54 protein-coding genes and 1 pseudogene (1 of these 55 running past the window's edge) are annotated in these 57671 nt (G+C 58.5%); 43 read left to right on the top strand and 12 right to left on the bottom strand.

The window, feature by feature from the left end:
• The first annotated feature begins 32 nt into the window (after positions 1-32).
• A complete protein-coding gene (gene tadA / locus BST95_RS17010) occupies positions 33-494 on the top strand; it encodes a tRNA adenosine(34) deaminase TadA (RefSeq protein ID WP_066050234.1) in 462 nt (153 codons plus the stop codon).
• Here tadA and BST95_RS17005 read toward each other — a convergent pair.
• The 3 genes from BST95_RS17005 to mltF all read right to left on the bottom strand — a co-directional run bounded on the left by BST95_RS17005 (position 491) and on the right by mltF (position 4443).
• The gene (locus tag BST95_RS17005) at positions 491-1639 is read right to left on the bottom strand and encodes a cache domain-containing protein (RefSeq protein ID WP_084200665.1); all 1149 of its coding nucleotides are present in this window, start codon (positions 1637-1639) and stop codon (positions 491-493) included. The genes tadA and BST95_RS17005 overlap by 4 nt on opposite strands.
• Positions 1636-2940: a TAXI family TRAP transporter solute-binding subunit gene (locus BST95_RS17000; RefSeq protein WP_146004139.1), complete on the bottom strand. Its 1305-nt coding sequence runs from the start codon at positions 2938-2940 to the stop codon at positions 1636-1638. The genes BST95_RS17005 and BST95_RS17000 overlap by 4 nt, the downstream gene beginning before the upstream one ends.
• Before the next feature lie 75 nt (positions 2941-3015).
• Complete coding sequence (gene mltF, locus BST95_RS16995; RefSeq protein ID WP_084200663.1) at positions 3016-4443, bottom strand: membrane-bound lytic murein transglycosylase MltF; 1428 nt, start codon at positions 4441-4443, stop codon at positions 3016-3018.
• A gap of 134 nt (positions 4444-4577) precedes the next feature.
• On the opposite strand from mltF, the gene purL reads away from it, so the two are divergent.
• From purL to secF, 3 genes are all read left to right on the top strand, one after another.
• Positions 4578-8474 carry a phosphoribosylformylglycinamidine synthase gene (gene purL / locus BST95_RS16990; RefSeq protein WP_102106076.1) on the top strand — a complete coding sequence of 1299 codons (3897 nt, stop codon included), beginning with the start codon at positions 4578-4580 and terminating at the stop codon, positions 8472-8474.
• 133 nt (positions 8475-8607) lie between these two features.
• Positions 8608-10485 carry a protein translocase subunit SecD gene (gene secD, locus BST95_RS16985; RefSeq protein WP_084200662.1) on the top strand — a complete coding sequence of 626 codons (1878 nt, stop codon included), beginning with the start codon at positions 8608-8610 and terminating at the stop codon, positions 10483-10485.
• Between the two features lies 1 nt (position 10486).
• The gene (gene secF / locus BST95_RS16980; RefSeq protein ID WP_084200661.1) at positions 10487-11401 is read left to right on the top strand and encodes a protein translocase subunit SecF; all 915 of its coding nucleotides are present in this window, start codon (positions 10487-10489) and stop codon (positions 11399-11401) included.
• A gap of 632 nt (positions 11402-12033) precedes the next feature.
• On the opposite strand, the gene BST95_RS16975 is transcribed toward secF, so the two are convergent.
• Positions 12034-12828 (bottom strand): inositol monophosphatase family protein, encoded by a 795-nt coding sequence (locus BST95_RS16975; RefSeq protein ID WP_084200660.1) that lies wholly within the window; start codon positions 12826-12828, stop codon positions 12034-12036.
• Between the two features lie 94 nt (positions 12829-12922).
• On the opposite strand from BST95_RS16975, the gene BST95_RS16970 reads away from it, so the two are divergent.
• The 26 genes and pseudogenes from BST95_RS16970 to BST95_RS16845 all read left to right on the top strand — a co-directional run bounded on the left by BST95_RS16970 (position 12923) and on the right by BST95_RS16845 (position 33505).
• On the top strand, positions 12923-13657 hold the full coding sequence (locus BST95_RS16970; protein WP_084200659.1) for an RNA methyltransferase: 735 nt from the start codon (positions 12923-12925) through the stop codon (positions 13655-13657).
• Between the two features lie 97 nt (positions 13658-13754).
• Positions 13755-14228 (top strand): Fe-S cluster assembly transcriptional regulator IscR, encoded by a 474-nt coding sequence (gene iscR / locus BST95_RS16965; protein WP_066050208.1) that lies wholly within the window; start codon positions 13755-13757, stop codon positions 14226-14228.
• A 24-nt stretch (positions 14229-14252) separates the two neighbouring features.
• Positions 14253-15467, top strand: coding sequence for an IscS subfamily cysteine desulfurase (locus BST95_RS16960; RefSeq protein ID WP_084200658.1), 1215 nt, complete (start codon positions 14253-14255; stop codon positions 15465-15467).
• Between the two features lie 18 nt (positions 15468-15485).
• Entirely contained in the window at positions 15486-15872 is a 387-nt protein-coding gene (gene iscU / locus BST95_RS16955) for a Fe-S cluster assembly scaffold IscU (protein ID WP_066050202.1), read from the top strand.
• Positions 15872-16195 carry an iron-sulfur cluster assembly protein IscA gene (gene iscA / locus BST95_RS16950; RefSeq protein ID WP_066050199.1) on the top strand — a complete coding sequence of 108 codons (324 nt, stop codon included), beginning with the start codon at positions 15872-15874 and terminating at the stop codon, positions 16193-16195. The genes iscU and iscA overlap by 1 nt, the downstream gene beginning before the upstream one ends.
• 33 nt (positions 16196-16228) lie before the next feature.
• The gene (gene hscB / locus BST95_RS16945) at positions 16229-16768 is read left to right on the top strand and encodes a Fe-S protein assembly co-chaperone HscB (RefSeq protein ID WP_084200657.1); all 540 of its coding nucleotides are present in this window, start codon (positions 16229-16231) and stop codon (positions 16766-16768) included.
• Positions 16769-18646, top strand: coding sequence for a Fe-S protein assembly chaperone HscA (hscA, locus tag BST95_RS16940; RefSeq protein WP_084200656.1), 1878 nt, complete (start codon positions 16769-16771; stop codon positions 18644-18646).
• Positions 18643-18981, top strand: a complete 339-nt coding sequence (gene fdx / locus BST95_RS16935) for an ISC system 2Fe-2S type ferredoxin (RefSeq protein WP_084200655.1) — start codon at positions 18643-18645, stop codon at positions 18979-18981. Before hscA ends, fdx begins: the two co-directional genes overlap by 4 nt.
• A 10-nt stretch (positions 18982-18991) precedes the next feature.
• Positions 18992-19186, top strand: a complete 195-nt coding sequence (gene iscX, locus BST95_RS16930; protein ID WP_084200654.1) for a Fe-S cluster assembly protein IscX — start codon at positions 18992-18994, stop codon at positions 19184-19186.
• Between the two features lie 264 nt (positions 19187-19450).
• Positions 19451-19876: a nucleoside-diphosphate kinase gene (ndk, locus tag BST95_RS16925; RefSeq protein ID WP_066050181.1), complete on the top strand. Its 426-nt coding sequence runs from the start codon at positions 19451-19453 to the stop codon at positions 19874-19876.
• A gap of 93 nt (positions 19877-19969) precedes the next feature.
• Positions 19970-21054 (top strand): annotated as a pseudogene (gene rlmN / locus BST95_RS16920) (dual-specificity RNA methyltransferase RlmN).
• Positions 21055-21066: 12 nt separating this feature from the next.
• Complete coding sequence (gene pilW, locus BST95_RS16915) at positions 21067-21837, top strand: type IV pilus biogenesis/stability protein PilW (protein WP_308428292.1); 771 nt, start codon at positions 21067-21069, stop codon at positions 21835-21837.
• A gap of 2 nt (positions 21838-21839) precedes the next feature.
• The gene (locus BST95_RS16910; protein WP_066050172.1) at positions 21840-22232 is read left to right on the top strand and encodes a helix-turn-helix domain-containing protein; all 393 of its coding nucleotides are present in this window, start codon (positions 21840-21842) and stop codon (positions 22230-22232) included.
• A 2-nt stretch (positions 22233-22234) separates the two neighbouring features.
• On the top strand, positions 22235-23365 hold the full coding sequence (gene ispG / locus BST95_RS16905) for a flavodoxin-dependent (E)-4-hydroxy-3-methylbut-2-enyl-diphosphate synthase (RefSeq protein ID WP_084200652.1): 1131 nt from the start codon (positions 22235-22237) through the stop codon (positions 23363-23365).
• Between the two features lie 19 nt (positions 23366-23384).
• Positions 23385-24671, top strand: a complete 1287-nt coding sequence (gene hisS, locus BST95_RS16900; RefSeq protein WP_084200651.1) for a histidine--tRNA ligase — start codon at positions 23385-23387, stop codon at positions 24669-24671.
• 25 nt (positions 24672-24696) lie between these two features.
• Complete coding sequence (locus BST95_RS16895) at positions 24697-25476, top strand: YfgM family protein (RefSeq protein ID WP_084200650.1); 780 nt, start codon at positions 24697-24699, stop codon at positions 25474-25476.
• A 4-nt stretch (positions 25477-25480) separates the two neighbouring features.
• On the top strand, positions 25481-26656 hold the full coding sequence (bamB, locus tag BST95_RS16890; RefSeq protein ID WP_066050162.1) for an outer membrane protein assembly factor BamB: 1176 nt from the start codon (positions 25481-25483) through the stop codon (positions 26654-26656).
• Positions 26656-28074 (top strand): ribosome biogenesis GTPase Der, encoded by a 1419-nt coding sequence (gene der, locus BST95_RS16885; RefSeq protein WP_066050159.1) that lies wholly within the window; start codon positions 26656-26658, stop codon positions 28072-28074. Before bamB ends, der begins: the two co-directional genes overlap by 1 nt.
• A gap of 9 nt (positions 28075-28083) precedes the next feature.
• Complete coding sequence (locus tag BST95_RS16880) at positions 28084-28452, top strand: group III truncated hemoglobin (RefSeq protein ID WP_229801610.1); 369 nt, start codon at positions 28084-28086, stop codon at positions 28450-28452.
• Positions 28453-28576: 124 nt separating this feature from the next.
• Positions 28577-28774: a hypothetical protein gene (locus BST95_RS16875; RefSeq protein ID WP_066050153.1), complete on the top strand. Its 198-nt coding sequence runs from the start codon at positions 28577-28579 to the stop codon at positions 28772-28774.
• 10 nt (positions 28775-28784) lie between these two features.
• Positions 28785-29066: a hypothetical protein gene (locus BST95_RS16870; protein WP_066050150.1), complete on the top strand. Its 282-nt coding sequence runs from the start codon at positions 28785-28787 to the stop codon at positions 29064-29066.
• A gap of 15 nt (positions 29067-29081) precedes the next feature.
• Positions 29082-29891 (top strand): GIN domain-containing protein, encoded by an 810-nt coding sequence (locus BST95_RS16865; RefSeq protein ID WP_084200649.1) that lies wholly within the window; start codon positions 29082-29084, stop codon positions 29889-29891.
• A gap of 15 nt (positions 29892-29906) precedes the next feature.
• Complete coding sequence (locus BST95_RS16860; protein ID WP_066050144.1) at positions 29907-30281, top strand: GntR family transcriptional regulator; 375 nt, start codon at positions 29907-29909, stop codon at positions 30279-30281.
• The gene (locus BST95_RS16855; RefSeq protein WP_084200648.1) at positions 30278-31132 is read left to right on the top strand and encodes an ABC transporter ATP-binding protein; all 855 of its coding nucleotides are present in this window, start codon (positions 30278-30280) and stop codon (positions 31130-31132) included. The genes BST95_RS16860 and BST95_RS16855 overlap by 4 nt, the downstream gene beginning before the upstream one ends.
• Positions 31132-32277 carry a hypothetical protein gene (locus BST95_RS20180; RefSeq protein ID WP_157114508.1) on the top strand — a complete coding sequence of 382 codons (1146 nt, stop codon included), beginning with the start codon at positions 31132-31134 and terminating at the stop codon, positions 32275-32277. The genes BST95_RS16855 and BST95_RS20180 overlap by 1 nt, the downstream gene beginning before the upstream one ends.
• Positions 32267-33505, top strand: coding sequence for an Nramp family divalent metal transporter (locus BST95_RS16845; protein WP_169843984.1), 1239 nt, complete (start codon positions 32267-32269; stop codon positions 33503-33505). Before BST95_RS20180 ends, BST95_RS16845 begins: the two co-directional genes overlap by 11 nt.
• 286 nt (positions 33506-33791) lie before the next feature.
• Here BST95_RS16845 and BST95_RS16840 read toward each other — a convergent pair whose 3' ends face one another.
• Positions 33792-34886: an agmatine deiminase family protein gene (locus BST95_RS16840; protein ID WP_084200646.1), complete on the bottom strand. Its 1095-nt coding sequence runs from the start codon at positions 34884-34886 to the stop codon at positions 33792-33794.
• A 1074-nt stretch (positions 34887-35960) separates the two neighbouring features.
• Here BST95_RS16840 and BST95_RS20175 point away from each other — a divergent pair.
• Positions 35961-36386: a hypothetical protein gene (locus BST95_RS20175; protein ID WP_205737299.1), complete on the top strand. Its 426-nt coding sequence runs from the start codon at positions 35961-35963 to the stop codon at positions 36384-36386.
• Positions 36387-37483: 1097 nt separating this feature from the next.
• Positions 37484-38305, top strand: a complete 822-nt coding sequence (locus BST95_RS16825; protein WP_146004140.1) for an alpha/beta fold hydrolase — start codon at positions 37484-37486, stop codon at positions 38303-38305.
• Positions 38306-38328: 23 nt separating this feature from the next.
• Here BST95_RS16825 and BST95_RS16820 read toward each other — a convergent pair whose 3' ends face one another.
• Complete coding sequence (locus BST95_RS16820; RefSeq protein WP_084200642.1) at positions 38329-38820, bottom strand: VOC family protein; 492 nt, start codon at positions 38818-38820, stop codon at positions 38329-38331.
• Positions 38821-39104: 284 nt separating this feature from the next.
• Here BST95_RS16820 and BST95_RS19835 point away from each other — a divergent pair, with 284 nt between their 5' ends.
• Positions 39105-39269 carry a hypothetical protein gene (locus tag BST95_RS19835; protein ID WP_156507556.1) on the top strand — a complete coding sequence of 55 codons (165 nt, stop codon included), beginning with the start codon at positions 39105-39107 and terminating at the stop codon, positions 39267-39269.
• A gap of 61 nt (positions 39270-39330) precedes the next feature.
• Entirely contained in the window at positions 39331-39480 is a 150-nt protein-coding gene (locus BST95_RS16815; protein ID WP_082849862.1) for a DUF2256 domain-containing protein, read from the top strand.
• A gap of 239 nt (positions 39481-39719) precedes the next feature.
• On the opposite strand, the gene BST95_RS21045 is transcribed toward BST95_RS16815, so the two are convergent.
• The 4 genes from BST95_RS21045 to BST95_RS16805 form a co-directional block, all read right to left on the bottom strand.
• The gene (locus BST95_RS21045; RefSeq protein ID WP_268244984.1) at positions 39720-39845 is read right to left on the bottom strand and encodes a hypothetical protein; all 126 of its coding nucleotides are present in this window, start codon (positions 39843-39845) and stop codon (positions 39720-39722) included.
• 57 nt (positions 39846-39902) lie between these two features.
• Positions 39903-40040 (bottom strand): hypothetical protein, encoded by a 138-nt coding sequence (locus BST95_RS19830; protein ID WP_157114507.1) that lies wholly within the window; start codon positions 40038-40040, stop codon positions 39903-39905.
• A gap of 844 nt (positions 40041-40884) precedes the next feature.
• Entirely contained in the window at positions 40885-42870 is a 1986-nt protein-coding gene (locus BST95_RS16810; protein WP_084200641.1) for an SDR family oxidoreductase, read from the bottom strand.
• 98 nt (positions 42871-42968) lie between these two features.
• Positions 42969-43982 carry a helix-turn-helix transcriptional regulator gene (locus BST95_RS16805; protein WP_084200640.1) on the bottom strand — a complete coding sequence of 338 codons (1014 nt, stop codon included), beginning with the start codon at positions 43980-43982 and terminating at the stop codon, positions 42969-42971.
• Between the two features lie 214 nt (positions 43983-44196).
• On the opposite strand from BST95_RS16805, the gene BST95_RS16800 reads away from it, so the two are divergent.
• The 8 genes from BST95_RS16800 (at position 44197) to BST95_RS16765 (ending at position 55199) form a co-directional block, all read left to right on the top strand.
• A complete protein-coding gene (locus BST95_RS16800) occupies positions 44197-45876 on the top strand; it encodes a class I adenylate-forming enzyme family protein (protein ID WP_084200639.1) in 1680 nt (559 codons plus the stop codon).
• Between the two features lie 43 nt (positions 45877-45919).
• Entirely contained in the window at positions 45920-46237 is a 318-nt protein-coding gene (locus tag BST95_RS16795) for a hypothetical protein (protein ID WP_084200638.1), read from the top strand.
• Between the two features lie 52 nt (positions 46238-46289).
• Positions 46290-48284, top strand: coding sequence for a multicopper oxidase family protein (locus BST95_RS16790; protein WP_084200637.1), 1995 nt, complete (start codon positions 46290-46292; stop codon positions 48282-48284).
• Positions 48285-48439: 155 nt separating this feature from the next.
• The gene (locus BST95_RS16785; protein WP_066050095.1) at positions 48440-50035 is read left to right on the top strand and encodes an isocitrate lyase; all 1596 of its coding nucleotides are present in this window, start codon (positions 48440-48442) and stop codon (positions 50033-50035) included.
• A 186-nt stretch (positions 50036-50221) separates the two neighbouring features.
• Positions 50222-50899: a response regulator transcription factor gene (locus BST95_RS16780; protein WP_084200636.1), complete on the top strand. Its 678-nt coding sequence runs from the start codon at positions 50222-50224 to the stop codon at positions 50897-50899.
• Positions 50889-52082, top strand: coding sequence for a sensor histidine kinase (locus BST95_RS16775; RefSeq protein ID WP_084200635.1), 1194 nt, complete (start codon positions 50889-50891; stop codon positions 52080-52082). Before BST95_RS16780 ends, BST95_RS16775 begins: the two co-directional genes overlap by 11 nt.
• Positions 52083-52163: 81 nt before the next feature.
• Positions 52164-53240, top strand: coding sequence for a type 1 glutamine amidotransferase domain-containing protein (locus BST95_RS16770; protein ID WP_084200634.1), 1077 nt, complete (start codon positions 52164-52166; stop codon positions 53238-53240).
• Positions 53241-53324: 84 nt separating this feature from the next.
• Entirely contained in the window at positions 53325-55199 is a 1875-nt protein-coding gene (locus BST95_RS16765) for a B12-binding domain-containing radical SAM protein (protein WP_146004141.1), read from the top strand.
• Here the strand turns inward: BST95_RS16765 and BST95_RS16760 are convergent, their stop codons facing one another.
• Entirely contained in the window at positions 55200-56663 is a 1464-nt protein-coding gene (locus BST95_RS16760; protein ID WP_084200632.1) for an NAD-dependent succinate-semialdehyde dehydrogenase, read from the bottom strand. It abuts the gene before it with no gap.
• Between the two features lie 86 nt (positions 56664-56749).
• Here BST95_RS16760 and BST95_RS16755 point away from each other — a divergent pair, with 86 nt between their 5' ends.
• Positions 56750-57568, top strand: a complete 819-nt coding sequence (locus BST95_RS16755; RefSeq protein ID WP_229801609.1) for an SDR family oxidoreductase — start codon at positions 56750-56752, stop codon at positions 57566-57568.
• 6 nt (positions 57569-57574) lie between these two features.
• Here the strand turns inward: BST95_RS16755 and BST95_RS16750 are convergent, their stop codons facing one another.
• Positions 57575-57671 carry the 3' end of a nuclear transport factor 2 family protein gene (locus tag BST95_RS16750; RefSeq protein ID WP_084200631.1) on the bottom strand. It continues 401 nt past the right edge of the window, so the window shows 97 of its 498 coding nt (coding positions 402-498); its start codon lies off the right edge, out of view; the stop codon is at positions 57575-57577.

The following is a 57671-nucleotide window of genomic DNA, read 5'->3' as shown; positions in this document are numbered from 1 at the left end:
GCGACCTGCGGCCGCAATCTGACTGAGTAGCCATGACATTAATAGCAGAACATGAGCAGTGGATGCGCCGGGCCCTGGCCCTGGCGGACCGCGCTGAGAATGAAGGTGAAGTGCCTATCGGCGCCGTGTTGGTGCGCGACGGCCAGCTGTTGGGTGAGGGCTGGAATTCGGTTATTGCTTACTCCGACCCCACTGCCCACGCAGAGGTGGTGGCCATGCGCGATGCCGCCAAATTGGTGGGTAACTACCGGCTGCCGGGCACAACCCTGTACGTCACGCTTGAGCCCTGCACCATGTGCGTAGGTGCCATGATTCACGCCCGGGTCGAGCAACTGGTGTTTGCCGCCCGAGAACCCCGGGCCGGTGCCGTGTGCAGTACCAGTAACCTGTTGGATGATCCTCGATACAATCACGCCGTGAAGTGGCAGGAAGGTGTGCTGGCCGAGGAGAGCTCCTCGCGCCTAAAGGCCTTTTTCAAGGCGCGTCGGGCTTAGGCTCCGCCGCCGCCCTCGGGGTAGTCCCCCAGCTCTATCTCGGGCGCGTCGTCGAGCTCTTCGGGCAGTTTACGCCCGCGCCAATACCACACCGACCACAGCGACAACGCGTAAATCAGCAGTAGCGGGCCGGCCAGCGCCGGGCGTTCGCTGGCCGCAAATTCGGCGATCTCGGCCATATCGAATTCAGCGATGACGGCCCAGCTGTGGCGACCAATGCTCAGCGGTGCAAAGCCCGACATCACCGGTATGCCGCGGTAGTCATCAACCACCATGCGACCCTGCTCGCCCGCCAGTGCGCGCGCGACCGAAGGTGAGTCCACCGTTTGCAACAGCACAGTGCTTTCCTCACTGAAGCGTGAGTTGCTGCGCATCAGCAGGTCCTCGCCCACCACGTAGGTCTCGCCGCTGTCGCCCATGCCATCGGTGTAATTCATGATGCTGAGAATGTGGTCGGTGGGCAGCTGCAGTGCCATGACACCCAGAAATTCCTCGTCGGGAGAGACGATGGCCGTCGCAATGAAAATAGCCGGCGCGTCGGCGCTGGGTCCGTAGCGGCGCATATCACTGACTGCGATGACCTGGCTGGCGGCACCATTGCGCGCAATGGTGAAAACTTCGCCCAGCCCGGTATCGGCCCAGGGGCCATCCACCAGATTGGTGGCGAAATCGTCTTCTTTCTCGACGGTGTAGTAAATGTCGCCCTCGGGGCCGATCAGGAAGAAATCATAATAGCCGCGGTGAGTGACGAACTGACGCGCGACCGGGTGCGTGCGAGCGTGCAAATCGCTGTAGGCGCTGCCGTCGCCAGGGTCGTCGAGGTTGAGTAGAAACCCGGCGGGGTGGGGGTTGTCATAGATGTAGAGTGCGCGCAGACGCTGGTCAAAACCTTCGCCCTCGTCGTCCCACAGCGTGTTCAGCTGTATCTGGCTGTTGACGATGCCCTCGTTGCGGCTCCAGAAGCGCAGCTCGGCCTGGGCCGTGGCGAAATATTCCTGCAGTGCGCCACGGCGCAACTCGGCGAGTAGCTGTGCACGGTCGCCGATATAGCCTTGGTAATAACGCAGGTTCCACTGACTGTATCCAAATATCAGGACCGCAATCATGACCGCCAGTGCCGCTGCCCAACCCAGCCAGAACTTCATGCTTTGGCCTCCTTGTCGACTTCGCCAACGCCGAACAGGAGCAGCCGGTCGCGAACGAGCGCGTCGACAGCCTGCCAGGTAAATGAAAACTGCTCGAACTCGTCCTGGCTGACGCGTTCCCGTTCCAGGTCGCCCACCACTTGTTCGAGAATATCCATCAAGCGGTGCTTATGCCCCAGCATGGACTGAATGTTCTGGTCGTGGCGAACGGTGGCCGCAAGACTCATCAGCTCCTTATTGAAGTCATGCATGCGCATGCGTCGCGACCGAACCCAGTGGGTACGCAGAGCCAGTAATGCGGAGCAGATAATTGCCACCATATACAGAATGGCCGATACCAGGCGCGCGTTCTGCTGCATGATGCCGGGCTTCTCCCGGTCGTACCATGCCTGTGCACCGGGGTGGGTGCTGATCACACTATTGGCGTCATCGGCAATGGGTGCGATAAACCCTGCCAGCAGGCTGTGGTCGAGAATTTCCGAGCGGTTCTGGAAAATTGCCTGGGTAAGCCGGTACACCAGGTGCTCATCCATATCGGCGCGAGTCACCAGCAGCCGGTTGACCACGGCCGTATCCAGGTGTTGCTCGGGCAGGGCGGGGCTGCCGCGGTATGAGCCTCGCGGAATAATGCCCGGCGATATGGCCGGTTGCTTGAGCCCCAGTGCCTCTGACTGGCCGATCCCAATCAGCCGTAATTGTTTGTCCCTGACCAACTCACGAATGGCCTCGTTGCCTGGCGCCCGCACGCGGAACACGGCGTCTATCTGCCCCTGCTCCATGGCAAAGTTGGCCGCGGCCTCGGCCATGGGCAGTGCCTCGGGAATCTCGTTGGCGATGCCGTAGTGTCTGGCCAGGAATTGGAATGAGCTGAATTGACCGCTGCTGGTAGGCGGCACGGCGATGCGCTGGTTAGCCAGGTCACTAAAAGCGGTAATGCCACTCCCTTCACTGGCAATCAGATGATAGGCGTCCTGGTACAGCGAGGTGACGGCGGCAATTTCATCGGAGACCCGGGAGTCAGCCTGGATAGTGGCGAAGGCGACTCTATTGTCGTTCAGGAATTGTACGTTCTGGGTGCTGCCGCCACTCTCGAACACGGTGAGCGTAAACCCGAGGTCCTTTTCGTTGAGCACCGTGGCAATGGCCTGGGTCAGCGCCAGTGATTCGCTGCCGGCGGGGCCGCCGGCAATCGCCAGGCGCTGGTCGCGGGCGGTTCCCAGCCAGATCACCAGTGCGGCGAGTGTCATCAGCCAGACAGCGGCGATGAGAATCACTCTGAGGCGGGGCGATAGCAGTTTCAAGACGGGGGTCTCTGGTTTTGAAGGCGAAGATTATAAGCACCATTGAAGGTGTATTGGAATGACTTTGGCGGTCTTCTACAGCGCTTGCAGCTGCACTGACCTGACTTGCTCAGGCACCAGCGGCGCTACGTCAATCGGAGGCAGGGGTTGCTGTGCCGCGATGTCCTGCCAGGCCAGAATGCCTTGGTAGTGGCGGATATTCTGCACGTAGGTGGCGGCTTCCTGGCCCCTGGCGTAGCCGTAACGCAGGGTTTCGAAATAGCGGCTCTTCTCCAGCAGCGGGATGTATTGCAGCACGTCTTCCCACAGGTGCGGGTCGCCACCCATGCGCTCGGTAAGCACCCGCGCATCCGACAGGTGACCACGGCCAATGTTGTAGGCCGCCAGGGCCATGTAGGTGCGATCGGGTTCGTAGATATCGTCCGGCAGCCGGCGCTTCAGGGTTTTGAAGTAGCGCGCGCCGCCGCGCAGGCTTTGCAGGGCATCGGTACGGTTGGTCACGCCCATTTCGCGCGCTGTGGGCAGGGTCAGCATCATCATGCCGCGCACGCCGGTGGGTGATTCGGCCTTCGGGTCCCAGTGTGATTCCTGATAGGCAATGGCCGCCAGCAGGTGCCAGTCCAGCTGGAATTCCCGGGCCACTTTTTCGATCATGGGTCGGTATTCTGGCAGCGTGCGCTCCATGCTGAGCGTAAAGGTGTGCGAGCCAATGCGGGGGATAATTCGGGTGTTGCCAAAGTGTTCCTTGCGCAGCTGCTCCAGGGTGCCGTCGGCCTGCAATTGTTCCAGGAAAACATCCATCTCAGCCTTGAGGCGCGTGTTGTCGCTGATCGGCGGCAGATACCACACCATGTCCTGGGCGGAGCCCAGATCGAACGCCACTTTTAAGCGCGGATACAGGCGCTGCTGCACTTCAAATTCGTTGGAGTCCACCAGCGCCACGTCAGCGCGCTGCTCGTTGATCTCCTCCAGGAGTTCCATGGAGTCCGCTTCGGCCAGCTCCCGCCATTCCAACTGCGGGTAACCGCCATCGCGCAGGGCCTCCATAGCCCGCGCATGACTGGAACCTGCCAGTACAACGATGTCCATGTCGAGCATGCCTTTGACATCGCGGGGCCGAAAACTGCCCGCCCGGTAAACGACCTGCGGTTGAATTTCGTAGTAGGGCACGCTGTGTGGATAGCGGTCTTCCCGCTCGCCTGTCAGAGACAGGCCCGCGGCGGCGAAGTGGGCTTCATTGCGATCCAGGGTGGTAAAGATATCCGCCAGGGAAAAGGCGGGCTGCATATGGAGTTTGACACCGAGGTGCTCGGCGAAGCGGCTGGCGAGGGCGTGCTCAAAGCCGGCCGGCCCGCTCTTGTCGATAAACCAGGTGGTGGGGCTGTTGCGGCTGATAACGTGGAGCTCGCCGCTGTCCTGGATCTGGCTCAGGGCATCCGGTCGGGCACAGCCGACGAGGAGCATCGTGCAGCACAGGTTGAGAATAAACAGCAGGCGAAACATGGTTTTATTCTAGCGCGTTGGCGGTGCGCTCCACAGGCACTATTACCGTGGCACCGGGGCTGAAATCAGTTACGGACAGCGGTCAGTTGCTGTACAATGCCGCCTCGAAAAATCACCCCTTTCAGGACACTAGAATGCTGACCCTGCGCGGTGCACCGGCCCTCTCTGCTTTCCGTCTGGACAAGCTGGCACAGAAACTTTCTGCAATTCACCCTGAGATCAAACTCCTGCACACGGAGTTCGTTCATTTCGCCGACCTGGCAGAGCCGCTGGCAGCAGACCGCGAACAGGTGTTGGCCCGGCTCCTCGAGTACGGCCCCACCATTAGCGAGGACGGCCACGTGGGTGAGGGCGAGGCCAGCGAACTGGTACTGGTGACGCCGCGCCCGGGCACGATCTCGCCCTGGTCGAGCAAGGCCACCGACATTGCCCATAACTGCGGCCTGCAGGAAATCACCCGGGTTGAGCGCGGCCTGGCGTATCATCTGGCGCTGCCGGCGACCTTGTCCGACGAGCAACATCAGGCTGTCATCGGTTTGTTGCACGACCGCATGACTGAAAGTGTCTTCAGCCGTCTCGAAGATGCCGAGGCCCTGTTCAGCCACGCCGAGCCGGCACCCATGACATCCGTCGACGTACTTGGCGGTGGCAGGGCGGCACTCGAGCAGGCTGACCAGACCCTGGGTCTGGCGCTGGCCGACGATGAGATCGACTACCTGGTGGAGAGCTTCCAGCAGCTGGGCCGCAACCCCAACGATGTCGAGTTGATGATGTTTGCCCAGGCAAACTCCGAGCACTGCCGCCACAAGATATTCAATGCCAGCTGGAGCATCGATGGCGAGGACCAGGAACTGTCCCTGTTCAAGATGATCCGCAATACCAATGAGCAGGGCGGTGAGAATGTTCTCTCCGCCTACTCCGATAACGCGGCGGTGGTGGCTGGTCATCACGCAGGTCGTTTTTATCCCGACCCGGACAGCTGCGAATACAGCTTCTCTCAGGAAAACATCCACCTGTTAATGAAGGTGGAAACCCACAATCACCCCACGGCCATTGCGCCGTTCCCGGGGGCGGGCACCGGCTCGGGCGGTGAGATCCGCGACGAGGGTGCTGTGGGTCGCGGTTCCAAGCCCAAGGTGGGCCTCACCGGTTTCTCTGTGTCCAACCTGAATATTCCCGGCTACGAGCAGCCCTGGGAGAGTGCCTACGGCAAGCCCGGCCGTATCGTGTCTGCCCTGGACATCATGCTCGAAGGTCCCATCGGCGGCGCCGCATTCAATAACGAATATGGTCGTCCCAATCTCTGTGGTTACTTCCGCAGCTTCGAGCTGGAGGCGCCTGGCGTTAACGGCGACGAAGTCCGTGGATATCACAAGCCCATCATGATTGCCGGTGGCTACGGCAACATTCGTGAAGAGCATGTCGAGAAGGGCGAGTACCGCCCCGGCGCCAAATTGATTGCCCTGGGTGGCCCGGCCATGCTGATTGGTCTGGGCGGAGGCGCGGCCTCTTCCATGGCCAGTGGTCAGAGTGCCGAAGATCTGGACTTTGCCTCCGTGCAACGCCAGAACCCGGAGATTGAACGCCGCTGTCAGGAAGTGATTGACCGCTGCTGGCAGCTGGGCGAAGACAACCCGATTGCCTTTATTCATGACGTGGGTGCCGGCGGTCTGTCCAATGCCTTCCCCGAGCTTGTCAAAGACGGCAACCGTGGCGGTAAATTCGAACTGCGCAACGTGCCCAACGATGAGCCGGGTATGTCGCCCCTGGAAATCTGGTGCAACGAGTCCCAGGAGCGCTACGTGATGGCCGTTGAGCCTGAGAACCTGGCGCGCTTTGAAGAAATCTGTGAGCGTGAACGCTGCCCCTATGCTGTGGTCGGTGAGGCTACTGAGGAAATGCACCTAAGCCTGACGGATGCCCACTTCGGCAATGCTCCAGTCGACCTGCCCATGTCGGTGTTGTTCGGCAAGCCGCCGCGTATGCACCGCGAAATCAACCGGGTGAACGTTGCCCAGCAGTCGCTGGACATTGGTATAGATATCAACGAAGCCGCGGAGCGCGTCCTGCAACTGCCCGCCGTGGCCAGCAAGAACTTCCTGATCACCATTGGCGACCGCACCGTCACCGGCATGGTTGCCCGCGACCAGATGGTCGGCCCCTGGCAGGTGCCGGTAGCAGATTGCGCCGTAACCACCGTGTCCTACGATTCCTTTGCTGGCGAAGCTATGGCCATGGGCGAGCGCACACCGCTGGCCCTGCTCGACGGCCCGGCCTCTGGGCGTATGGCTGTGGCCGAAGCCATCACCAATATTGCCGCAGCCAGTATTGCCGATATTCGCGACATCAAGCTCTCCGCTAACTGGATGTGTGCCGCCGGCTACGGCGCTGAAGACGAAGCGCTCTACGATACCGTGCGCGCCGTTGGTATGGAGTTCTGCCCCGAGGTGGGCCTGACGATTCCGGTGGGCAAGGACTCCATGTCCATGCGCACCACCTGGCGCGATGGCGATGAGGACAAGGCGGTCACCGCACCGATGTCCCTCATTGTGTCTGCCTTCTCGCCGGTGACTGATGCGCGCCTTTCCGCCACACCGCAACTGCAGCCCGAAGCGGATGCCAGCCTGGTCCTGATTGATCTTGGCCGCGGCGCAAACCGCCTGGGTGGCTCCGCACTGGCCCAGACCTGTGGCCAGCTGGGTGACACCGCACCGGATATTGCCGCTGCCGACCTGAAAGCCTTCTTCAACCTGGTGCAGGAGCAACTGCAGGCGGGCAAACTGCTGGCCTACCACGACCGCTCCGACGGCGGCCTGCTGGTGACGCTGGCGGAAATGGCCTTCGCGGGGCACTGTGGCCTGGCGGTGGATGTGGCGGCAGTTCCCGGTGACGATGTTGCCTGCCTGTTCAACGAAGAGGCCGGTGCCGTACTGCAGGTGGCTAATGCCGACCTGGCCACGCTGCAGGCGCGGGCCACGGAGCTTGGCCTGGGTAATTGCACACACGTGATTGGCGCCGCAGTGAGCGGTGATCGTTTGGCGATTAATGACGGTGAGCGCGAAGTGATTGCCGGTCAGCGGTCGGATATTCAGCGTTTGTGGGCGCGTACCAGCTACGAGATTCAGGCGCTGCGGGATAACCCGGACTGCGCCCGGGAAGAATTCGAGCGCATAGGTACCGGCGAGGCAGGGCTGTCTGCCAGCCTGAGCTTTGACCCCGCCGAGGATGTGGCCGCGCCGATGATTAACACCGGCGTGCGGCCACGGATTGCCGTGCTGCGTGAGCAGGGCGTCAATGGTCACGTGGAGATGGCCGCGGCCTTCCACAAGGCAGGCTTCGCCACGTATGACGTGCACATGAGCGATATTCTCGGTGGTCGTGTGGGCCTCGCGGACTTCAAGGGCCTGGTGGCCTGCGGCGGTTTCTCCTACGGCGACGTCCTCGGCGCCGGTGAGGGCTGGGCCAAGAGCATTTTGTTCAACGAGGCGGTGCGCGAAGAGTTCAGCGCATTCTTCGATCGCGACGACAGCTTCACGCTGGGGGTGTGTAACGGCTGCCAGATGGTCTCTACCCTGAAAGACCTGATTCCGGGTGCCGGGCACTGGCCGCGCTTTGTGCGCAACCGCTCCGAGCAGTTTGAGGCTCGCCTGGCGCTGGTGCAGGTCCAGGAGAGCCCCTCCATCCTGCTCGACGGCATGGCCGGTTCACATATGCCGATTGCCGTGGCCCACGGCGAAGGTCGCGCCGAATTTGCCGACGCCAACGCGCTGGCGACCTGTGAGAGCAGCGGCACCATTGCCATGCGTTATGTCGAGGGTGATCTGGCGGTAGCCGAGCGCTATCCCGCCAACCCCAACGGCTCGCCCAATGGCATTACCGGCCTGACCAGTGAAGACGGCCGCGCCACCATCATGATGCCGCACCCGGAGCGGGTTTTCCGCACCGTGCAGTATTCCTGGGAGCCCGAGGGCTGGGGTGAAGACGCGGGCTGGCTGCGTCTGTTCCGCAACGCGCGCCGCTGGTTAGGGTAATTTTCCCATTCGCCGGCCCTTGAAGCCCGGGCCGGCGCCCCATCGACTCCATAACGGCCTTTGTGGCAGATGGCCTAACACCTATATAATGTCGCCTTTTTTCGCCGGCTGAACCGGCACATGAAGTGAATACATGCTGAATAAATATCCCCTGTGGAAATACCTGTTGGTACTGTTCGTGGTCGGTTTAGGCCTCGTATACGCAGCCCCCAACCTCTACAAGCCCGACCCTGCGCTGCAGATTACCGGCGAGAGCAGTGCCCAATTGATGGATGAAGACATCATGGGGCGCGCACTCACGGCTCTGGATGAAGCCGGTATCGAGCATTTTGGCGAGTTGATTGATCCCAAGGGGCGCAACGGTCTGGTTCGGCTGCGCGACGCCGAGGAGCAGCTCGTGGCTCAGGCCCGGGTTTCACGGGTATTGGGCGATGGCTTTATTGTCGCGTTGAACCTGGCCCCAACCACGCCGCAGTGGCTCAGCGATATCGGCGCGCAGCCGGTCAAGCTCGGCCTCGACCTGCGTGGTGGCGTGCACTTCAAGCTCGAAGTGGATGTCGATGCCGCGATCGAGCGGCGCATGGAGTACTACCTCAACGCCACCAAACGCGCTCTGCGTGAAGACCGCATCCGCGGCTACGTGAACCTCGATCAGCAGGGCCGCCTGGAAACCAAATTCAAGAGCGAGAGCCTGCGTGAACAGGCCCGCGCCGTCATCGCCGAAAACCACCCCGAGCTGGTGCTGGACCGGGTTGATGAAGAGGGCAGCTGGAATCTCTACGCCAATATGACCGAGGCCTCGCGCAAGGAAATTGCCGATTATGCGGTCAGCCAGAACCTCACCACCCTGCGCAATCGTGTGAACGAGCTGGGTGTATCCGAGCCGCTGGTACAGCGCCAGGGCCAGAACCGCATTGTGGTTGAGTTGGCGGGTATTCAGGACACCGCCGAAGCCAAGCGTATTCTCGGCAAGGTGGCCAACCTGGAATTCCGCATGGTGGCGCGTCTGGAAGCGCCGGCAGCTGACAAGCAGCGGTTTGAATATCGCAGCGCCGATCGCGCCGGTATGAGCGAATGGCTGGAGCGCGACGTAATTCTCACCGGCGAGCGGGTTAGCAATGCCCAGGCCAGCTTTGACCAGAACGGCATGCCCAACGTGCAGATCAGCCTCGACAACGAGGGCGGCACGGCCATGTCACGGGCCACGCGCAACAATATCAAGCGTCGCATGGGCGTCCTGTTTATCGAGCGCAAGTACCGCACTCGTTATGAGATGCAGGAAGACGGCACCGAAATTGCCATCAAAACCCCCTATGATGAAAAGAAACTGCTGACCGCTCCGGTTATTCAGAGCGCCCTGGGTGCCCAGTTCCAGATCACAGGCCTGGACAGCCCCATGGAAGCGGCCGAACTGGCCCTGATGCTGCGCGCCGGTGCACTGGCGGCCCCTATTTCATTTGTTGAAGAGCGTACCGTTGGCCCCTCACTGGGTGCCGAGAACATTCGCCTGGGCGTGAAGTCAGTGCAGATTGGTCTCGCCCTGGTCGTGGTGTTCATGATCCTCTACTACCGTGTATTCGGCGTGGCGGCGGTCATTGCCCTGTCTGCGAACCTGGTGCTGCTCATCGCCTTTATGTCCATTATTGGAGCCACCCTCACACTGCCGGGTATTGCCGGTATCGTGCTGACGGTTGGTATGGCGGTGGACGCCAACGTGCTCATATTCTCGCGAATACGCGAGGAGCTCAGAAATGGGCTATCGCCACAAATGGCCATTCATGCCGGTTACGAGCGTGCCGTCTCCACCATTCTTGACGCCAATATCACCACCCTGATTGTTGCCGTCATTCTGTACGCCGTGGGCACCGGCCCTGTGAAAGGCTTTGCGGTGACCCTGTCTGTGGGTATTGTGACCTCCATGTTCACTGCGATCATGGGTACGCGCGCCATTACCAACCTGATTTACGGCGGCCGCCGTGTCGAGAAGCTGTCCATCGGGGGAGGCGTATAACATGAAGGTCATTAATTTCATGGGCCAGCGCAAACTGGCCATCCTGTTCTCCATCGCACTGCTGGTCACGGCCATTGGTTCACTGGCCACCAAGCAGCTTAACTGGGGCCTGGATTTCACTGGCGGAACGCTGGTAGAAGTGCATTACTCCGAAACCGCAGACCTCACTGCCATCCGCAACACCCTGGAAACGCAAGGGTTCGCCGGCGCGGTGGTAGTCAGCTTCGGCACCGACAAAGACGTGCTCATCCGCCTGCCACAGGGCTATTCGGATAAGCAGGGCGCCGAACTGCTCGGCAAACTGCAGGCGGCCTACGACGGCACGGTTGAGCTGCGCCGCATCGAGTTTGTGGGCCCGCAGGTAGGTGACGAACTCCGCGAGCAGGGTGGCCTGGCTATGCTGTTGGCTCTGGGCCTTGTCATGCTCTACATCGCCTTCCGCTTCCAGTTCAAATTTGCTGTCGGCGCGGTAGTGGCTCTGGTTCACGACGTACTAATCGTGCTGGGCTTCTTCTCGGTCATGGGCATGGAGTTCGACCTCACAGTACTGGCGGCATTGCTGGCGGTAATCGGTTACTCCCTGAACGACACCATTGTTGTCTCCGACCGCATTCGCGAGAACTTCCGCAAGCTGCGCAAGGCGGATTCGGAAGAGATCATCAATATCTCCCTCACCGAAACCCTGGGCCGTACCTTGGTGACCTCGTTGACCACCATGATGGTGCTGATGGCCCTGGCGCTGTTCGGCGGTGAAATGATTCACGCCTTTGCCATTGCCCTGCTGGTGGGTGTGGCCATCGGTACCTACTCATCTATCTATGTGGCGGCGAACACGCTGTTGATCATGGGTGTGAGTAAAGAAGACCTGATGATTCCCATCAAGGAAGGTTCAGAGCAAGAAGATCTGATGCCCTGATACTCGTTGCAGGTTGGCCGGGCGAGGCTCGGTCAGCAGGCATCGACATGGCCCTGTTGAGGTTGTTGCAACGCCATATTTGGTTTGCGGCTTTCTTGGCAGGGCTTTTTTGTGTTTTTTTGGTTGGGATCTGGGTGGTCGGATTGAAATCGAAGTAAGCCCTTGCGAGACCGCTGCAAGGCCATCCATGGCGCGCTTCGGCCTTCGCCATCCATGGCTACGGACGATCTCAGAAGGGCTTACTTCGATCTCAATCCTTGTTTGGTTCTAGACAGGACGCTTTTGCGCTATTTGCTTTCATCTCTCTTGGCGCGATGCATTTATTGTTACGCGGGCTGGAGCCTTGGCTCGATCCTGCGATCCAGTAGTTCTCGTTCAATTTACTCTCACGCAGCGATTTGTCGCTCAATGGAATAGCGCATCCGACGTGAGACTGGGTTTGCGAACAATCAGGTCGCGTTTATGAATTGTGGAGGCGGCGGAGGGCTCTCCGCGGTGGGTGTTTGAGGGGTGCTCGAGGATTGCGCAGCAATCCCACCCCGAGTTACGCCGCGGCCGTAGCCGCTGGAGCAATTCATGCGGCCGTGAGCAAACCCAGTCTCACGGCGGATGTGCGGCTAGTCAAAAAGAAACTAGCCAAGCAGCGGTTTAGTAGCCTGCAGAACCGCCTTAAAGCACTTAGGATTGCCGGCAACAATATTGCCAGACTCCAGATAGTTCTCCGAGCCATTAAAGTCGCCAACTAGGCCGCCAGCTTCCTTCACCAGCAGGGCGCCCGCCGCGATATCCCACTTGGCCAGGCCCACTTCCCAGAACGCGTCGAAGCGTCCCGAAGCCACATAGGCCAGGTCCAGCGCCGCAGAGCCCGCGCGGCGGATGCCTGCGCACTGGCCTGCCAGTACTTCCACTGACTTGGCGTAGGCGCCAAGCTTGTCGTCGCAGTGTCCCTTGAAGGGGATGCCCGTGCCCAGCAGGGCGCCGTCCAGAGAGTTGCGCTTGGTGACGCGGATACGGCGGCCGTTGAGAGAGGCGCCACGGCCGCGTGAGGCAGTGAATTCCTCGCGCAGTACCGGGTTGAGTACAACCGCGTGTTCCAGCTTGCCCTTATGCAGGCAGGCAATGGAGATCGCAAAGTGGGGGATGCCGCGTGCGAAGTTGGTGGTGCCATCGAGAGGGTCGATGATCCAGGTGTATTCCGCGTCGGCGTCGCCGTCCAGGCCGCCTTCTTCACCCAGAATCGCGTGATCCGGGTAGGCCTTCTTCAGGTGGTACCGAATTTCCTGCTCGGCGTTAACGTCCACTTCGCTGACAAAGTCGTTAGTACCCTTGGACACCACGTCGATACGATCCAGATCATCGGAGGCGCGCACGATGTTTTCGCCGGCTTTACGGGCGGCTCGCAGCGCAATGTTGACCATTGGTTCCATGGTGTTTTCCTGAGTCAGTGTTCGGGCGCGCGATTATAGAGCAAGCCGCACAAAAAATCTGCTAAACTTCGCGCCCCCAAATCAGGGCAGATTAATGAATCTCGACAACATTCGCATCGTGCTGGTAAACACCAACACGCCGGGCAATATCGGCGGAGTGGCTCGCGCCATGAAAAACATGGGTCTGCACCGCCTGTATCTGGTGGAACCCAGGCAGTATCCGCACGAGGAGGCCACCTGGCGTGCCGCTTCTGCGGGTGATGTGCTCGATGGTGCCGTAGTGACCGAGACCCTGGATGAAGCTATTGCCGATTGCCAGTTTGTCGTGGGCACAAGCGCCCGGGGCCGCCGTATCCCCTGGCCGCTGCTTGATCCACGTAAATGTGCCGAGCGTATCGACGGTATTGCGGACGATCAGCAGGTGGCGATTCTGTTCGGGCGTGAAGACCGCGGCCTCAAGAATGAGGAGTTGCAGGCCTGTAACCTGCACCTGAATATCCCGACCTCGGAGGATTACAGCTCACTCAATCTGGCCATGGCGGTGCAGGTGGTGTGTTACGAGCTACGGATGCTGCTGGCGGCGGACAGTGTGCCAGCCACGGAAGACGCCGAGTGGGATGCCCCCTTTACCACTCGCGAGCAGATGGAGCTATTTTACGAGCACCTGGAGCAAACCCTGATCGATGTGGAATTCCTCAATCCGACGGCCCCGCGCCAGCTGATGGCCCGCCTGCGCAGACTCTACAGCCGGGTGCGTCTGGATGAGATGGAATTGAACATTCTGCGGGGCATTCTGACCGAAACCCAGAAGCGGATTGGCAAGCGCTAGTCGGAGCTTTGTCCGACTAAATTGGTCGGACTTATACTTGACCAAAAAGGTCGGTTATTGCATACTCGCTCCGCTAAATTAGAGGGCGGGTGAGACTATGCGTCTTACAACCAAAGGGCGTTATGCCGTAACCGCGATGCTGGATCTGGCGCTGCATGGCAGCAAGGGTCCGGTAAGTCTCGCGGACATCTCAGGACGACAGGATATTTCGCTGTCCTACCTGGAGCAGCTGTTCGCGAAATTGCGTCGCAATGAGCTGGTGACCAGCGTGCGCGGCCCTGGCGGCGGTTACCGGTTGAGCCGCGAGCGCGATGAGATTTTCGTCGCCCAGATCGTTGATGCGGTCAACGAAACCGTCGATGCTACGGGCTGTGCCGGCAAAGGGCATTGCCAACAGGGCGAAGTGTGCCTCACCCACCACCTGTGGGAAGACCTCAGCAAGCAGATTCACGGCTTCCTGAGTGACATCAGCCTGGCCCAGCTGATGGAAAAGCGAGAAGTGAAGACAATTTCCGCGCGTCAGGACGCGCGTCAAGATCGGGTAGAGACCCTGGCGCTCAGCGAGATCTGAGGCCGAATAACGGAGTTGTAGAAAATGCAGAAACCGATTTACTTTGACTATCTGGCCACCACCCCCTGCGACCCTCGGGTTGTAGAGAAAATGGTCCACTGCCTGTCGGTGGAGGGTAACTTCGGTAACCCGGCATCCCGCTCCCACCTGTACGGTTGGAAGGCGGAAGAAGCCGTTGAGAATGCCCGTCGCCAGGTGGCTGATCTGATTGATGCCGACCCTCGCGAAATCGTCTGGACGTCGGGTGCCACCGAGTCCGACAACCTTGCCATCAAGGGCGTCGCCCACTTCTACGGCAAGAAAGGCAAGCACATCATCACCTCCAAGATCGAGCACAAAGCGGTGCTGGATACCTGCCGTCAACTCGAGCGCGAAGGCTTTGAGGTAACTTACCTCGACCCGGACGCCAACGGCCTGATTACCCCGGAGGCGGTGGCTGCGGCGCTGCGCGAAGACACTATTTTGGTCAGCATCATGCACGCCAACAACGAGATTGGCACCGTGAACGATATCGCCGGCATCGGCGAAGTCACCCGCAATGCCGGCGTGCTGTTCCATGTGGATGCAGCCCAGGGCGCGGGCAAAATCGCCATCGACCTGAAAGAAATGAAAGTGGACCTGCTGTCCATGTCAGGCCACAAAATGTATGGCCCTAAGGGTATTGGCGCACTGTACGTTCGTCGCAAGCCCCGCGTGCGTCTGGAATCGCAAATGCACGGTGGCGGTCATGAGCGCGGTATGCGCTCCGGCACCCTGGCCACTCACCAGATCGTGGGCATGGGCGAAGCCGCCCACATCGCCAAAGAAGAAATGGCGAGCGAAGCGGAGAAGGTTAACGCCCTGCGCCAGCGTTTCTGGGACGGCATCAAGGATATTGAAGAGGTTCACGTCAACGGTGATATGGACCAGCGCCTGCCCGGTGCGATTAACGTCAGCATCGCTTTCGTGGAAGGCGAATCCCTGATCATGTCGCTGAAGGATCTGGCTATTTCCTCAGGTTCCGCCTGTACCTCGGCGAGCCTGGAACCTTCCTACGTGCTGCGGGCACTGGGTCTGAATGACGAGCTGGCTCACAGCTCACTACGTTTCAGCTTCGGCCGCTTCACCACGGAAGAAGATGTAGACGTGGCAATCGAACAACTGCGCGGCGCCGTCGGCAAACTGCGCGAACTGTCCCCGCTCTGGGACATGTACAAAGACGGCATCGACCTGGACACAATTGAATGGGCCGCGCACTAGCGGTAGAGGAGAACCATCATGGCATATAGCGACAAAGTACTGGATCACTACGAGAATCCCCGCAATGTCGGCAAGCTGGACGCAAGCGACGAAAGCGTTGGCACCGGCATGGTTGGCGCTCCGGCCTGCGGCGACGTCATGCGCCTGCAGATCAAGGTAGACGACAACGGTGTGATCGAAGACGCCAAGTTCAAAACCTACGGCTGTGGCAGCGCCATCGCCTCCAGCTCGCTGCTCACTGAGTGGGTGAAGGGCAAGAACCTGGATGAAGCCGAGCAGATCAAGAACACCGAGATCGCTGAAGAACTGGCCCTGCCGCCCGTGAAGATCCACTGCAGCGTACTCGCTGAAGATGCGATCAAGGCAGCCGTTAAGGACCTGCGCGAAAAGCGGGGTGACAGCTAATGGGTGTTTCTGTCACTGCCTCCGCTGCTGAGCATATTGCTGCGCAGCTCGATGGTCGCGGCCGAGGTCTCGGTATTCGCCTGGGAGTGACGACATCCGGCTGTTCCGGCATGGCCTACGTGCTGGAGTTTGTCGATGAGCAGGCACCGGAAGACGAGGTGTTTGAAGATCATGGCGTCAAGGTGTTTATCGACCCCAAGAGCCTGACTTACCTCGAGGGTACCGAGCTGGACTTCGTCAAAGAGGGTCTCAATGAGGGCCTGCAGTTCAAGAACCCGAATGTCTCCGCCGAGTGCGGCTGCGGCGAGAGCTTTACCGTATAATTCGTCACCCCGATCCGATCAGGCCGAGGTGGTATGAGCTCTCCCGACTTTTCTCAGAACTATTTCCAGCTGTTTGAACTGCCTGTGCAGTTCGAGCTGGATACGTCTGCGCTGGGTACTCGCTACCGGCAGTTGCAGCAGGAGCTGCACCCGGATCGCTTTGCGACCGCCGGCGAGCACGAACAGCGTGTTGCCGTGCAGTACTCCGCCTTTGTCAACGAGGCGCACGCCGCGTTGAAAGCGCCGCTGCCCCGGGCGCTATATCTGCTCGAGCTCGCCGGTATGAGCCAGGAGCAGGTGAGCCGCCAGCAGGTTGACGGCGGATTTTTGATGGAGCAGATGGAGCTGCGCGAAAAGCTCGAATCCATGCACGATCTGGTAGATCCCGACACTGTGCTCGATCATCTGCTGGAAGAGATTGCGGGCGACATCAAAATGCACCGGGCGGAATTCAAAGCCGCCTATGAACAATCAGATCTGCCGGCCGCCGCCAGTGCCTGCGTGAAGATGCAGTATCTCGAGAAGCTGCAGCTTGAGGCCGAGCAGATCGAAGCCGACTTAATGGATAGTTAAATGGCGCTGTTACAGATAGCAGAACCCGGCCAGTCGCCGGTACCGCACCAGACTCGGCGCGCTGTCGGCATCGACCTGGGGACTACCAATTCCCTGGTCGCAACCGTGCGCGGTGGTCGCGCTGAAGCCCTGCCTGATCACGATGGCGCCGTTATGCTGCCGTCGGTGGTGAACTATTCATCCGCGCTGCCCGTGGTGGGTGTGCCTGCCCAGGCGCTGGCCAGCGCGCATCCGGCGGATACACTGGTGTCGGTAAAGCGTTTTATGGGGCGCGGGCGCGATGAAGCGCAGGCGGATGCCGAGCGCTCCCATTACCAGCTGGCTGAAAGCGATGAAGGCATGGTGCGCTTTGTCACGACCGCCGGTGAAATTTCACCCGTACAGGCCTCCTCCGAAATACTGAATTCCCTGCGTCTGCGCGCCGAGGAAACACTCGGTGGCACCATTGAAGGCGCCGTGATTACTGTCCCTGCCTACTTTGATGAGCCCCAGCGTCATGCGACCAAAGACGCGGCCACGCTGGCCGGCCTGCCCGTATTGCGCCTGCTCAACGAACCTACTGCGGCGGCGGTGGCCTATGGCCTCGACTCCCAGGAAGAGGGCGTTATTGCCGTTTACGACCTCGGCGGCGGCACCTTTGATATTTCCATTCTGCGCCTGCATCGCGGCGTATTCGAAGTACTGGCTACCGGCGGCGATACCGCCCTCGGCGGCGATGATTTCGATGCGGCTATCGCCGGGTGGGCGCTGGAGCAGGCCGGTATCGAGACGATTGAGGCGGGTCAACATCGCGCGCTGTTCAGTCTGTCACGCGCGGCCAAGGAGCAGCTTTCCGAGCGTGAATCCGTTGAATTGGCGCTCGCAGATATTGTGCCGGGTGCCCCGACACTGACCCTGGATCGCACCGCGTTTGAGGCCCTGGTCCAACCCCTGGTAAAGCGCACGCTGCGCGCGTGTCGCCGCTGCCTGCGCGATGCCGAGGTTGATGAGGTTGCCAATGTCGTCATGGTGGGGGGGTCTACCCGTGTACCCATGGTGCGCGAAGCGGTCGGTGAGTTCTTTACCCGTGAACCGCTGATCGATATCGATCCCGACAAGGTCGTGGCTGTTGGCGCTGCGATTCAGGCGGACATTCTCGCCGGCAATCGCCCCGAGGGTGACCTGTTGTTGCTGGATGTTCTGCCGCTGTCGCTGGGCCTGGAGACCATGGGTGGCCTGGTAGAAAAGATCATTCCGCGCAATACCACGATCCCGGTGACCCGCGCCCAGGATTTCACCACTTACAAGGATGGTCAGACCGCCCTGGCCGTGCACATTGTGCAGGGCGAGCGGGAAATGGTCGCCGATTCGCGCTCACTGGCGCGCTTTGAGTTGCGCGGCATTCCGCCCATGGTGGCCGGTGCTGCCCGTATCCGGGTGACCTTCCAAGTGGATGCCGACGGCCTGCTCAATGTCTCTGCCCGGGAGGAAACCACCGGTGTGCAGAGCAGCGTTACCGTGAAGCCGTCCTTCGGCCTCAGCGACGAGCAAATTACCGATATGCTGCAATCGTCCTTTACCAATGCCGCCGACGACAAGAACGCCCGGCAGCTGGCCGAGCAGCGTCTCGATGCTCAGCAGTTGCTGGAAGGTTTGGAAGCCGCTATCGCCGCAGACGCTGCCGAACTGTTGAGTGAAGCGGAATGCCGGGCACTGCACGAGCGTATGGACGCGCTGCGAGAGCAGGTAGCTGGCACCGATGTCGCCGAAATTCGAAAACTGACAGAAGAACTGGGTCGGGCCAGCGAAGCCTTTGCTGCCCGTCGTATGGACAAGAGCATTAAACAGGCCCTGGCGGGAGTCAGCCTGGAAGAGCTCGACGAGGAGGAATCGTCATGACCCGCATTGTGGTCCTGCCCCATGAGAACCTATGCCCTGAGGGCGCCGTGCTCGAAGCTGAGCCCGGCGAGAGCGTATGCCGGGCGCTGTTGCGCAACGAGATCGAGATTGAGCATGCCTGTGAGATGTCCTGCGCCTGCACAACCTGCCATGTCGTTGTGCGTGAGGGCTATGACTCAATGGAGGAACCGGATGAGCTCGAGGACGACTACCTCGACAAGGCCTGGGGCCTGGAGCCGGATTCGCGCCTGTCCTGCCAGGCGATTGTGGCCGATGAAGACCTCGTGGTAGAAATCCCCAAGTACACCATTAACATGGTGTCAGAGCGTCACTGAGGTAGCCGCCATGCGCTGGACTGACATTACCGATATAGCCATCGAGCTCACCGAGGCTCACCCGGATGTAGACCCCCTGGCGCTCAACTTCGTCGACCTGCGCAACTGGGTGGTTGCCCTGCCCGGTTTCGACGACGACCCGGACCGCTGTGGCGAGAAAATCCTCGAGGCCATTCAGGCCGCCTGGATCGAAGAAATGGACTGATATCCCGGTCCGTGAGAGGGGGCGTCAGGGTTTTTCCCGGGGAAAAACACAAGCGTCCCCTTTTTTATTCCATGTGCATTTTGTCGCTTTTCATAAGCGGCTGATTATAAAGGTCTTTTTCAGGCCGCAATTGGCCCGGCAGGGTGAAACCTCACCCTGAAACCCGTATAATTGCGCGGTTTTAACCGCACCTGCCTGCAGCGGGCCCACAAGGCTCTCCGCCGGGCGGGTGTTTATCTTTGAAATACTCATTTGGAGACCCCCATGGCTGTAGAACGCACCCTGTCCATCGTCAAGCCCGACGCCGTAGGCAAGAACATCATTGGCAAAATTTACTCCCGTTTCGAAAGCAACGGCCTGCAGATTGTTGCAGCAAAGATGCTGCAGCTGGACGACGTGGTTGCCGGCGGTTTTTACGCTGAGCACCGTGAGCGCCCCTTCTTCAAGGACTTGGTTGAGTTCATGACTTCCGGCCCTGTGGTTGTACAGGTACTGGAAGGTGAAAACGCCATCGCCAAGAACCGCGAACTGATGGGTGCGACTAACCCGCAGGAAGCCGACGAAGGCACGATCCGCGCTGACTTCGCGTCCAGCATCGACGCCAACGCGGTACACGGTTCTGACTCCCCTGAGTCTGCTGCTCGTGAAATCGCCTACTTCTTCGCTGCCAGCGAGATCTGCGCACGCTAAGAGGACGAATCAGTGACGTCGGTGATTGCCAGTTCAGCAGATCAGCAACAGCAGGTTGAGAAAACCAACCTGCTGGGCCTGACCTTGCCTGCCATGGAAGCGTTTTTCCTCGAGATCGGGGAGAAGAAGTTTCGCGCGGTGCAGGTGCTGAAGTGGATTCACCACCACGGCGTCACGGATTTCGAACAAATGACGAACCTGGGCAAGGCCCTGCGCGAGAAGCTCGCCCGCCGCGCCGAGATTCGTCCCCCGAAATTGTCAGCCAGCACGACTCCAACGACGGTACGCGCAAGTGGGCCATCCGGGTCGATGGTGGCGGCCTGGTTGAGACCGTCCTCATTCCCGACGGCAACCGGGCCACCCTGTGTGTTTCCTCACAGGTGGGCTGCAGCCTGGACTGCAGCTTCTGCTCCACTGGCAAACAGGGTTTCCAGCGCGATCTGAGCGCCGCGGAAATCATCGGCCAGGTGTGGTTGGCCATCAAATCCTATGACGCTTTCCAGCAGAGCAACAGTCGGGTGGTCACTAACGTCGTCATGATGGGTATGGGTGAGCCGCTGCTGAACTTCGACAACGTGGTGGCGGCCATGGACCTGATGATGGAAGACAATGCCTACGGTATTTCCAAGCGTCGGGTAACCCTGAGCACCTCTGGCGTAGTGCCAGCCCTGGATGCGCTGGCGAAGGTCTCCGAGGCCTCACTGGCGGTCTCCCTGCACGCGCCTAACGATGCGCTGCGCAATGAACTGGTGCCGATTAATCGCAAGTACCCCATCTCGGTACTGCTGGAAAGCTGCCGCAACTACATCGATGCCCAGAGCGACAAGAAGCGGGTGGTCACGGTGGAGTACACCCTCATCGCCGGCGTTAATGACCAGCGCGAGCACGCCCTGGAGCTGGCGGAATTGCTCAAGGATTTCCCCTGCAAGATCAACCTGATCCCATTCAATACCTTCGATCAGTCGGATTACCAGCGCCCCAGCGGCAATGCCGTGTCACGTTTCTGGCAAGTACTGGTAGATGCAGGATATATTGTCACTGTGCGCACCACCCGCGGTGACGATATCGACGCCGCCTGTGGCCAGTTGGTAGGCCAGGTGGTGGATCGCACCCGCCGCGCCGAGCGCTATCGTCAGGCTGCGGACCAGAATAACCAACAGGCAACGGGGCAGAGTTAAGTGACCATAGGGATGATGAAAACAACAGCGTTCAGGATGATCGCCGCGGCGGCCACTGCGATGTTGCTGGCCGGCTGTGTCTCAACCAAAGAGACCGTGTTTACCGAGAAGGCCGATCCTGAAAAAGCCCTGGAATATCGGGTTGAGCTGGCGCGTAAGTATATCGGCGAAGGCGACTGGGACAATGCCAAACGCAACCTGCGCCTGGCCAGTGAAATAGACCCCAAGAACGCCGAGGTGCACGAGGCCTTTGCACTGGTGTACCAGAGCACCGGCGAATTTGAGCTGGCGGAAGACAGCTACCAGACCGCGCTGCGGCTGGACAAGAATTTCTCCCGGGCCAGAAATAATTACGCGGCCTACCTCTACTCGCAGGGCCGTTACAAGGACGCCCAGCGCGAGCTGGAAATCGTGGTACAGGACACTCTGTACCCGGGGCGCCCCCGCGCCTTCGTAAACCTGGGTTTGTGCCGGGTGCAGAACTTTGAGCCCCAGGGTGCCGAAGAGGCTTTCCGCCGGGCCCTTACCATGGATCGCACCAACAGCATTGCGCTGCTGGAGCTGGCGCAGCTGCGCTATGACGCTGCCGACTTCGCTACCGCCGGTCAGTACTATGACACCTACCGCACCGTGACCCGTCAGCAATCTGCGCGGGGTTTGTGGCTGGGTATTCGCCTCGCGCGCCAGCAGGGTGACCTCAATGCCGAGGGTAGCTATGCACTGGCGCTGGAAAACCTGTATCCGACATCGGCGGAATACGAGGCCTATAAGCGGACTCTGTAATCGTGACCAGTGACATAACCGCACAGGCAGAAATTTTTGTAACCCCGGGCAGCATGTTGCGCACCGCGCGCATCAGCCAGGGGCTGGGCGAACGGGAAGTGGCCGACCGCCTCAACCTGATGCCCAATTATGTGGACATCCTAGAGCGCGATGCCTACGACGAGTTGCGCAGTCCGGCTTTTGCCCGCGGCTATGTGCGCAGCTATGGCCAGCTGGTAGGCATGGACGAAGACGCATTGCTCAAGGCCTTTGACGAATACCGCCAGGGCCAGGGAGCCAGGAAGAAACGGGTCGAAACCAAGGCCCTACAGTTGCAGAGCACCGGGCTGGGTGTTGTCATCGGACTGGCCACGCTGTTGTTACTCACTGCCGGCTTGTGGTTCTGGCGAGGTTAAGCATGAATACAGAATCTCCAATCAAGCGTCGCGAGTCGCGCAAGATCTGGGTGGGCGATGTGCCCGTCGGCGGCGATGCACCGATCAGCGTGCAGAGCATGACCAATACCGAGACCTGCGACGTGGCGGCCACCGTGGCTCAGGTACAGGCGATTGCCGAAGCGGGCGCAGACATTGTGCGCGTATCGGTACCGAGCATGGATGCCGCCGAGGCCTTTCGTGAAATTCGCCAGCAGGTGAGTGTGCCGCTAGTGGCAGACATTCACTTCGATCACAAAATCGCCCTCAAAGTGGCGGAGTACGGTGTGGATTGCCTGCGCATCAACCCGGGCAATATCGGCCGCGACGACAAAGTGCGCGAAGTGATCAGCTGTGCCAAGGACAAGAACATTCCCATTCGTATTGGCGTGAATGCTGGATCCCTCGGCAAAGAGTTGCAGCGCAAGTACGGTGAACCCACGCCCGCGGCGCTGGTCGAGTCCGCGATGCACCATGTCGATATTCTCGACAAACACGATTTCCATGACTTCAAGGTGTCAGTGAAAGCCTCTGAAGTCTTTATGGCTGTGGAGGCCTACCGACTGCTGGCCAAGGAAATTGATCAGCCGTTGCACCTGGGTATTACCGAGGCGGGCGGCCTGCGCGGCGGTACCGTTAAGTCGGCAGTGGGCCTGGGCATGCTGCTCATGGACGGCATTGGCGACACGATTCGCATTTCCCTGGCGGCTGACCCGGTTGAGGAAGTGAAAGTGGGCTTTGAGATTCTCAAGAGCCTCAAGTTGCGCACCAACGGCATTAACTTTATTGCCTGTCCCAGCTGTTCGCGCCAGAACTTCGATGTGATTGGCACCATGAATGCTTTGGAGCAGCGCCTGGAAGATATTCGCACGCCAATGGATGTGGCTGTTATCGGTTGCATTGTGAATGGCCCGGGTGAAGCCCGCGAGGCGGATGTCGGTATGACGGGCGCCACGCCCAGCAACCTGATTTATGTGGATGGCGAGCCCGACCACAAAGTCAGCAATGAAGAATTTGTCGATCACCTGGAGAAGGTGATCAGGGACAAGGCCGCGGCGCTGGATGCAGCGCGCGCAGAGCAAGAGGACAAACTCATCCTCAAGAGCTCGGCCTAACCCGTTTCAAGGAGTAAATGTGAGCACGATTAGAGCCATCCGTGGGATGAACGACATCCTCCCGGATGAGAGCCCCCACTGGCAGCACGTAGAATCCGTGGTGCGTCGCCTGATGACAGGTTACGGCTATAGCGAAATCCGCATGCCTGTCGTGGAGCAGACTGACCTGTTCAAGCGCGGTGTGGGCGAGGTAACCGATATCGTCGAGAAGGAGATGTATACCTTTCTCGATCGCAGTGACGACAGCCTGACCCTGCGCCCAGAGGGCACTGCAGGTTGTGTGCGCGCCGCCATTCAGCACGGCCTGCTGAATATGGCTCAGCGGCTCTGGTATGCCGGCCCCATGTTCCGCTACGAGCGGCCCCAGAAGGGACGCCAGCGCCAATTCCACCAGTTTGGTGCCGAGGCCTTTGGCATTGCCAGCCCGGATATGGACGCGGAGATGATTCTGCTGACGGCGCGCCTGTGGCGTCAGCTGGGTGTGGCCGAGCATGTGCAGCTGCAGTTGAACTCGATTGGCGGCGCCGAGGCGCGGCAAGCTTATAAAGACGCGTTGGTGGTATACCTGCGCGAGCGTTTTGATGAGCTTGACGAAGACAGCCAGCGCCGCCTCGACAGCAACCCGCTGCGCATTCTCGACAGCAAGAATCCTCAGACCCAGGCGCTGCTGGATGACGCTCCGGAGCTTGCTAACTATCTGGATGAAGAATCTCGTGCCGATTTTGCGCGCCTGTGCGAACTCCTCGACGCAGCGGGGGTAGCCTACGCGGTGAACCAGCGCCTGGTGCGTGGCCTCGATTACTACAACAAGACTGTGTTCGAATGGGTGACCGACCAGCTCGGCTCCCAGGGCACCGTATGTGGCGGTGGCCGCTACGACGGACTGGTGGAGCAGCTCGGCGGCAAGCCTGTGCCCGGTGTCGGCTTTGCTATGGGTGTTGAGCGCCTGGTACTGCTGCTGGAGGCCTGTGGCACGTTGCCCGCGGCCCCTGCCCAGGCCGACGTGTACGTGGTGAGCTTTGGTGACGACGCCCAGCGTCAGGCCATTGCGACCACCGAAACCCTGCGCGATGCCGTACCCCAGCTGAACATAGTGCAGCACAACGGCGGTGGCAGTTTTAAAAGCCAGATGAAGAAGGCCGATAAATCCGGCGCGCGCCTGGCCCTGATCTGGGGTGAAGATGAGGTGGCGGCAGGTACGGTCAGCCTCAAGGCGCTGCGCGCAGACGATAAAGAACGTATCCCCCAGCAGGCATTGCCGCTGGGTGAATTAGAACAGACTCTGCAAGCATTGCTCGCAGAATAAGACCGGTGGAAAGGAAGTAACAGAAGTGGAACAGTACCGCACAGAAGAAGAACAGGTTGAAGCACTGAAGAAGTGGTGGGACGAAAATGGTCGCGGCCTGATTGTGGCCGTGATTGTAGCCCTGGGCGTCGGCTTTGGCTGGCAGGGCTGGCAGAAGTACACCGCCGATGAAGCAGCCGCGGCGTCGGAACGCTACCAGGCGCTGCTGCAGCAACTGGCGCAGATCACTGACAGTGGTGATCAGCAGGAGGCCATTAATATGGCCCGTGAAATTAAGACTGAACACAGCCGTAGCACCTATGCGGAATTCGCTGGCCTGCACCTGGCCCGTCTGGCCGCTGAGCGCGGCGACATGGCGGAAGCCGAAGCACAGCTGCGTTGGGTGCTGGGACGTGCGGATAACGGCAGTGAAGTGTATCTGCTGTCGCAACTGCGTCTGGCACGGGTGCTGGCCTCCAATGGCGATATCTCCCAGGCCAAACAAATTCTCAATGCGACCGAAGCAGGCCCCTACGAGGCCTCTTACGCGGTGGCACGCGGTGATATCGCGATGATGGAAAACGACGTGGAAGCGGCGCGCGCTGCCTACACCCTGGCCCTGGGCCTGGCGGCACAAAGCGGCGGCGGTGCAGTGAACCTGGGCCTGGTGCAGCAGAAGCTGCAAAGCCTGAGCCCGGTTGAGCCCCGCGAGCTCGCTGGCGCAGCAGCACCGGTTGCCAACGTCGATGAGCTGAGCACCACAGACACAGCCGCAGTCGATGCTGCGGACGAAATTACCACCGAAGCACCTGAGGCACAGGAGTAACGCCATGCAGACCAGGACACGTTGGCTCGCTGCCGTATTGATGTCAGTCGCCCTCAGTGGCTGCAGTACGGTGACCGGTTGGTTCGAAAGCGACGATGATGACCCTCGCGAGCCTGCCGAGCTGTTCGATATTGAGCAGTCCGTGAAGATCAAAAAGCTCTGGTCCGTGGGTGTGGGCAACGGTCAGGGGAAAGGCCTGTATAAGCTGCAGCCGGTGATCGACGGCGATACGATATACGCCGCCTCCGCCAACGGTGAGGTGAAGGCCATTTCCCGCGAACGCGGTAAGCAGGTGTGGAAGACCGACCTGGAGATGGCGCTGTCCGGTGGCGTCGGCGTATCTGGCGACGCATTGCTGTTGGGCAGTTCCGACGGTTCAGTCCTCAAGCTCGACGCCAGCAATGGCGACTTGTTGTGGTCCACCCGCCTGCAGGGCGAAGTGCTTGCACCGCCCCAGGGCAATGGCCGGGTTGTGGTCGCCCAGACCTACGACGGCAAGCTGCAGGGTCTGGATTTCGCCACGGGCGAGCGCCTGTGGACTTACGACAGTAACGTGCCGGTGCTGACGATTCGCGGCACCAGCACGCCGATTCTCTACAACAACACCGTGTATGCCGGCTTTGCCAACGGCCGGGTGCTCGCATTTGACGCCCAGACTGGCGCGATTGACTGGGAAGTGCGCGTAGCCATTTCCCAGGGCCGCTCCGAGATTGAACGCATTGTCGATGTAGACGGCACCATGGCGCTGGTGGGCAGTGAGCTGTACGCCGCCAGTTACCAGGGCCGGGTAGTGGCGATTGATGCCGCCTCCGGGCGCAAGATCTGGCAGAAAGACGTATCGTCCTTCTCCGGTGTGTCCCAGGGCTTTGGCAACGTCTATGTCACGGACGACGACGGGACCATGAGCGCCTACCTGCGCAACGGCCAGGGCCTGCGCTGGCAGCAGGATGCGCTGTCGTTCCGCGAGCTGTCGCGACCTACGCCGGTCAGCAGCTATGTGGCGGTAACAGACTTTGAAGGTGTGCTGCACCTCGTGTCCCAGGTAGACGGTGAGTTTGTCGGCCGTACCAAGGTGGGCGGCGACGGCGCGCGCGCCGATATGCTCGCAGACGGTAATCTGCTATATGTGTATACCAATGACGGCAAGTTGATTGCCTATGAGGTGAGTGCGAAAAACTGATGATCCCGGTCATCGCCCTGGTAGGGCGCCCCAATGTCGGTAAGTCGACCCTGTTTAACCAGCTCACCCGGAGTCGGGACGCGCTGGTGGCTGACTTCCCCGGCCTTACCCGCGACCGCAAGTACGGCGAGGCCCGGATTGGTAATCAGCCCTTTGTGGTAATCGATACCGGCGGTATCAGTGGCGACGAAGAGGGCATTGATCATGAGATGGCCGAGCAGTCGATGGCCGCCATTGAAGAGGCCGATGTGGTGCTCTTTATGGTGGATGCCCGCGAGGGCCTGAACGCCGCAGACGACAGCCTGGCCCGCCACCTGCGCCAGCGCAACAAGCCCTTCCATCTGGTGGTTAACAAAATCGATGGCATTAACGAGGACGTCGCCACCAGCGACTTCTTCTCGTTAGGTATTACCTCGATGTACTCGATTGCGGCGAGCCACGGCCGTGGCGTGCGCCAGATGATCGAGGATGTACTGGCAGAATTTCCGCCGGAAGAGCCCCGCGAAGAAGACGAAGATTATTACAAGTCGATCCGGGTGGCCGTGGTTGGCCGTCCCAATGTGGGCAAGTCCACTCTGGTGAATCGCCTGCTCGGCGAGGATAGGGTTGTCGTGTATGACCAGCCCGGCACCACCCGCGACAGCATCTACATTGACTACCAGCGCAACGACAAAGACTACACCCTGATCGATACTGCTGGAGTCAGACGTCGCAAGAACGTAAAGCAGACCGTGGAGAAGTTCTCCATCGTCAAAACCCTGAAGGCGATTGACGACGCCCATGTGGTGATTCTGGTGATGGACGCCCACGAGGGGCTGGTCGAACAGGATATGCACCTGCTGGGGCACTGTATCGAAAAGGGCCGTGGCCTCGTATTGGCCGTGAACAAGTGGGATGGTGTGGAGCCTGACCAGCGCGACTGGATCAAGACCGAGTTGTCCCGCCGTCTGGTGTTTGCCGAATACGCCGATACCCACTTTATCTCGGCGCTGCACGGCACCGGGGTGGGGCACCTTTACAAGTCAATTAATGCCGCGTTCGACTCCGCTACCCGCAAGCTTAACACCAATGCACTGACACGCATTCTTGAAGACGCGGTGTTTGACCACAATCCCCCCATGATTAATGGCCGGCGGCCGAAGCTGCGCTATGCGCATGCCGGTGGCCAGAACCCGCCGCTGATTGTGATTCACGGTAACCAGACCGGCAAAGTACCTGCCAGCTACCAGCGCTACCTGGAAAAGATCTATCGTCGCGAACTGGACCTGGTGGGCACACCCGTGCGTATCGAGTTCCGCACCTCTGACAACCCCTACGCCGACAAGCGCAATAAACTGACCCAGCGTCAGGTTCAGCGCAAGCGGCGCTTGATGGCCCACGTCAAGAAGTCGGAAAAGAAGAAGAAAAAGAAGAAGTAGGTGCCGGCGGTGCCTGACCTCGATAGCCGAGCACAGGTAGAACAGTTTGTTGAACGGTTCTACGAGCGCATGCTCGCCGACGCTACCCTGGCCCCCATTTTCATCGATGTGGCGGCGATAGACCTCGATGTTCACCTTCCCCATATCAAGGATTACTGGTGCAAGCTGTTGCTGGGAGAGCGCGGCTACCAGCGTCACACCATGAATATCCATCGTCAGCTCCATGGTAAGCGCAGCCTCGCAGAGGCCGATTTTGCCCGCTGGCTGAGCCATTTCGAGGCCACCCTGGACGCCCATTTTGCCGGCCCCCAGACCGAAAAAGCCCGCCGAATTGCCGGTGCTATAGCAGCTAACATGGAGAAAGGGCTGGAATTCTAGCCTTTTTGAACCTCTTAACTCTCTGATATTTATGGGAAAACAAAATTTCTCCAGATAATTCCTTGCGATATACAGAACTAGTGATATAGTTGCGTATAACACCAATTCAGTGAGGTAGGGAAAAATGAGCATCAAACCACGGCAGCAGGTTATAGCCAGGAGCGACAAGCGGGGCATTGTGCACGCGGGTCTGTTCATCATCTGCGCCATGCTCAGTGCGCTCGGTATGGGCTTTACCGCCTTGTGGGCATTTTTGCCCGCGGCCGTATTGCTCGAAGTGTTGGGCAGGTTCAGCCCCGTGCGCCACGCCCGGCGCATGTAGGAGCGGCATCATGTGGCGTTATATTTCTGTTTTCTTCCTGATTGGCCTTGCAGTAGTGATTGTTCACTCGCAGGCTGGTCAGGTGGCACCGGCGCACGTGGCGCTGGTGCAGCTTCAGGATTGCCTGGAGCTGAATGCCGCCCAGCCAATGGCAGGGCAGGGTGAAGGCTTGTCGTTCAATGCGCTGGGACGTGCGCTGATGATCGGCTGCCTGAGCATCCTTCTCTTCGTGCCCGCAGCACTGCTGGCCGAATATTTTTCTGACGGCAGTGATGATCACACTGCGGCCTGAATCAGGAGAGCAACAATGATCAAATATACGTTTATTCCCGCGTCTTTTTGTTTGGCCACATTGGCCGCAGCTGAATCCATGACCGTGGACGATGTTCACGCCGATTCGATACTGGTTGTGGGCAGCGTCGAAGTGGAAGTGTCGCAGGGCGATGCTTTCGAACTGCAGGTGCGTGGCGACCGTGATGAACTTCAGCGCACGCCTTATTACATTAAGGGCAACACCTTGGTATTGGGCGCGGCCAGGCGCAATGACAACTACGACTACGGTTCCCTGCAATACAAAGTCACCATGCCCCGACTCGAAGAACTGGCACTGACAGGCAGCGGTGATGTTTTCATTAAGCCAATGGATGTGGATACTCTGGAGCTGAATGTGTCGGGCTCTGGCGACATCAAGGCCTTTTCGGTAGCCGCCGATGATGTCGAGCTTCGGCTCGATGGTTCCGGTGACCTGAAGGTGGCGAAACTGGATACGCCTACCCTCGAAGTAGTGGTGGCAGGGGCGGGCGATATCGCCATGGGTGAAGTAGCCCTGGATGTTGTGCAAGCGGTGATTAGCGGCTCGGGTGACATCAAGATCAAGTCCTCCAATCAAGCGGCTTCCACCGTTGATATGAATATCATCGGGGGCGGCACCATCGATTTCAGCCCAGTCGATTTTGACTGGGCTGAAATCAATATTATTGGTTCGGGCGATGCCCGGCTGGGTGAGGTAAAAGCCATGGAGGTGAACATTATTGGCAGCGGCGACGTGCAGTACAGCGGCGAGCCGGAAATCGACAGCAACATCATTGGCTCTGGCGATCTGAATCGCCGCCGCTAATCGGGAATTCTTGACGTGACTGTCGAATGGAATGATAAACAGCCGATCTATCGCCAGCTCCGCGACCTGGTGGCAGAGCGGATCATGGACGGCACCTTCCCTGAAGGTGAGGCTGTGCCCTCGGTGCGCCAGGTGGCATCTGATTACCAGATCAACCACCTGACCGTAGGTAAGGCCTACCAGGAACTGGTTGACGCCGGCCTTCTGGAAAAACGCCGTGGTCTGGGCATGTTTGTCCGCGAGGGTGCCAGCTCGGCGCTCACCAGCAACGAAAAACAACAGTTTATAGATGAGGAGGTGCCCGCGTTTCTCGATCGGGCGCGGGTTCTCGGTCTCGAGCTTCAGGAAGTCGTTGACCTGTTGCTCACCTCAGGGGGAGAAAAACAATGAGTACCATAATCGAAGCCAGGGGGCTGACCCGCCGCTTCGGAGATCTGCGTGCGGTTGATGAGGCGAGCTTTACCGTCAACTCCGGATCAGTGATGGGATTGATCGGGCCAAACGGCGCGGGCAAGACAACTTTGCTGCGCTCGCTGTTGGGTCTTACCGAGTTCGATGGCGAACTCGAGGTGCTCGGCTGCAGCCCACTTCGCGAGCGCGCCAAGCTGATGGAACAGGTGTGTTTTATCGCCGACACTGCGGTATTGCCACGGTGGATGAAAGTGGCGCAGTTGCTGGACTATGTGACGGGTATTCATCCCCGCTTTGACCGCGATCATGCCGAGGCCTTTCTACGCGATACCGATGTGAGCCTGAAGCGTCGCATTCGTGATCTCTCCAAGGGCATGATGGTGCAGCTGCACCTGGCTATGGTAATGGCGATTGATGCCAAGCTGTTGATTCTCGATGAACCGACGCTCGGCCTGGATATTCTGTTCCGCAAGCGCTTCTTTGAGCAGTTGATATCTGACTATTACGACGGTGAACGCACTATCATCATCTCCACCCACCAGGTGGAAGAGGTGCAGAACATTCTCACCGACGTCACGTTTATTGACCGTGGCAAGCTGGTACTGAGCCGTAGTATGGAATCCATCGAAGAAGATTTTGTGCAGCTGGACACCGTGGGTGAAAACGCCCAGCGCGCCATGGATATTCCGCACCTGGGTGCCCAGAGTATTCTCGGAGGCAAGTCAGTGATTTATGAAGACGTTGATCGCGCGCTGTTGGGGTCGCTGGGCAAGCTGCGCACACCGTCAATCGCCGATCTATTCGTGGCGATGATGGGAGGAGAAAAATAATGGCTACGATCAATACCCACCGTATCTATACCCTGGTGCAGCGTGAGCTGCAGGAATTCCACGTATCGCTGGTGATTACCCCCATTGTTACGGCCGCGATTCTGGCGGTGCTGATGTTTGCCAGCGTAATTCTCGCCGGCCGCATCACCGCCATCGGCGACAATATGTTCGAGGCCATTTTCAATGCTGACGATATAAGCCCGGTAATTGCGGTTCACATTGATGATGATCACGGCCTGGATCCTCCGTACCAACCAGCACCAGCACCAGCACCAGCACCAGCACCAGCACCAGCACCAGCACCAGCACCAGCACCGGCACCGTCACCGTCACTGCCGTCCGAAGCTGTTGAGTTTGTAGAGTTTGTAGCGGATGACCCCAACGCTTCGGAGGAATGGGACTTCTCGCGTGAGTGGCGTTTCGAACCCGGCGCCGATAGCGACGATGATGCGGAGTGGGAAGTGGAAGAGGTCGGCAGCCTTAATCCGGCACTTAATGTGCTCCACGGTATGCTGTTAATTACTTTGATCGTCGCGACCGTAAACTACCTGCTGAGTTGCCTGTACAACGACCGCAAGGACCGTAGCATTTTGTTTTGGAAGTCTATGCCGGTATCGGAGTGGGAAGAGGTGTTGGTGCGCCTAAGTGTGGCCCTGTTTGTGGCCCCCGCGATGTATATAGCGGTGTCGTTGATTCTGCAGATGGTGTTTATATTGCTAGCCATGGTGTTGGTGTCGCAGATGAATAAAGACCCCTTTGAAGCGGTACTGGGCAATATTGAGTTTGGTCACCTGCTTGTGCAGCAAATTGGTGGCTGGCTGCTGACCGCACTGTGGGTGGTGCCGGTGTACGCCTACCTGATGTTGGCATCAGCATTTGCCAAGCGCTCGCCTTTCCTGACCGCTGTTGTGCCGGTGATTGGTATGGTCATTGTTGAGGGCCTGTGGTTGGGCACGGATTATGCCGTTACCGCGGTGAAGAATCATTTGCCTTATTTTATAGGCGGCGAAAGTTCGGTGGGCTTTCACCTCCACGCCGGTTTCTGGGCCAATATCGATTATCTCAGCTTGTTCCTCGGACTGGCGTTTGCCGCAGCGGCTGTTGTAGCATCGGTGTATTTGCGGCGATATCGATTTGAAATCTGACTCTGTCAATCATTCAGCACCCCGAAGCCCCGGACCATTTGGTCCGGGGCTTCTTGTTACTGCAGCTTTCATCGGGCCGGGTACGGTGACCACTGCCAGTGTTGCTGGCGCCAGCTTCGGCTATGCCCTGTTGTGGGCGCTGCTGTTCTCTGTAATCGCCACCGCGGTGCTCCAGGAAATGTCTGCCCGGCTCGGGCTCGTGACCCGCCAGGGCCTCGCCCAGGCGCTGCGCGATACCTTCAGCGGCCGCTGGTACGGCACGGTAGCCGTCATTCTGGTCGTGGCCGCCGTGGGCTTTGGCAATGCCGCCTATGAAGCGGGGAATATCACCGGCGCCGCGCTGGGCTTGCAAGGGCTTAGCGGTGTTGATGGTTGGATCTGGTCGCTGCTCGTGGGCGGCGCCTCAGGCGCGCTGTTGTTCAGTGGCCGCTACAAAATGATTGAAGGCGTGCTGGTGGTATTGGTGCTGTTGATGAGCACCGTGTTCTTGCTCACCTTTATCATGGTGCGCCCCTCGCTGGCGGAATTCTTCGGTGGCATGCTCAGGCCGACCCTGCCCGAGGGTAGCCTGCTCACAGCCATCGCCCTGATCGGTACCACAGTGGTGCCCTATAACTTGTTCCTGCACTCCAGTGCTGTGCAGGAGAAGTGGCCTGCGTCCGAAGGTTTGGATAGGTCACTGCGTGCGGCGAGAGTGGATACCGGTGTCTCCATAGGCCTGGGCGGCCTTATCACGCTGGCGATTATGAGCACCGCCGCAGCGGCATTTTTCGGCAGCAACATGGAGATCACCGCCGCCAATATTGCGGTGCAGTTAGAGCCACTGCTGGGCTCGGCATCGCGCTACTTCTTTGCCATTGGCCTGTTTGCTGCAGGCCTGAGCAGTGCCGTGGCCGCGCCACTTGCAGCGGCCTACGCCGTGAGCGGTGCCCTGGGCTGGCAGGCGGATCTCGCCTCATGGCGCTTCCGCAGCATCTGGCTGGCCGTGCTGCTATGCGGCACATTCTTTGCCGTCATTGGCACCAAGCCACTTACCGCCATCCTCTTTGCCCAGGCCGCTAATGGCTTCCTGCTGCCCATCTGTGCGATTTTCCTGTTGCTCATGGTCAATCGCAAAGCCGCCATGGGTGGCCACTGCAATGGTCTCGCCAGTAACCTGCTGGGCGCGGTAGTGGTGGCGGTCACACTCGGCCTCGGCGGCCTTAAACTGTATCAGGTGTTATTCTGACAGCCTGATCGTGCACATCAGTCGTTAGGGAAGTAATGACCAGCGTGATTGCGGTTTGTTCGCTGGTGGTCGGCGCGATTAACTTGATGAATTTTCTATCCCATAATCTTTAGTCTTTGCTCTTATGCTGGTGGCGTTAGCGAGTTGAGTCGGCAGTCTCAAAGCGGACATTCAGTCGGGCCATATTTTATGCCACCAATTGTCGCCTTTGAGGTGTGAGATAAATCGGTTTGTTTCTGGTCTATTTCCACAACTCTATTGCAGGACAATTGAAAGATGAATGAAATTACAAGAGCGCGGGTTGATCGTTGGTGTGGCAGTGCACGCCACCGCCGTCGTACCAGGAGGCGAGCATTTCGATCACGTACACATCACGCCCCGGGAAATAACCCTCGATGCGCTTTCTCGCAGCGGCGTCCAGCTGTTCGTCACCGAAGCCCATAGTGATGACAAATCCATTGCCGACCATCCAGTTGAGGTAATTGGTATCGAATACCTTGTCGCGATAGCTCACCTTGCCATCGATGGGGTCTCGAATCACGTTGAGGCCTGCCCCGGCGATGGTTGCCGCGGCGGCGTCATACACGCTGCCGGTGGAACCATCGCCGGGACGGCAACTGGAGGTCTCGGTGCACTGTGAAACCACCACTGTGTCGGCATCGATGAAGCGTGCAAAGCCGTCGATGTGCCCGCGCGTCAGGTCGCCTTCAGGGATCCCTTCTACCATGATCACGCGGGATACGCCGAAGGCTGCTTTGAGATCGTCCACCGCCTGTGCGCGATCATAGCTCGGGTTGCGATCTGGGTCGCCCAGCGTGCTCCAGTTCAACAGCACGGAATCAACACCATTGAACTCCAGGTTGCCACGCTCATGCACGATATCGACAGACTCTACGGTCAGCCCAAGGCGTTCACCCAAGACTTTAGGTATGCGATCATCACTACGGTAAGGAATATCGCTGCCAAATGCGCCGCCCCAGGCATCAAAGCCCCAGTCCTGGATCACCTGTTTACCGTCGACTTCCAGGTAAACCGGGCCGTTGTCGCGCATCCAGGCACTGTCGTAGGGAATCGAAAGCCACTCGATGTTGGCGTGATCCGGATTCCCGCCGATTGACTCAATGGCCCTTCGCGCGCGCTGTTCAACATTATCTGACAGGTAAAGGATCTTGAGGGGTTGGTAGCGGCTGACGATGGTGGATATCTTCGCAAAAGCCGGCTCGAAAGAGCGCTCGTAGGGACCCGGCCATTGCAACCATGTCGCTGCCTGGGATTCCCACTCAGCGGGTACACGGCGATTGATGTCATCGGCTTGCAGTGCCGGCGCGACGATGAGTGCCGGTATCAGCCATGCCAGAGTGAAGACAGAGAACCACTTCATTGGGTTACATTTCCTGATTGCGCTGGGTCAACGTACAAGACTCCGAAATAGCATTCAAGACATCAATGTATAGCTTCATTCCGAAATGTGCAGGACGCGGGAGTCCCATCTACGAAGTATTTCGCTTCACGCCTGCTACGAGGTGGAAGGGGACATGTCCGCTTTCGCCTAACTGCGGTCGTTCTGTTATCGTTTCCTGAAAGTCCGCTTTCGTCCACAAAGCGGACATTAGCCGGCTCTACCCGCAAAGAGTGCTCTAAAACTAAGAAGGATCCATTTTCTTTGTGCGTCGACTGGAGCGTGTCGATCTCAGTCCTGTCATCGCGATTAGCATTGAGAGTGTTCCGATAGCTAAGAGAGATAGGCCGGGAACCGGTTTTGCGGGCTCCGGTCCAAATCCAGATGCGATGCCAATACCTGATAGATAGCTTGGAAAACTGACTGGCGAGGAGTCTGTATCTGGGCGACAACCTGCCAAAGAGCCGGCAGGAGGAAGGAGAACTCCCAATGAAAAAATATCCTCGTAAGTGCAGCTTACTATGAGATCGCTGGAGACAGGTCCTGCAGTTGTGGGCGAATATTGCACACTCACACTGCAAGGAATGTCTGACGACGGCATGCTCGGTATTGCACTACATCCGCTATCATCAATAACGAAATCGCTATTTGTTGATGTCACATCAACCGTAATAACCAAATTCGTTATGCCACCAGAAAGAAAGTCTTGAATAGAAAAGTCTATACTGCGCGTACCTGTGCTCGTGCCTACCGACTGATCTCCAAAGTCTTGCCCAACTGACGTATCTGGCGTAATCGTCATAATCGCGGGGGCCTCAGGCTGCGACCAGGCCTGAAAACTGAGGAGGCTAATCGTAAGTGTGGCCGTAGTCTTAATCGATTTTTTCATCTGGTTAGTGTCCTGACGAGATGCGAATTCAGTTACCGAGAATGCTGTATACGCACTATACTCACAAAATGTTTATCCTCAACTCTTGGTAAGTGGTGAAAGGGGACGAACTAGGAATTACGGTCAATGTCCGCTTCTGGCCCCTTTCCTGACTTCGAAGTATGTCTATGAATAAATTCCGTGAAGCATTCAGAGATGTAGCCAAACATTACTCTGAGCTGTATCCGCAGCGCTTCTGTCTAGCTGAAGACGAAGATCGAGATATCTTGAACTTTATCAAGTCGAACGACAACGGATTCGATATCCAGCTAGAATGCATGGACTACGGTGTCTACCCTAGTTCAGATGGGTGGCATACTGGCTGTTGGGATGTCGCAGTAATTCCACCAAGCAATCTACGCGATGTGATGGTTGAGTTCATAGAATCTATCTTGCAGGACGCAGAGCTGGTGATTCACTCTTCTAATGGAAAGCCCTATCGGTGGATTATGCGGTATCAGGTTGAGGGTGAACGAGTAGAGGACGAAACTGGACTCATACTCTTCAACTGGTTTGGTAAGCGCTCAGTGAGAACGTTGAGCAACTTCCGCTAATGGCCCCATGCCTGACTAGTTCAAGCACATGAGTAAATTCTTGATATATGGTCTAGGGCTGCTGATAGTTTTCCTGCTCGTGGCATTTTTGCTTTTCCTAACATTCGAAAACGCAGCAGTAGATCATGCTTCGTTCGGCATGCGGGGTACGCATTCTAGCGTACAGGGTGCTGGGGCTATTTGGGTAAACGTCGGTATTGTGGGGCTTTGCATTGCGACTTTAACTTACATAATCTCACTGCTCTGGCAGGGGAACGCATTGCTCAGCACATCCAAATTTCTTGGTATCATCGGCGCAATGCTTATTGCAGTTGGTGTACTCGTTGGTGGGGCTTAGTCAACGTCCGCTATTGGCCCCTTTGCTGACACTGGATTCCCGCCTTCGCGGGAATGACGGGAAGTGGCCTCTTAGCTGACATTAGTGAATATGGCGAGTTTTGATGGCCCATAGCGTCCACAAACCCAGTATCGTTCGAGTTAAGTTGGACTAAGCGAAGCTGTCCCTTCTGAACGACTAACAATGCAGGCTTATCGTGCATGAACATACCAGAATTTTATCAACAAATTATCACCTCACCCGGTTCAGCCACTCTGAGTGTTCTTTCCAAGGACGGTTCTATCCAATCTACGCTTGTATGGCCTGATTACGATGGCCAATTTATAAAACTTAATATGTTGTCCGGCTCCCCAAAGGAGGAAAGTATTAGGCGAGAAGGTAGAGCTACGATTCTTGTCTCGCATCGAACTAATGAGAATCTATACATTTCAATCCGCTGTGAGTTAGAGTCCATTGAGTCAGAAGGTGCGTTAGCGCACTTGGACAAGATCACGCAGCGAAATATGGGTGTCAGAAGCTGGTATGGCGAGGTTGAGCCTGCCGATTCAGAGTCAATGTCTCGACGGGTGATTGTTTACTTGAAACCGGTGAGAATCTATCACACATAGTAGTGCCCACTCCTGGTCCCTAAAAAGTCGGAAGTGGATTTTGCTAGTCTTCCAGATGAAATCTATCCATAGAACGATCGAGCAGACTACAAAAAAATGGCCAGTGCATACTGCTTTCGTTTTATGCTGGTTTGAAGGATGACCTCGTTAGCATGGACGACATCGATATTCGACGCAGCAATGCCATAACACCAGACGGTGTCGGGATTGCATACCAGATGTCTGGCTCCGGGCCAGCGCTCATTTGTGGTCATGCCATGGGGATGGATCACAGCATGTACGATCGCCATCGTGCATCGTTTTCTCAGGCGCACACGATGATTACGTTTGACCAGCGGGGTTCCGGTATGTCTGATCATCCGCCGTTCGAGGAAGGCGAACACAGTGCCTATACGGTCGAGCGTTTTGGCGACGATTTGAAAGCGGTGCTGGATGATGCGGGTGTTGAGAAAGCGATGATTCTTGGCTTTTCCATGGGCGCTGTTTCAGCGCTCTCGTTCGCCACACGATGGCCGGAGCGAGTCGATAAGCTCATATTGGCGTCGGCCATGGCATCGCGATTACCCCAGCCGATTATTGATCGGGCACGTCAGGTTGAGGACATGTTGGAACAAAGAGGGGTTAAGGAAACCCACGAGTTTTACTTTTCTGGGCCCTTGTTCGGAGGCCTTATAGAGCAGGAGAGTACTCGTGAGCAGATTGTACGGGGAGGGGAGCAGGCAACGGCCCACGGGTTCAAGGGTTGCTTCCGCGTTACCATTGACCGTCCCTCACTCGTGGAGCATTTACACGTGATCGATAGCCCGACACTGATTATGGTTGGTGAGACGGATACGCACTACCTCGCCGAGGCCGAGTTATTGGAGCGAGAGATCAAAGGGGCAAAACGCGTCGTTATGCCGGGTGTAGGCCACGCTATGTGCGCACAACGTCCGGAGCAATTCGAATCTACCGTTCTGGAATTTATTGCGTAAGTCTTTCGCGGACGCAGGCTTTTTTATTCAGTCGACCACTTACTAAGATGTATCTCGATCAACTCAATCAGCGTGCCATCAGGGTCACGGCAGATCGCAATGTCTGCCAACTCTCCGACCCCTGCTGTGGGTGCTGATAGAAACTCAACGCCGGCTTGCTTCAGTAGTGCGTAGTCAGCGGCAAGGTCCTGTGTCGCCAGACACAGGCGCATCATGCCCAGGTCGTCATTCGCGCCGGCTGGCCGCGGTGCGTCCTTTGCGTATTCGGTCAGGTCGATTTTGGGGAAGCCATTATCAAGCTGCATGATGCACGCCCGCGCCTTGGTCCCTTCCGCTACGTTCAAAGCGTTCGACTGGGCGGCGGGGATGGCTGAGGGCCTGTCTTTTCCAATACCCAGATAAGGCACCCCAGGTATCAGCACGCTGAAGCCGAACTTCTCGTAGAACGCAATTGACGCGTCGAGATTGCTCACATTGATGTTGATATGTCCCCAGCTGAGGTTGGGTGTTGGCATCGTAATCGTCTCTTCTTTGTCTGAGTTCGCATGGTAGTGGTCACGCCTGTCTCTGCGAGCATACCTAATCTGGAGGCGGCTTTCCGCAGGTGGCCTCTCTTGGTGAGCTATTTCAGGAGAACCACGTGTCAGTCTTACGTCCGATTGGCTAACTGACGAGCCATATTGTCATGATCTGGGCATGATTCACGCGATTGCGATGTGCAATGCCGCGGAATTGGTCGCAGGTATGGTCATGAACTTACCGGTGTCGGGGCGCGCAGTGGATTCCCCAGGAGGCGACTGTGGCGTCCGCCAGAGAGGCAAAAATTGATCTCTATGCGACCTACGATGGTACCTTCATCGCCCTCTCGCTGCCCGGCGGAATCACGGTGCATGTGGTTGCGCTGGATGACGTCGGCAATGAGTATTTCAACGAAGTGATCACGATGAGTGTGAATTTCGACTGATATCGGCGAGGCGATCCCCGGCCTATTGATCGGGGTTTTTTCCGCTTGCGTATCTTTACGCATGTCGAAGAAGAACCTGCCGGTAAAGCTCTGCCCCGTCTGCCTGCGCGAATTCACCTGGCGCAAGAAGTGGGAGCGCGACTGGGACTCGGTCAGATATTGTTCTGAACGCTGTCGTCGCTCTCGGTCAACACGCCAGCGCATCCATTAGTTCAGGCGCTCAACCCGGCGCAGATCGTATTGCTTGTCGAGTATTGCTGTCTTGGACTCGTACATGCGCACCACAGCCATCAAGTAGCCGGCGGGAATGGGCAGCCAGGTCTTGGTTTTGTCCTAGGGTTCGCCCGCCGATAGGGTAGTCTCTGCATAGAGGTTGGTCACAGCAATCTTGAAGTAACGGCCATTGGTGTCAGGCGTGTGAAAGATGCGCAGCTTTTTGCTGATATCAAACTAGGCGCTGAAGTACAGGGTGTCGTTGTTGGGTAAGCGGATATTGCCCGCGGTTTGCGGGCCAACAATTTCTGGAAAGCGATAGAACCGGTTAATAGGGGCATAGACGCGCTGGTCAGGTTCCACAACATGGGTTTCATTGTGCGCCTGTTTTTACATGTCCACGATCGGGTAGCCTTAGAGCTAGGCGAGGGTGCCAATGCTCGCCGCCATCTGTTCGGCAATAATCGCATCGTTGCGCAACTGCTGGGAGCGAATGAGTGACGCGGGATTAAACGTGTTCACGGCAATAGCGATAGGGATTGCTACGGTGAGCAACACCCAGAAGATTTTTTAGTCAGCACATTGCCCATAACGGCACGACCCCTTGGCTTAATCGGTTCCTTGGGTAGTCAAAGCGCCACGTGATCAACAGATGCTGTCGTCGATCTGTGGTCTCGCTATTGAGACTAGCGGCGAGAATAAGGGCGTGTTGAGCTCAATGGGGCCGCTTGGTGAATTCCCTGGCGGCTTTGTGGGTACTGGCTGGAGTGATTCCGCGGCCCGGGGCCAGGCTGGATTCGCCGCCGCCCGCACTATGCCTATACTTGGAGGTGCGAGGTGTTTGAGGATCGCTTCATGAAGTGCATCAAAACAGGTGCGTTGTTGCTTTTAGTGGTGGTTGCCCCGCTGTCTGCCAGCGAGTTCACGTATATCTGCATCGACACCGCCACGGGCGAAGTCAATCCCAGTAACACCCCGTGTTCCGCCAGCGGCGGAACCGGCTATGTCCCGCCATCTCCTCCCAGTGCAAACCCGGGCGTGGTGAGTGAGCGGGTTAGCCCTGTCGCCCCGCGCACGCCAGCATCCAGTTCCCCCAGACCAGCACCTCCCTCAACTCCAGCAATGCAGACAACGCCCAGGCAGCTGCAATCGCCTGCACCGGTAGTCAATGTGTGTGATGCCGCAGGGTGCTGGGACACCAGGGGGAATCGATATACCCAGGGGCCGGCACCACCTACCATCGGCAGGACGGCAGGAGTTGCCAGAGTATTGGCGGGAATATGCACTGCAACTAGGTGTCCGCAACAGGTCTGGCGCTGGGCTGGGAGTACTCACTGCAGGTTTAACGAAAAGCGCCCCGTGGGACGGGGCGCTGATGTAGGCGGAGTGTAGGCGTACAGATTTAGAAGTGAACCCCTTTCATCAGCGCTGCCAACGCCACCTGCTCGTTCGACGCTTCCACTTTCTCCGCTTTCTTGTCGCCGCGGGCGGCCGCTGAGTCGTTAAACATGCGGAACACAATGTTCATCACCACCTCGGAGACACGCGGTGCCAGGGCGTTCTGCACCTGCAGGAAGATGCCCAGGTTAGTGGCAATGCGCTTGGGTTTGTTGATGACTGCATCCACAACCATGTCGGTGGCTTCGTCCGGAGTGAGGACGGGCATAGAGTCGTACACGGTGGTCGCCTCGATCATGGGCGTGCGCACCAGGGGCATGTTGATGGTGGTGAAACGCACATTGAGATCGGAGTATTCCACCGCAGCGGCTTTGGTCCAGGCGTCCAGCGCGCTCTTGGAAGCCACATAGGCGGAGAAGCGCGGGCTGGGGGTGAGTGCCGCAATCGACGACATATTGATGATGTGGCCGGATTTGCGCTCGGACATGGACGGCAGCAGCGCCATGGTGAGGCGGATTGCGCCGAAGTAGTTCACCTGCATGGTGCGCTCGAAATCGTGGAAGCGATCGTAGGACAGTTCCAGCGAGCGGCGGATGGAGCGGCCGGCGTTGTTGATCAGAATGTCTACGTGGCCGTGGGCGGCCAGTACTTCTGCGGCGAGGCGGTCACAGTCTTCCAGTACTGACACATCCGCCTGGTAAATCGACGCCAGGCCACCAAAGCGGGCAATTTCTTCCGCGGTTTCTTCGAGTTTGTCGGCGGTACGCGCCACCAGCAGAACATGCGCGCCGGCTTCGGCCAGGCGAATGGCGGAGTTCTTGCCAATGCCTGAAGAGGCGCCGGTAATCAGCACAATCTTGCCGCCAACGTTACCTTCCAGGGAGTGGTCGATAAACAGGTCCGGGTCGAGGTTGCGCTCCCAGTAGTCCCAGACGACGGGCGCGTAGTCGCGCAGCTCTGGACATTGAATACCGGTGCCCTTGAGTGCGCGCTCGGTGTCGCGGTTGTCGTAACGGGTGGGGAAGTTGGTGAACATGGTCACCGAATCCGGCAGGCCCATGTCTGCCAGAATCGTGTTGATGATGCGCTTAATAGGAGGCAGGTTGGCCACAGTGTCGCGAACCACGCGGGGAACAAAGCCGAACATGCGCGTGTCCAGACGCATGTTAAAGCGCGGCGTGTGGCCGGCGTCGGCAAAGATGTTCAACATGTTGCCCATGCTGTGGTGCTCGGGGTCGGTCAGGTGGAAGCAGCGGCCGTCCATGTCGTCCATGTGGGCGATGTGGTCCATGGCGTCTACTACGTAATCCACGGGCACGACATTGAACTTGCCGCCTTCAATGCCGATCAGCGGGAACCACGGTGGCAGCACATTGCGCAGTTTCTGCAGGCTCTTGAAGAAGTAGTAGGCGCCATCGATCTTGTCGATCTCACCGGTCTTGGAGTGGCCAACCACCATCGCGGGGCGGTAAATGCGCCAGGGGATCTTGCACTCGCTGCGCACCAGGCCTTCGGAATCGTGCTTGGTGGCGAAGTAGGGGTGCTCGAGCTTCTCGGCTTCCTCGAACATGTCTTCACGGAACGTGCCGCGGTACATACCGCCAGCAGCGATTGAACTCACGTGCTGGAAGCAGCCGGCATCGAGTGCCTCGGCCAGCTGGATCGCGTTGCGTGTACCCTCAATGTTAGTTTTGATTTGCGATTCTGCAGATGCCGACAGGTCGTAAATGGCCGCCAGGTGGCAGAAGTGCTTGATGGAACCCGTCAGGTCGGCAAGGGTGGCGTCGTCCAGGCCCAGCAGGGGTTCACGCAGGTCGCCCTCTACAGGAATCAGGCGGTCGCCGCCGGCGCCGAAGCGCTGCTGTAGTTCCTCAAACTTCTCGCGTGAGCCGGCGCGGGTCAGGACGTAGATATCGCCCTCGCGCTCAATGAGTTTCTCGATGAAAAACTTACCGATAAAACCGGTGCCGCCGGTAATGAAATAGGCCATAACGCTGCTCCTGGTAGATGAAGTGGACAGCACTAAGTCTAGGCGGTTATGGGATTCTCACAATGGCGGCAATTTTCAATCGAGGGGGGCAAGAATTTTCAGCTGCTATGGGCACGATATTCCTGGGGGGTCATACCGGTCCACTTCTTGAAGGCGCGATGGAAAGTGCTGCTGTCGGAAAAGCCCAGCAGCTCCGCCAACTCAGCGGTGGTGTGGGCACCCTGATTCAAATAGGACACGGCCGCATCCTGGCGGCACTGATCCTTGAGTTGCTGGAAGGATGTGCCTTCGTCCTTGAGGCGGCGATGCAGGGTGGGGGTGGTTAAATGCAGCCGCTCGGCGACATCCTGCAGGCTGGGCAGGGCACGGCTGAAATCGCTGCCGATCAGGTGGCGAATGCGCTGGGCCAGGCTGTGATCTTCCGGGCTGATGCGAAAGAGCTCCGCCGGGTAGGTGGCGAGCATGGTTTCCAGAGACTGCTCGCTCTGGACAATGGGAAAGTCCAGGTAGCGGCTGTGGAAGGCGAAGGCGTTCTGGTCTGCCGTGAACTTAACCGGCTGTCCAAACACGTCGCGGTAATCTTTGCCCGGCTCTGCGGCATCGCTGATCTCGATGGCCTGCAAATCGATAAAGCAGCCAATAAACCAGCCGCAGAGCCGGTGCCACATGGCCATCGACAGTATCTTGCCGGTCAGCCCGGGCAGCCAGTGCAGCGACTCGATGCTGAAGTTTTCTGCCGAGGCGAGGGTCCGGTCACTGTTTTCGTCAAAAATAAAACGGCACCAGGTGGTGTCACCGCGCTGCTCAATTTCGAAGGTTTCACCGCCGGTTTGCATGCGCCGGAAATACACCGAGGCTCGTTGCAGGGCCTGGCGCAGATCACGTGCGTGGAGCATGGCCTGGAACATCATTCTGAAGGCGCTGAACAGGCGGGTGTCGTCAGGGTCCATGGCGTTATCGGGCAGGTGGTCCTGAAGTTGATGCACGAGATGGATAAACAGGCGGCCGTATTCCTCCACGGAAATGACGGCGCCCGGCACGGCCTGGGTCTCCAGCAATGCCAGGGGTAATCTGGCCTCGGCCAGGTCAGCGCGCAGTTGGTCCCGCGGCACCGGGCCAGTCGCAGCAACGACTGGGCGTATTTTAGGGGTATCGTGTCAGCCACGGGATGAACTCCTGAACTGAGCCCATTCTACTGGTGCCGGCCGCTTGGGCAAGCCGTCGCATTGGTGCAAAATCCGCCCACTGAATCCTGCAAAGTCTGCTGGAGGCATTTTCGGCCTCGCGATAAGGCTGGGCAGAAACTGAACGCACCGAGAATGACCGATGTCCGAGTTTAAACAGGAATTTGATACTGCACTGGCCCAGCTGACAGGCGAAGGGGCCCCCTTTGAGGTGGCCACCGATGCCCAGGGGCAGCGTTACTACAGCGGCGCGCCGGCCAACGTGCGCGAGGCGCTGGCGGTGGCGCGCAACCATGGTGATCGAGAGTTTCTGATCTACGAAGGCGAGCGCCGCAGCTTCAATGAGCTGATGGATGAAGCCGATGCTCTGGCGGCGGCGCTGCAGGACGCAGGCATCGCCAAGGGCGACCGGGTAGCGCTGGCCATGCGCAACTACCCGGAGTGGATGGCCGGGTTTATCGCAGTGACGGCCATCGGCGCAGTTGTGGTGCCTATTAACAGTTGGGGGCAGCCGGCAGACATCGCCTTTGCGGTGAACGATGCCGAGGCCAAGCTGGCCATTTGTGACCAGCAACGTGCTGACGGCGGCGGCGCGATGCTGGCAGAAGCCGGTGTGCGAGTGGTGATCGCCCGCCCCAGTGACGAGAATGATCCCGCCGGTCTGCCTAACTTCGTCCGCGATTTTGTCGGTCAGCAGCCATCCCAGGTGGATATCGATGGCGATGATCTTGCTCTCATCATGTATACCTCAGGCACCAGCGGTAAGCCCAAGGGCGCGGCCTCCACCCACCGGGCGCTGTGCCAGGCGGTGTTCAATATCGAGTGCTTTGCGATAGCTGCGGCAATGACCAATGGCGACCTGATTACTGCCATGCTGGAGCGCGGCCATGAGCCCACTTCACTGCTGGCGGTGCCGCTGTTTCATGTGAGCGGTTGTCACGCTCAGTTCCTGGTAAACCTGCGCGGCGGGCGCCGCATTGTGATGATGTACAAGTGGGACGTGGACCGCGCGCTGCAGTACATCGAGCAGGAGCGTATTACCTCCCTGGCAGCGGCGCCTTCCATGGTGCTGGACCTGCTCGAAGCAGAAGCCTTTGACAGTGCAGATACCTCCAGCCTGTTCTCAGTGGGAGTCGGCGGCGCGGCTACACCGCCCCGAGTGCGGGCACTGCTGGAGGCGAAACTGCCCCAGAACTTCAGCGGCACCGGCTACGGTATGACCGAGACCAATGCCCAGGGTGCGTCACTGACGGGCCACGCATTCAGTGCCAAACCCGGTACTTCAGGTTTCCCCCATCCCATCGTACAGTTCCGTATCTGCGACGAAATGGGCGAGGAGTTGCCTGCGGGCAGCACTGGCGAAATCTGGGTGCGCGGCGTTACCGTGATTCGCGAGTACTGGCATCGCCCCGAAGCCAATGCCAGCGACTTTAGCGACGGCTGGATGCGCACCGGCGACATCGGTTATTTCGATGACGAGGGCATGATCTTCCTCGCGGACCGCGCCAAGGACATGATTCTGCGCGGCGGTGAGAACATCTACCCGATCGAAATTGAAAACCAGCTGCTGGATCACGAGGCCGTGCGCGAGGTGGCCGCGATTGGCCTGCCCCACGAGCGCTGGGGTGAGGAAGTGGCAGTGGTGGTGTGTCTGCACGAGGGTTCCAGTCTTACCGAAGAGGCGCTGCTGGCTTATGCCCGTGAACACTTGGCGGCCTTTAAGGTGCCGAGCAAAGTGATTTTCTCGGACGAGCCCCTGCCGCGGAACGCCACGAACAAAGTGCTCAAGAAAGACCTCAAGGCGGCTTTGCAGGCCGCTTGAACGGCGATGGTGTCGCCGGCACCTTAGTGTTAGGCTGCGCGCTATGAAAGTGATCCTGGGTAACATGTTGCTGTGCGCGCTGCTGGTTTGGCAGTCGCTCGCCGCTGCCGCGCCGATGGACTGCGAAGCGCAGTCGTCGGATCGCGCGCCCTGTCATGAGCAGGTAATAGAACCAGCGCTGCTCTCCATGGATGACTGTGATCACTGTCAGGATTGTCTTGTACCCAACCCCGTTGCGGCGCCCATGGCGCGTATCGCTATGGCACCTGGGCTGACAGTCATACATTCCTTTTCACCGCCCGCTGCGCCTTTGGCCCCGGTGGACGATATCGACCATCCCCCTAACTCCCAATACACCTGAATCGCCTATTTTTGTGTATTAGCGCGACCTGATTCGCGCAAGGGAGTTATTAATGCAATACCTGCTTTTTTGGGCGCTGGCTCTATTTACCGGTGCCACCACTGCCGCCACTGTGGAATACGATCTCCATATCGGATACGGCACCCTCAATAAATCCGGCAAGCCCGTCCAGGCCATGCTGGTTAACGACAGTTATCCCGGTCCGGTGCTGCGGTTTACCGAGGGCGATACCGCCCGAATCCGGGTCACCAATAATCTGGACGTGGATTCGTCGATCCACTGGCACGGCTTGCTGGTGCCGCCTGCCCAAGATGGCGTGCCCTATATGTCCAGCTTGCCGATCGGCCCCGGCGAGACCTTTGAATATGAGTTTGCCCTCAAGCATGCCGGTACCTATTGGTACCACTCACATACGGACCTGCAGGAGCAATCCGGTGTGCATGGCGGCATTGTTGTGGCGCCGCCGCAGGGTTTGGGTGACCAGCCCGAGGCAGTGGTGGTCTTACAGGACTGGACGGATGAGGATCCGCACCAGGTACTCCACAACCTGAAGAAAGACGGCCATTACTACGCGCTCAAGAAAGACAGCGTCATCAGTATTGCCGGTTACCTGGAGCGGGGTGCCATGCGCAACTGGTGGGACAGTCGCTGGCAGCGTATGGGCGGGATGGACGTGGCCGATGTGGCCTATGACGCATTTCTGGTGAATGGCGAGCCCGAGATCCGCCTGTTTGAGACGGCGCAGCCCGGAGAGCGAGTGCGACTGCGGCTGGTTAATGCCGGTGCCTCTACCTACTTTTTGCTGCACTCGGCAGGTTTACAGACCCGGGTGGTTGCCGCCGATGGGCTGGATGTTGACCCGGTGGCTGTTGATGAGGTCCTGCATGCGGTGGCCGAGACCTATGACCTGGAAATCACCATCCCTGACAATGGCGCTGCGGAGTTGCGTGCCACGGCGCAGGACGGCTCAGGGTATGCCTCGATCATCGTCGGCAGCGGCCAGGCCCGCTATGCCACGCCAATGACACCACCGGACCTGTACGCCAGCCACGCCGACCACGATATGAGCAGCATGGGTGGCGAACATGCCCATCATCACATGCACCACAGCGGTCCGCGGCGATTGGCTTATAGCGACCTTGAGACATTAGAGGCCGCGCGCTATGCCGGTGGTGCGGATGCCCGCACCGTTGAGTTGCGACTGACCGGCAATATGGAAACCTATAACTGGTCCTTCAACGATTTGCCCCTGTCCCGGGCGGATAAAATCCTGGTGGAGCGGGGTGAGACGGTGCGGTTCCGGTTTGTAAACGAAACCATGATGCATCATCCCCTGCATTTACACGGTCACTTTTTCCGCGTGATTACAGGTGAAGGACGCGGGCCCATGAAGCACACCGTGGACGTGCCACCCATGGCCACGGTTGAAATCGAGTTTCTGGCCAATGAAGAGAAAGACTGGTTCTTTCACTGCCACAACCTGTACCACGCCAAGACGGGCATGGCCCGGGTGATTCGCTACAACGACTACCAGGGTGCCCCGGCGCTGATGGCGGCCAAGAAAAACAGCCCCGATATCCGCGATACCGATTTCTACTATGCGCTGAAACTGGAACTTCTCAATAACCTGGGCATGGCCGAGGGATGGACAGCCAACGCCCGGCATCGCTTCGAATTTGAGGCCCAATCATTGGATTGGGAAGATGAGCGCGGTGAGCTGGCCTATCTGTATCGCTTTAACCGCTGGACCCAGGGCCTGGCCGGGGTTGAAAAAGACGCGGGTGAGGACCCGGAGTACCGGCTGGGGCTGCGCTATATGCTGCCGATGATGATTGATATGGACGTTTATTTGACAGATGAGGGGCATGCCGGGGTGGCTTTTGATACCCATTTTCAGCTCACCAAGCGGGTTCAGGCCCACTGGGAGTGGGAATCTGAGGGCAACTACCACCTCGGGGTGGAATATCGCTTCAATGAGCGCATTTCTGCTGAGGCCGCCTATACTGACACGGTGGACGCCTCCGTGGGGGTGAAACTCCGTTTCTAGACCTTCACCTGGTCGCTACACATTCATGGTGTGAATAGCAATAATCCCGACTATCTATTTCAGTTATGTCTGCGCCGGGACTAATATTCGCACCACTGACTGGCTGACCTCGGTCGCCCGCCATCCATAGTCCCCAATTGAACAGAGGTATCGATATGTCTACTCTCCAGAATGACATCAACGACATCACCGAACTGTGCAGCCAGAACGGTTCTGCATGGGACGGTATCAGCCCCGAATCTGCCGCCCGCATGCGCGCTCAGAACAAATTCAAGACCGGTCTCGACATTGCCAAGTACACCGCTGCGATCATGCGCAAGGACATGGCTGAGTACGACGCCGACACCGCTCAGTACACCCAGTCTCTGGGTTGCTGGCACGGCTTCATTGGCCAGCAGAAGCTGATCGCCATCAAGAAGCACTTTGGCGACACCAACAAGCGCTATCTCTACCTGTCCGGCTGGATGATCGCGGCCCTGCGCTCCGAGTTCGGCCCGCTGCCCGACCAGTCCATGCACGAGAAGACGTCCGTATCAGGCCTGATCGAAGAGCTGTATACCTTCCTGCGCCAGGCTGACGCCCGCGAACTGGGCGGCCTGTTCCGCGCCCTGGACGATGCCCGCGAAGCTGGCGACGAAGTTAAAGCCAAGGACATCCAGAACCAGATCGACAACCACCAGACTCACGTTGTGCCCATCATTGCGGACATCGACGCTGGTTTCGGTAACGCGGAAGCGACCTACCTGCTGGCCAAGAAGATGATCGAAGCCGGTGCCTGTGCGATCCAGATCGAAAACCAGGTATCTGACGAGAAGCAGTGTGGCCACCAGGACGGTAAAGTAACCGTTCCCCACGAAGACTTCCTCGCCAAGATCCGCGCGGTTCGTTACGCGTTCCTGGAGCTGGGTGTAGACGACGGTGTTATCGTTGCCCGTACCGACTCCCTGGGCGCTGGCCTGACCAAGCAGATCGCTGTAACTCACGAAGAAGGCGACCTGGGCGACCAGTACAACAGCTTCCTGGATTGCGAAGAAATCGATCCTTCTGACATGAAGAACGGCGACGTTGTTCTGAACCGTGGCGGCAAGCTGCTGCGTCCCAAGCGTCTGGCTTCCAACCTGTTCCAGTTCCGTGCCGGCACTGGCGAAGATCGCTGCGTACTGGACGGCATCACTTCCCTGCAGAACGGCGCAGACCTTTTGTGGATCGAAACCGAGAAGCCCCACGTTGGCCAGATCGGTGGCATGGTTAACCGCATCCGCGAAGTTATGCCCAACGCCAAGCTGGTTTACAACAACAGCCCGTCCTTCAACTGGACTCTGAACTTCCGTCAGCAGGTATTCGATGCCTGGACTGAAGAAGGCAAGGACGTTTCTGCCTACAACCGTGATGAGCTGATGAGCGCCGACTACGACGAGTCTGAGCTCGCTGCCGCGGCTGACGAGAAGATCCGTACCTTCCAGGCGGACGCTGCTCGCGAAGCAGGTATCTTCCACCACCTGATCACTCTGCCGACTTACCACACTGCGGCCCTGTCTACTGACAACCTGGCCAAAGAGTACTTCGGTGATGCAGGCATGCTGGGCTACGTTGCTGGCGTACAGCGCAAGGAAATCCGTCAGGGTATCGCCTGCGTTAAGCACCAGAACATGGCTGGCTCCGACATGGGCGACGACCACAAAGAATACTTTGCTGGCGACGCGGCCCTGAAGGCAGGCGGTAAAGATAACACCATGAACCAGTTCGGCTGATTCATCGTGTGATCAAAAAAGGCGGGCTTTTAGCCCGCCTTTTTTATTTGGGAAAAAGAATTGGGGACAGACCACCATTTTAATGGTGGTCTGTCCCCAATTTTTTTCCCGTTGGTTTTCACGGCGATTTCACATGCGCGGATTTAGTGTAGGCTAGCTTCAGCAGAGGGATTTGTCAGGCGGCCCGTGAAATTACTCCTTATCGAAGATAACACCACTATTGCCGGTCAGCTGGTCACGTTTTTTGAGGGCCTGGGCTGGGCGGTGGATTACGCCGATACCGGCGAGCGCGGCCTTGCGCTAGCCCGGGGTGGGGTGTTCGATGTGCTGTTGCTCGATCTCAACCTGCCGGATATCGACGGGCTGGAAGTGTGCCGCACGCTGAAAGCGGAGCTGGACTACAACCTGCCGGTACTGATGTTAACTGCCCGCGATGCTTTCGCCGACAAGGCCTCGGGCTATGGCGAAGGCGCCGATGATTACGTGACCAAGCCCTTTGACCTGCGCGAGCTGAGACTGCGTTGTGAGGCCCTGGGCCGCAGGCATGCACTGCATAAGACGTCGGAAATTTACCTGGGTGAATTAACCCTCGCTGCCAAAAGCCAGGAGGCATGGCGCAATGATGTGCCGCTCAAGCTTACCCAGGTGGGCTTTCGCATTCTGTTGCTGTTGGCGGAGGCCTACCCAGAGGCGGTGACACGTTCGCAACTCATGCATCACCTGTGGGGTGATGATCCTCCGGATAGCGACGCGCTGCGCTCGCACATCTACAGCCTGCGCAATGCCCTGGATAAACCCTTTTCCACTTCAATGCTGAAAACCCTGCCCAACATCGGCTACCGCCTGGTGTGTGATGAAAGCTAGCCTGCAGAAACGCCTGTTTCTGGTGCTGGGGATTTTTGTGCTCGCCATTACGGCCCTGTGGGCCGGGCTGTCGCTCATGCTCGCCTACATTGTTGAGGACGAGATTATTGATCGCCTGCTGGCAGGTGAAGTGGCTCAGCTGCAGCAGACCTATGTCAGCTCCGGTGTCATGGCCCAACCTCGACTGGACGAGGTGGCCATTTATGCCTCGCTCGAGGATGTGCCGGCAGCCCTGCAAGCGCACATTGAGCCGGGTGTGGGCGGCGAGATTTTTACTCCTGACGACACTCACTTTCACTACCGTTGGGTGCAATTACAGGGCGTGCCCCCTATGCTGCTCGTGGCAGAGGTGTCTCCCTGGTTGGTGGTGAGCCGGATGTCGACGTCGCTGTTCATTCTGTTATCTACGGGCTTGTTCATGGCGCTGCTGCTTAGCCTGGTGGCCGCCTATGTCATTGCCGGCATTACCACGCGCCCCCTGCGGGAGCTCACTGCCGCCATTGAGCAAAACCCCCGACCCGGCCCGCTGCCGCATGTTCACCAGAACGACGAGGTGGGGGTGCTGGCCACGGCCATGGAATCGGCCCTGGACGGCCTGCAGCAGGCACTGGCAAGGGAGAGCGCATTTACCCACGATGTCAGTCACGAGCTGCGCACACCGCTCACCGCGCTGCGCAATGCGGTAGTGTTGCTGCCGGCATCGGTGGCCAATGACGCCGAGGTCAAACAACTGGTGGCCGCCAGCGCTGAGATCGAGAACCTGCTGACCACGCTGGTGGCATTGGCGAGATCTGAGTCCTCCCTGACAACACCACTGCCTATGCGGGCACTGCTCGAAGATGTTCTGCTCGCACGGTCAGAGGTTATCGAAGCGAAGGGGCTGGTCCTTGAGCTGAATGTTGACGACGAGGCAACGGCCCAGGGCAATGAGCAGCTTGCGCGATTGCTGATCGGCAACCTGGTGGATAACGCGCTGCATTACGCCCACCCCGCGAGGCTCAGTATTCGCTATCACGCTGGCCTGCTGGAGTTGGCTAACCCGGTGGGGCAGGGCGAGCGTGCGGCACATCCCGCCAGCCTGGGGCATGGCCTGTCACTGGTGCGCCGCCTGGCTAGCAGCCAGGGCTGGCGCTTCAATACGGCCGAAGCCGACAACCAGTACGTCGCGCGTATTGCGACCTGAAAAACCCGGGATATTTCACGCGGCGTTGACATGCCGCCGCACATACTCACCACATCAACTGCTCAATAGGAGGGCATTATCATGTGGAAGAGTATTGGTATTTCAGTTATTGGCATTGTTGCCGTCACCGGCGGTCTTATCGCCTGGCTGTTCAGCCTGGTGGATCGTTCCAACGCCCAGGGGATTGACTTAACCCAGCCCCAGGACATCCCCTACGTACAAAAGCGCCTCGCGCCCGATCGCGGCAGCATCCTGATTGTGCTCACCAGCGAAACCGAAATGGGCGATACCGGTAAGAAAACGGGTTACGAGCATACTGAGCTGTCGCGCGCCTACTATGTGTTCTCGGTGAATGGGTTTGAGGTCGACATCGCCAGTCCCAAAGGTGGCGAGCCCAATGCCATCATCGACAATGAGGACATGGGCGCACTGGACTACGCGTTCCTGAACGACGACGAAGCGATGGCCAAGGCCACTCACACTCTGCCACTGGCAGAGGTGAAAGGCGCCGACTATGAGGCGATTTACTTTGTCGGCGGCAAGGGCACCATGTGGGATTTTCCCGACAACCCTGATGTACACCGTCTGGTGCGCCACTTTGCCCAGCAGGACAAGTTGATTGGTGCGGTGTGCCACGGCCCGGCTGCCCTTGCCAACGTGTTCCTCGATGACGGCGAAGCATTTCTGCAGGGCAAGCCTGTTACCGGTTTTACTAATGAAGAAGAGCTGTTCCTGATCCCCGATGCAGAGCAAGTATTCCCCTTCCTGCTGGAAGATCGCCTGCGTGAACGGGGTGCAGATGTCTCGGTGGGGCTGACTTATCTGGAAAATATTGCCGTGACCGATGGCCTTGTCACCGGCCAGAATCCCTGGTCCGTCTACGCCACTGCCGAAACCATGATCGAACAGCTGGGCTATACGCCGCTGTCCAGGGAAGCTACTGCTATAGAGAATAGCGTGGACGTGCTCATGCAGTACCACTTGCTGGGCAAGATTGGCGCGCGTGAACTGCTCGACACCTATATTGCCAGTGACGCCGCCTTTGATCGCAACCTGGTGGTGATGCACGGCCTGGTGGCGGCGATGCAGTGGCGTGTGAAATCAGCGTTGGAACTGCTGGTGATCGCACAGCACGCCAAGACCCACTCTGCTGGCTGAAAGTTTGCCCGATGCAGGTGTGCGTACCCGCCCGGCATGCAGTAGAATCTTCGCAGCTAACAATATTTACCGGGTGAAATTGCTGTGACTACCCCGCGGCCAGTGATGCCACTGGCCCTGTCTTCTTCCGATGCTTCGCTGCCGTATCTGTCCCTGGGCATGGTGGCGTCCTATCTGCGCGCTTATGGCCAGGGTGAGTTGACGTCTGCCTATGATGTCCAGCCGGTGCGCCTGGCTGGAATCCCGGGGCATCGCCTGGTCGATCTATACCAGGGGATGAGACAGGAAGATGCTCCGGTGGTGTTGCTCTCTTCCTACGTGTGGAATCACGAACTCAATATGCAGGCTGCCCGGCGTATTCGCAGCGAATGCCCCGACGCGCTGATTATCTTAGGCGGGCCGGAAATTCCCAAATGGGAAGGCGAGAGCGAAGCGTTTCTCGAGGCGAACCCGGCGGTGGATGTCGCCGTGCTGGGCGAGGGCGAAGTCGCCTGTGCCGAGGTGCTCAAGGCCCTGGCGACAGGTGGGGAGCTAGCCTCAGTCGCCGGCCTCGTATATCGCGATTCACAGGGTATACACCGCACCGCGGATCGCGACCGTGTGAAGGATCTCGACACCTTGCCGTCACCTTATCTGCTCGGCGAATTTGACGCCTGGATTAGTGACGTATCTACCGCCACTCTGGAAACCAATCGCGGCTGCCCCTATGGCTGTACTTACTGTGATTGGGGTTCGGCAACGCTGCAGAAGGTGTCACGTTTTTCTCTGGATCGTGTTTCTGCCGAGGTGGAATATCTGGCGCAGAAAAAAATGGAAGCGATTTTTATCGCCGATGCCAACTTCGGCATGCTGGAGCAGGATATTGCCATCGCCGAGGCCCTGGTGGCCTGCCGCCAGCGATATGGCTATCCGCAGCGGCTCTATACAAATTTCGCCAAGAACGGCGGACGCCGCCTGATGAGCGTGATCTCCATTCTCAACAAGGGCGGTTTGTTGCCTACTGGCATCATCGCCCTGCAGACCACGGATAAGCCCACGCTGGAGGCCATCCAGCGCGACAATATTCGTACAGCGTCCTACGAGAAGATGATGTCGTTCTTCAACGCAGAGCGCATTCCCATGGCGTCGGACATCATGATCGGGCTGCCGGGGCAGACCGTCGACAGCCTCGAGGAAGACCTGCAGTTCTGTTTTGACTGGAAGGTGTCGGCCAATGGCAACTACACCTCGATGATGCCCAACGCGCCGATGGCCGAGAAGCAGTATCGACAGGAGTTTGCTATTGCGGTGGACGCGGACAATATGATCGCCTCTACCTCAACCTTCAGCGCCGACGAGCTCGGCTATATGCGCTGCATGTACCTCACCTACCTGCTGATGGTGCGCATGGCCCTGCTCAAATACGTTTTGTACTACCTGCAGATCGATCACGGCGTACAGGCGCTGTCATTCCTGCGCAAGTGGATGGATCAAATGACCACAGGCGATGAGCGTTATCCGCTGTCATTGCGTGTATACAGGGACATTATCGTGCCAGCATCCGAGCGCGGCCACTGGCCGCAGGTGACCTGGGGCGAAGAGGGTAAGTTTCTGTATGACGCGCTGGATGAGTTCTATGCGGAAATTGCCGGGTTTACCCGGGAAGCGTTTGGCCTGGAGCTTGCGCAGGGCGAGCTCGATGCGATCTTTGCCGTGCAGTGTGCGGTGAATCCGAGTACCTCGGCCCGCTACCCGATAAGACTTAGCCTGACACACGATGTCGCTGCTTACTTTGAACAGTTGCTGCCGCAGCCAACCCTGCGCCGCGACGACTTCAGCGTACAGCCGCTGTCAACCTATGGCGCCGGTGACTTTGTGGCCGGCGATGAGAGTACCCGCGTGGATTCGATTGCCATGCAGACCATACTGGGGCACTCCGACGAGGGCTGGGAATTGCCCTCGCCGTTGCGCTTCCATTGATCAGGCGTCGAGACCGCCCATTAGCATGTACTTGATCTCGACGTAGTCGTCGATCCCGTACTTGGAACCCTCGCGGCCAGAGCCGGATTCCTTGACGCCGCCAAAGGGTGCCATTTCGTTGGAAATAATACCTTCGTTAATGCCCACAATGCCGTAATCCAGCGCCTCGGCAATACGCCATACGCGGCCGATATCGCGGGTGTAGAAGTAGGAGGCCAGGCCAAACTCGGTGTCGTTGGCCATGGCTATCACTTCTTCTTCAGTGCTGAAACGCACTACAGGTGATACCGGGCCGAAGATTTCATTGCGGAATACCGCCATGTCAGAGGTGACTTCGGTGAGTACTGTAGGCTGGTAGAAGGAGCCGCCCAGTGAGTGAGCCGAGCCGCCAGCGGCCACCTGGGCGCCTTGGGCAATCGATTCCTGCACCAATTTGTCGACATCGTTCATGGCCTTCTCGGTGACCAGCGGGCCGATCACGACGCCGTCGTCTGCGCCATTGCCCACGGTCAGTTCTGCAGTTGCCTTAACAAACTTCGCGACGAACTCGTCGTACACACCATCCTGTACAAAGATCCGGTTGGAGCATACGCAGGTCTGTCCGGCGTTGCGGTACTTTGAAATCATCGCCCCGGTAATCGCTGAATCGATGTCGGCATCGTCGAATACGATGAACGGCGCGTTGCCGCCCAGTTCCATGGATGTTTTCTTCATGGTGGGTGCACACTGCTCAACCAGCATCTTGCCGATGGGGGTGGAACCGGTGAAGGTGAGTTTGCGCACGGTGGGGTTGGAGGTTATTTCGGCGCCAATTTTGCTGGCGCTGCCTGCCACCACATTCACCACGCCAGCGGGTACACCGGCGCGCTCTGCGAGCTCGGCCATGGCCAGTGCCGACAGCGGTGTTTCCGACGCAGGCTTGATCACGATGCTGCAGCCGGCGGCCAGCGCCGGTGCTGCCTTGCGCGCAATCATCGCGTTGGGGAAGTTCCAGGGGGTGATCGCGGCGACCACACCCACGGGTTGCTTGATGCACACAATCCGCTTGTCAGAGGAGGGTCCGGGGATGACGTCGCCATCGATACGCTTGGCTTCTTCACCGAACCACTCAATAAACGCAGCACCATAGGCAATCTCGCCGCGGGATTCGGCAATGACCTTGCCCTGTTCAGCGGTCATCAGCTGGGCGAGGTCTTCCTGGTGTTCCATCATCAGGTCAAACCACTTGCGCAGCACCTGCGCGCGGGCCTTCGCAGGCACCTTCTTCCAGTCTGCCATGGCGGTATCGGCAGCGGCGATCGCGCGCGCAGTTTCAGCTGCGCCTACTCTGGCGATCTCGGTAATGACTTCGCCTGTGGCGGGGTTGGTTACCGCAAACGTGGCACCGTCATCCGCGTCTACCCACTCGCCGTTAATATAGGCCTGGTGCTTTAGCAGGGTAGGGTCTGAGAGAGTCAGGGGCATGGTTTTTTTCCTTTCGCGTTCGTTAGATTGATTCTGAGGTTAGCACGCGCCACACTGGTTGGCGTCATAATAATAAGGAGTGCTCTATGTCCGTTTTTAATCACTGTGTTGCCCTGGTCACCGGTGGCGCCAGCGGCATTGGCGAGGCCACTGTCCGCGCACTTGTTGAGCGTGGCGCCCGCGTTGTTGTCGCTGACCTGCAAGCCGACAGGGGCGAGGCCCTGGCAGCGGAGTTGGGCGATGCGGTGCGCTTTTGCGTCACCGATGTTACCAGCGAGTCGGCTGTTGCAGCAGCAGTGGCTGAGGCCGTGGACACTTTCGGTTCCCTGACCGCACTGGTCAATAACGCCGGAGTGGTAGGCGCGGTGGGCTCGATTACCGATACCAGTATCGAAGCCTATGAACGCACCATGGATATTCACTGCAAGGGCAGTTTCCTGGGGGTTAAACATGCCGCCAAGGTCATGCCCCGAGGCAGCGCCATTGTGTCCCTGGCCAGCACTGCCGGACTGATCGGTGGTCAAGGACCACATGTGTATACCATGGCCAAGCACGCTATTGTTGGCCTCACCAAGTCGGCGGCGTCTGAGCTGGCCACTAAAGGTATTCGGGTGAATGCCGTAGCCCCCAGTGGTACCGTGACGCCCATGATCGACGCGCTGGGTCTGGGTGATGCCGAGGCAACGGCGGCGGCCCTGGCTGCAGCTTCGCCGCTGGGTATTGCCTGTCGCGCTGAGGACATTGCCGATACCATTCTGTTCCTGATCAGCGATGCGGCCCGGCACATTACCGGGCAGACGCTTGCGGTGGACGCAGGCCTGACCACCGCAGGATTGACGCCGCCACCGTTCTTCAATGAAGACCCGCAGATGTTGCTGCAGGCCGGGGTAAGGGAGCAGGGCTGACATGATTCAGGGGCGACGCCGGTTGTCGAGGCGATACACCGGGTCGTCCTGACGACCACCGCGCAGGGTGTCTGGTACCAGCTCAAAGTATGGATCATTGCTG

The organism is Halioglobus japonicus, assembly GCF_001983995.1.
Lineage (GTDB): Bacteria > Pseudomonadota > Gammaproteobacteria > Pseudomonadales > Halieaceae > Halioglobus > Halioglobus japonicus.
Note: the sequence above shows the minus strand (reverse complement) of the source record. Positions and strands in the feature narration are given on the sequence as shown.

Coding starts and splice junctions, on each gene's coding strand:
- tadA (WP_066050234.1), top strand. CDS start 33: ATGACATTAATAGCAGAACATGAGCAGTGGATGCGCCGGGCCCTGGCC.
- BST95_RS17005 (WP_084200665.1), bottom strand. CDS start 1,639: ATGAAGTTCTGGCTGGGTTGGGCAGCGGCACTGGCGGTCATGATTGCG.
- mltF (WP_084200663.1), bottom strand. CDS start 4,443: ATGTTTCGCCTGCTGTTTATTCTCAACCTGTGCTGCACGATGCTCCTC.
- purL (WP_102106076.1), top strand. CDS start 4,578: ATGCTGACCCTGCGCGGTGCACCGGCCCTCTCTGCTTTCCGTCTGGAC.
- secD (WP_084200662.1), top strand. CDS start 8,608: ATGCTGAATAAATATCCCCTGTGGAAATACCTGTTGGTACTGTTCGTG.
- secF (WP_084200661.1), top strand. CDS start 10,487: ATGAAGGTCATTAATTTCATGGGCCAGCGCAAACTGGCCATCCTGTTC.
- BST95_RS16975 (WP_084200660.1), bottom strand. CDS start 12,828: ATGGAACCAATGGTCAACATTGCGCTGCGAGCCGCCCGTAAAGCCGGC.
- BST95_RS16970 (WP_084200659.1), top strand. CDS start 12,923: ATGAATCTCGACAACATTCGCATCGTGCTGGTAAACACCAACACGCCG.
- iscR (WP_066050208.1), top strand. CDS start 13,755: ATGCGTCTTACAACCAAAGGGCGTTATGCCGTAACCGCGATGCTGGAT.
- BST95_RS16960 (WP_084200658.1), top strand. CDS start 14,253: ATGCAGAAACCGATTTACTTTGACTATCTGGCCACCACCCCCTGCGAC.
- iscU (WP_066050202.1), top strand. CDS start 15,486: ATGGCATATAGCGACAAAGTACTGGATCACTACGAGAATCCCCGCAAT.
- iscA (WP_066050199.1), top strand. CDS start 15,872: ATGGGTGTTTCTGTCACTGCCTCCGCTGCTGAGCATATTGCTGCGCAG.
- hscB (WP_084200657.1), top strand. CDS start 16,229: ATGAGCTCTCCCGACTTTTCTCAGAACTATTTCCAGCTGTTTGAACTG.
- hscA (WP_084200656.1), top strand. CDS start 16,769: ATGGCGCTGTTACAGATAGCAGAACCCGGCCAGTCGCCGGTACCGCAC.
- fdx (WP_084200655.1), top strand. CDS start 18,643: ATGACCCGCATTGTGGTCCTGCCCCATGAGAACCTATGCCCTGAGGGC.
- iscX (WP_084200654.1), top strand. CDS start 18,992: ATGCGCTGGACTGACATTACCGATATAGCCATCGAGCTCACCGAGGCT.
- ndk (WP_066050181.1), top strand. CDS start 19,451: ATGGCTGTAGAACGCACCCTGTCCATCGTCAAGCCCGACGCCGTAGGC.
- pilW (WP_308428292.1), top strand. CDS start 21,067: ATGATGAAAACAACAGCGTTCAGGATGATCGCCGCGGCGGCCACTGCG.
- ispG (WP_084200652.1), top strand. CDS start 22,235: ATGAATACAGAATCTCCAATCAAGCGTCGCGAGTCGCGCAAGATCTGG.
- bamB (WP_066050162.1), top strand. CDS start 25,481: ATGCAGACCAGGACACGTTGGCTCGCTGCCGTATTGATGTCAGTCGCC.
- der (WP_066050159.1), top strand. CDS start 26,656: ATGATCCCGGTCATCGCCCTGGTAGGGCGCCCCAATGTCGGTAAGTCG.
- BST95_RS16875 (WP_066050153.1), top strand. CDS start 28,577: ATGAGCATCAAACCACGGCAGCAGGTTATAGCCAGGAGCGACAAGCGG.
- BST95_RS16870 (WP_066050150.1), top strand. CDS start 28,785: ATGTGGCGTTATATTTCTGTTTTCTTCCTGATTGGCCTTGCAGTAGTG.
- BST95_RS16865 (WP_084200649.1), top strand. CDS start 29,082: ATGATCAAATATACGTTTATTCCCGCGTCTTTTTGTTTGGCCACATTG.
- BST95_RS16855 (WP_084200648.1), top strand. CDS start 30,278: ATGAGTACCATAATCGAAGCCAGGGGGCTGACCCGCCGCTTCGGAGAT.
- BST95_RS20180 (WP_157114508.1), top strand. CDS start 31,132: ATGGCTACGATCAATACCCACCGTATCTATACCCTGGTGCAGCGTGAG.
- BST95_RS16840 (WP_084200646.1), bottom strand. CDS start 34,886: ATGAAGTGGTTCTCTGTCTTCACTCTGGCATGGCTGATACCGGCACTC.
- BST95_RS20175 (WP_205737299.1), top strand. CDS start 35,961: ATGAATAAATTCCGTGAAGCATTCAGAGATGTAGCCAAACATTACTCT.
- BST95_RS16825 (WP_146004140.1), top strand. CDS start 37,484: ATGGACGACATCGATATTCGACGCAGCAATGCCATAACACCAGACGGT.
- BST95_RS16820 (WP_084200642.1), bottom strand. CDS start 38,820: ATGCCAACACCCAACCTCAGCTGGGGACATATCAACATCAATGTGAGC.
- BST95_RS16815 (WP_082849862.1), top strand. CDS start 39,331: ATGTCGAAGAAGAACCTGCCGGTAAAGCTCTGCCCCGTCTGCCTGCGC.
- BST95_RS16810 (WP_084200641.1), bottom strand. CDS start 42,870: ATGGCCTATTTCATTACCGGCGGCACCGGTTTTATCGGTAAGTTTTTC.
- BST95_RS16800 (WP_084200639.1), top strand. CDS start 44,197: ATGTCCGAGTTTAAACAGGAATTTGATACTGCACTGGCCCAGCTGACA.
- BST95_RS16795 (WP_084200638.1), top strand. CDS start 45,920: ATGAAAGTGATCCTGGGTAACATGTTGCTGTGCGCGCTGCTGGTTTGG.
- BST95_RS16790 (WP_084200637.1), top strand. CDS start 46,290: ATGCAATACCTGCTTTTTTGGGCGCTGGCTCTATTTACCGGTGCCACC.
- BST95_RS16785 (WP_066050095.1), top strand. CDS start 48,440: ATGTCTACTCTCCAGAATGACATCAACGACATCACCGAACTGTGCAGC.
- BST95_RS16775 (WP_084200635.1), top strand. CDS start 50,889: ATGAAAGCTAGCCTGCAGAAACGCCTGTTTCTGGTGCTGGGGATTTTT.
- BST95_RS16770 (WP_084200634.1), top strand. CDS start 52,164: ATGTGGAAGAGTATTGGTATTTCAGTTATTGGCATTGTTGCCGTCACC.
- BST95_RS16760 (WP_084200632.1), bottom strand. CDS start 56,663: ATGCCCCTGACTCTCTCAGACCCTACCCTGCTAAAGCACCAGGCCTAT.
- BST95_RS16755 (WP_229801609.1), top strand. CDS start 56,750: ATGTCCGTTTTTAATCACTGTGTTGCCCTGGTCACCGGTGGCGCCAGC.